Genomic DNA, 57,671 nt, shown 5'->3' with positions numbered 1-57,671 from the left:
TAGGGATTCATTCTTGGTCTACAAAGGAGAACAAAAGATTGTTCTAGCGAAGAAAGAGTTTGAGTTATTATATCTATTGGCATCAAAACCAAATAAGGTGTTTACACGCGAGCAGATCTTAAAGAGTATTTGGGAAGATTCTGTTGTAGTAACCAATCGCACGATTGACGTCCATATCCGCAAGCTGCGCGAAAAGATAGGTGACGATTATGTAACCACTGTAAAAGGTGTGGGATACAAATTCGATAAAGAATAAAGGAAGAGGCTCAGGCCTCTTCTTTGTTTTTCAAATCCTTGGGAAAGAAATCCCAATTTAGGCAAGACCTTTAAGATCTGACAGGCAAAGGTTATTCGACACTTTTCTTGCGCAGGATGCCTAAATCGTATTGGCACAATACGATTTAGGAGTTTGATGAAACTACAGTTGCGGTATCGAACTCTTTCGCAAGATCATTTGATATCACGGTTACAAATCTTTACTTTTGACCTAAAGCAAAGTAAAAAATCAACATGTCATCTATTCTTATAAAATCTGCACAACTTGTTAATGAAGGTAAAGTTGAGGTTGCTGACGTATATATCAGCAATGGTCGAATCGAAATGATTGCTCAGGAAATTAACCATCCTGCTGATCAAGAAATCAATGCGGAGGGACTACATTTATTCCCTGGGCTTATTGATGATCAAGTTCATTTCAGGGAACCAGGATTAACATATAAAGCGGATATATGGCATGAAAGCCGCGCAGCAGTGGCTGGAGGCACCACCTCCTTTATGGAAATGCCTAATACGGTTCCAAACACATTAACGCAGGAGTTACTTCAAGATAAGTATGATATTGCAGCTAGAAATTCGCTGGCCAATTATTCATTCTTTATGGGAGCGGCGAACGATAATCTTGAGGAGGTCCTCAAAACGAATCCGAAGAATGTATGTGGCATAAAAGTTTTTATGGGTTCCTCTACTGGAAATATGTTGGTGGATAATGAAAAAGCATTGGAAGGGATCTTTGCGAATGCTCCAACCTTAGTAGCTACGCATTGTGAAGATGAGGCGACGATAAAGGCCAATCTGGCTTTATTTAAAGAGAAATATGGCGAAAGTGGACTGAAAATTGAGATGCATCCCCTAATTCGTTCTGAAGAGGCTTGTTACTTATCATCCTCAAAAGCTGTCGAACTCGCAAAAAAATACCATACGCGCTTGCATATTCTTCATATATCAACTGCCAGAGAAATTGCACTATTTACGAATGATATTCCATTAAAAGATAAAAAAATTACCGCTGAAGCTTGTATTCATCACCTGTGGTTTTCTGACCAGGATTACGCCTCAAAAGGTAACTTTATCAAATGGAATCCAGCGGTGAAAACAGCGAATGATCGCGACCAGATTCTAAAAGCTGTACTGGATGGTCATATCGATGTGATAGCGACAGATCACGCTCCGCATACCATGGAGGAAAAATCTCAGGCCTACGCTTCCGCGCCAAGTGGAGGGCCTCTTGTGCAGCACGCATTGCAAGCTTTGCTCGATATGGTCAAAGCCGATAAAATGACCTTGGAACAATTGGTGCAAAAGTCTGCACATAATACGGCTACATTGTTCGAAATTGAAGATAGAGGTTACATTCGTGAGGGATATTGGGCAGACCTTGTGTTGGTCGATCTGAATAAACCTTATACGGTATCGAAAGCGAATATCCTGTCGAAATGCGGCTGGTCGCCTTTTGAAGGACATACATTTAGTTCAACAATCGAGCATACTTTCGTATCGGGTAAACTTGCTTTCTCTAATGGACAGCTGATTGAAAAAGGTGCTGGAGAACGTCTGTTGTTCAACCGATAGTAATTAACATGATGAAGAAAAGGGCCTTTATAAAGTCGATCGCTTTAGGCGGATTGTCAATTCCTATGTTAGGGATGACAAAGTCAGGGAAAGATCAAACTGAATTGTTCGGTCAAGCTACTTTACTTGCGACGAAACTAAAACTGGGTGATACCATAGGATTAATAACGCCAGCTGGTGTGTTGGATGATGAGGAGTCAATTCGCATTGCAGGTGAAGTATTTACAACGCTAGGTTTTAACATTAAAGAGGGGAAGCATATACGCAGTCGATACGGTAATTTGGCGGGTACAGATCAGGAGCGTATTGCAGATATACACGATATGTTTGCAGATAAAAGCGTCAATGCGATTGTCTGCATCAGAGGAGGTTCGGGGACATCCCGTCTTTTGGATAGATTAGATTATAAGCTGATCGCCAGTAACCCAAAAATTCTATTGGGATATTCGGACATTACAGCCTTAATTTTGGCATTATATGCCAAAACGGGACTTGTGACATTTCATGGTGCGGTGGGTATCAGCACCTGGACAAAGAAGCTGGCAGAAGCTTTCAATGCACAATTTGTAGCCAATAAGCCGTCGATATTTGAGAATCCTAAATCGAAAGGTGATAACATTGTACAGACCAAAGACCGAATTGCCACCATTCATCCTGGTATAGTAGAAGGAATATTGCTGGGTGGAAATATGACCGTACTGACCGGCTTATGTGGTTCATCCTATCTGCCAAGCTTTAAAGACGCCATTCTTTTTATCGAAGAGGTGGACGAAGATATGGAACGTGTTGATCGCATGTTTTGCCAGTTGAAAAATGCTGGTATACTGGGGCTAATCAAGGGGTTTATTTTTGGCAAGTGTACCGATTGTAAACCATCTGGTGGCTATGGATCCGTAACACTTGACCAATTGTTCAATGATTATATCAAACCGTTAAAAATACCCGCTTATACAGGGGCTGTCGTTGGGCATATCGCCGAACAGTTTATTTTGCCCGTAGGAGCAAAAGTCCGTGTAGATGCTTCGCAAGGAACGATTGCTTTAATGGAGCCTGCATTAAAAGATTAATATGAAATTAGTAAAAGTTGATTTCATCAAAGCCTTTTCTTTATATGAAGAAAAGGCTTTGATGCATAGAAGATTTAAACATGCTGATATTTTACCATTATTAGAAAATATCAGGAGCACTGGACGTTTTGCTGTATCGGAAATTGGGAAGTCCACTGAAGATCGTTCGATCTTTCGACTACAATACGGACAAGGGCCAATCAAGATACTTTTATGGTCACAAATGCATGGTGATGAACCTACGGCGACAATGGCCTTGTTTGATCTATTTAATTTTTTCAACGGAAAAGATGATGGTTTAGATGCCTTTAGAGATCACATAGCATCAAAAGTGACCTTGTATTTTATTCCGATGCTAAATCCTGATGGAACCGAACGGTTTCAGCGTAGGACAGCCATGGATGTGGATATGAACAGAGATGCAAGGGCAACAGCAACAGTGGAAGGGGCCTTATTGAAGGCGCAAGCCATGTTGCTAAAACCTGATTTTGCCTTTAACCTGCATAACCAAAACAATTACTACAACATTCCTGGAACAAATATGCCAGTGACAATTTCCCTATTGGCACCTGCCTATGACTATGCGCGGAGTATTAATGAAACTCGGGGAGATGCGATGCGGGTGATTGTCGGAATAAATAAAGTCCTTCAGGAATTTGTTCCAAAGGCGGTTGCAAGGTATGACGATGAGCATACACCGCGCGGTTTCGGTGATAATTTTCAAAAATGGGGCGCCAGGACGATCTTGATTGAATCAGGAGCTTATGTTGGTGATACCGAAAAAATGATGGTCCGAAAATGTAATTTCGTGGCTTTGTTAAAAGCATTTGAGGAAATTGCTGATCAATCCTTTAAACAGCATTCGGTTACCGATTATGATACAATTCCCTTCAATGATGAAAAGCTCCATGATGTGTTGCTGAGAAATTTGACCATTGAGCGGAGTGGTAAACCATTGCTTGTCGATGTTGCTATCCGGCAGAATGAAAAGACTATAGGCTCTGACTACTACGTAGAGGGTATTGTTGAAGATATTGGCGATTTGCAGGATTTTTATGGTTATGTAGATATTGATGTTGCAGGAACGGAGTTTGCTCCAGCCAAGATGTATATGGAGCCATTTGCTTCCCTGACCGATTTAGATGATACCATCGTGATGGGATTACTTGAAAAAGGCTATGCCGCTATTATTATTGAAAATGTGATCCCGGGAGAATTTTTGCATAACCTTCCAATTCGTGTATTAACTAAAAAAGCTATAGAATTTTCACAACAATTAGCTCTCGGAGCTCAAGCGGATTTTTTTCTTCGTAAAGAAGGCAAGAACATTTACGCCGTAGTTAATGGTTATGCGATCGATTTGAAAAAAACAATGCAACAGCAGTATAAAAATCAGATAAGTTAGGAATGCTTAATATAGCTCAAAAAAGAAAAAAGGTCACAGCCTGTGCTGTGACCTTTTTCTTTTTGAAACTACTAGTAGCCGGTATTCTGTTGATTTGCTATAGCTGGGTTTGCATTCATCTCATCCAGTGAAATAGGAAGAATGGTTTTAAAGAAGGTTCTATCGATCGTTTTTTGCCTATTTGTTGTGCTTATATTTCCTAAATCATCATCAAAAGTTATCGATTTGTTCCAGCGCATCATATCAAAGAAGCGGTGACCTTCTCCAAGGAGCTCTTTGCTTCTCTCATCGGCAATCATATCTAAAGTAATCGTGCCTGAGGTCGCAACATCTAATTTGGGAGAGCGTTGGCGTATTGCATTCAGGTAATTTGCTGCAAGGGCCTTGTCAGGAGATGATTTTAGTAGAGCAGCTTCAGCAGCGATAAGATATACTTCGGACAAACGGATGACCTTAATATTGACAGCGGTACTATTTGCTGTTGAATTTTTATCGCCAGCAAGCGTTGTGCTACCGCTATATTTATAGACCGCTCCTAAATGGGTGGTGCCGACTTCATCGTACGCCATAACACCCCATCTGACATCTGTCTCGTCTTTCTTAAATTTGGCCAAGAATGGATCTGCGGCTATAAAGTTTCCCAATATGGCTGTACTGCCATGTCCTTTTCTGCGGAACATCGCACCCAGTGAACTAGTCCCTGCGTCAGCTTCATTCGGATAGACACCCAATTCTAGAATAGATTCAGTTCCAAACATACCTGTCCAGGATTTTACCCAGTTTTCATTGCTATACAATGTGTAGACTTTGGAGTCTATGACCTCCTGCGCTGATTTTAACGAATTATCATAATCATTCATATAGAGATACACACGAGCTTGCAGTGCTTTATTGGCGAAAAAATTGAAATATCCATCCGATTTGGATTTTGGCAATAAGCTCTCTGCATCCTTTAAATCCTGTACTATTTGTTTGTAGTTTTCCTCCACGGAGATACGTTTTTCCTGCGCGCTATATTCGAGTACTTTCGTTACATTAGGGATACCAAGGGCAGATTTTTCCATGTTGTAGGGTTTTCCGTACAACCTGACAAGATCAAAATTGATGAGGGCTCTTGCGGTCAATGCTTGTCCTTTATACGTATTAAAATTTTCTGTCGAGCCGGCAGCGATTAGTTTATCGATATTTGTCAAAAGATTATTGATCTGCACGAGTGTATGAAACCCTTGTGTCCAGATGCTTGAATAGGGATTAGAAGAGGCCGAATGATTAAATACATAAAGATAGTCATAACCGCGGCCCTGGGATGCAATCGTAAAGTCACCCCCTTTGGCATCAGCATAGAGCGGGAAATTTCGTCCATAGTAGGCGACATTTGCCATTTTACTCATTAATCCATTCATAATAACCTTTGCGTCAGCAGCAGTTTGGATGGAGGTATTGGAGTCCCCCATATTGGTCGGTGTGACATCCAAAAAATTGCTACATGAGCTGATTGCTAATGATATTGTTATGCACGAGGCAATAAAAAGCTTTTTCATAATACTGTTTTTTTTCGTTAAAAACTAAATTCAACACCGAAAGTGTACGTTTTTGCCAATGGTGTTTCCCAGCCCCGCGTACCAAATTGGTTAACTTCCGGATCCATATACTTGTATTTCGAAACGGTCAACAAATTGCTTCCATTGAAAAATACCCTTGCATTGGAGATACCAGCTCGTTTTAAAAAATCATTTGGTAATCTATAGCTCAACGAAATGTTTTTTAATCTAAGATATGACGCGTCAAACAGTTGTCTACTGCTGATCTGGTTCACATCTTCCAGATCTCTTCCGGTAACCATTGGGTAAGTTCCATCCGTATTTGAAGGTGACCAGCTATTTTCTGTAAAATAAGCGGCATGAATTCGTTCCCAATAATAGCCGTCATCGGCAACATCTTTGGATGTAGCATCATAAAGTTTGCCGCCAATTTTATAAGCAAAGTTCAATCCCAATGAAAAGTTTTTATAATCGATGTCAGAATTTATACCGCCATATAGTTTAGGATTAGCATTTCCGATGATGGTTTGTTTAGCTTTTTTGTAATCATAACTTGCCGCTTTTCCGTTAAAGATAAAATCGCCATCAGTGCCATCGTTTGTATACCAGACGTTTTTGCCATTGGTTTGATCTGTACCTGCCCATTCTAGACCAAAGAATGATAAGGACGATTCTCCTTCGCGATAAATAAATCGAGCTCTATCGTCTCCACCAGTGGGATCATACCAGACGATATCTCGTCCACCATATAATTTTGTAATCTTGGATCTGATGATTGCGGCATTTGCACTTAATGTCCATTTCCAATTTTCATTTTTAATGATATCTGAACCTAATTCAATCTCTATACCTTTATTGTTCATTTCGCCAACATTTCGCAATATGGAGCCGAAACCAGTAATTGTGGAGATCGGAACATTCTGTAAGAGATCCTTCGAGTCTCTGTTAAAATATTCAATTGTACCAAATAGTTTATTGTGGAATAGGCCAAATTCTAATGCGACGTTTGTGGAGTAATTTTTCTCCCAAGCTACGTCCGGATTGCCTAAATTATTTAGCCCACCACCTGGCTGCGTCATATATTTGTTGGAATAACTTGTTAAATTGCGCCAGGCAAAAAGATCCGTAGGTAATGTTCCATTTACCCCATAGGAACCTCTAATTCTTAGGTTATTGATTTCCTCAATCTGTTTAATAAAAGATTCCTTGGCCAAATTCCAGGAAGCAGCTAAAGACCAAAAGTTGCCCCAACGAGGACCTGGTGCCAAGCGGGATGAACCGTCCCTTCTAAAAGATGCCGAGGCAAAATAGCGTTCATCGTAGTTATATTCCGCCCGCGATAGTACAGACATCATATTATTGCCCCAAGAATAGGCGGACGCATCCAATATACCTGCAGTGGCGACTGTATGAAGTGATGAGGATGGTAAATCTTTACCTGTAGCACGGATAAAATCAGTCGTGTTTTTTTCAGCTTCGAAACCAGCTAATAACCCAATATTATGCAAGCCAAAGCTTTTGTTGTAATTGGCGGTTGTGGATGATACCAATTTTTCAATGGACGTAGACACCTCTGTGACCCGGCCATTGTCTGCCATACCGTTATAATGTTTAGCGCTATAATAGATGTGATCTTTGACCTCGGTTCTGTCATAGGAGAAAATGGTCTTCAATGTAAGTTCAGGTAACAGCTTTAATGATAAAGATTCTATAGCTGATAATTTACTTGTTTTCGAAGAGTTTTCCCATTCCTTGTTGTAATACAACGGATTATAAGCGAGACTACCATAACGTGCTGTATATTCGTTACCTGTTTTATAATCAGTTGGCCAATACATCTGCCATAATAAATTACTCGCTTGATACAGGTAATTTGTTCCTGTATTCCTGGTGTCATTCATCCCAATAAGCTTGTTTTTAGCGTAGTTGACGTTTGAACCAAATTCGAGATATTTCCCAATCTTTTGCGTTAAATTAATCCGACCATTGATTCTGTCGAAGTTATTCTCAATAATCCTGCTTTTGTCTTGCGTGTATCCTAAAGACGCATAGTAATTGGTTTTTTCTGTTGCTCCGCTTACCGAGATATCGTTGCTGTTGAATATCCCGGTTCTAAACAATGCTTTGTTCCAGTCATAATACTTACCATCTCGATTCTCTACACCATCTGTTTTTCCTGAGATATGTACATTTTCCCATTGTGAGGTTCCATCTGTGCTGAATTGATAGCCATGAATACCAAAACCATAAGAAGAAGTTGGTTTACCGTAATTTGCCGAATTTGGATTCCAGTCCAAAGAATTTAAGCGGAATAAGGTGTTTTTATTCGCCTGTTCAGCCGTTTGACCAGCTGCTATTCTAGAGTCGTATAAAACACTATAGAGCATATTGATTTGATCCTGTACCGAAGCAGGTTCATTATTTTTGGTTGCCCAGGAAGGACTAATGCCGATAGAGGACTTGACATTGATCTTTGGATCTCCGTTTTTCCCCTTTTTTGTGGTGATGATGATGACACCGTTTGCCGCGCGGGAACCATAAAGGGAAGAAGCGGCAGCATCCTTAAGCACAGAAATAGATTCGATATCGCTGGGATTTAATGTGCTCATGACGTTGTTCGTATTGACAATATAGTCGCCCATCTGTCCGACACTACCCGAAATGACTGGAACACCGTCAATGACATAGAGTGGCTCGTTCGACGCGTTCATAGAGCCTATGCCTCGAATGCGTATAGCTGAAGTTGCACCTGCCTGACCAGATCCATTTGACATTTGCAGACCTGCAACACGGCCAGTAAGAGCTTTTTCAAACGAAGTGACAGGTTGTTTATCAATGGCATCTGATTTTACTTGTGCTGCCGAACCTGTATAGGTACTCTTTTTAGCCGTTCCATAGGCAATGACAATGACTTCGTCCAATGCCTGTTCATCACTGCTGAGTGAAATACTAATGGTTTTTCGGCCATTGACCTGAATTTCTTGTGGACTATAACCTACTGCAGAGATACTTAATATCGCGTTGGTGTTTGCGTTTAGCGTAAACAGGCCATTTTCGTTTGTTGAGGTTCCTTGGTTAGCGCTTTTTATAGTTATTGTAACTCCGCTAATTGGTTTTCCGTTGCTGTCTGTTATTTTACCAGCAATTTGGATCTGTTGCGCATATAAAGACTGCATCGAACTACAGGCTATGAGACACAACGTTGTGAGCACATGTTGTTTCATAAAAGTGTGAATTGATTAATTTAGTTTGTTAATATTTTGGTGCTGTCGGATGTTGGTCAAACTTGCGAAAGCAATTCAGTGCAATCTTTTTTTTAAGAAAAAAACATTGCACTGAATATAGGGTTATTTCCTTAAAATTCCAATTCCAGGACGGTCGGGAAGAAGGCAATTGCCATTGACAACGGTCATACCGTCATAAATGTCATTTCCGATCAATAAAGCACCATCTAAATCAGCCCAGTCTGTTAGGGGAGCGAGTTGTGCTGCTGCACTGATTGCACAGGATGTTTCGGTCATGCAACCGATCATAACTTTCATTTCCAGAGAACGCGCAAGCTCGGCCATACGTTTGGCCTCCCGCATGCCAGTACATTTCATCAATTTGATATTAATTCCTGAATACACGCCCTTTAGTGCAGGAACATCTACAAGTCGTTGACATCCTTCATCGGCAATTGTTGGTATCGGGCTGTTTTCGGTCAACCAGGCATTGTCATCTATCTGTTCCTTGGGCATCGGTTGCTCTAAGAAGTAAACGTTTCTTTCTGCAAGCCAGTGCGCCATCTCCAAGGCCTCTTCGCGCGTTTTCCAACCTTGATTGACGTCCGCGCACAGCGGGCGGTCTGTCACCTGCCGGATGGTATCAATAATCATTTTATCAGTATCCAGCCCAAGCTTTACTTTTAAAATTTTAAACTGATCCGCTTCGGCTACTTTTTTCCGTATCATTTCTTCGGAATCGATGCCTATTGTATACGATGTCGGCGGAATAAGATCAGGATTTAGTCCCCATATCTTATAATAAGGTTGGTTCATAATTTTCCCAAGGACATCATGCAGGGCGATATCAATTGCGGCTTTTGCGGCTGTATTTTTCAACGCAATCTGATCGATGTAATGTAAAATATCTTCGGTTTGAAAAGGAGAGTTGAACCCTGTCAGATCGATTTGATTGAGGAACGATAGGACACTTTCTTGCGATTCGCCAAGATAAGGAGGCATACTCGCTTCACCATAACCGACAATGCCGTCATACTCTAGTTCGGTCAATACAACCGGTGTTGTGCTTCTGCTGAAAGAAGCGACTGTAAAGACATGGTTCAGTGTTAGTGTATACGGGCGGAATCTTAATTTAAAGGCTCCAAAATCTTTATTGATCCATTGAGATTGGTTGCTCATCGTTATCTTATTTGTTGGTGTAATAATTGCTTTCAGCGACTTTTTGTATAGCGCTATCCTTCGTGCCGAGGTAACGGCGTGCAGCAACTACAGTACGGGTTTGGAAATCATCGTAGTTGGTGGCGTCCTTGAGCATGCTATTGATCCGAACCAAACCTGCCGCGTGAATAAAAGTGCCATTACCCATATAAAGCGCCACATGCGTCACTCGAGCATTTGGATTGTTATTTTTTCCTGCAGCAAAAAACAGTAAGTCGGCTGGTTTTAAGTTTTTAAGTGCTTTCTCAGGGTCAAAATGTCCTTCTTCGTCTAAAATATCAATTTTTTCTCCGGCTAGAACTTGTTGCGATGCATCTCTCGGTATCACAAAGCCGTTCATAAAGAAACTTGTTTTGGTAAAACCACTGCAGTCGACACCTTTTACCGAAGTTCCACCCCATAAATAGGGAAGACCCAACATGGTTTTCGCACTGGCGATAATATTTTCTGCTGTCGGATTGCGCGTTTCAAACCAATTTTTCAGTGTCAGGCTTTCTGACTTTTTAATATAGCCCAAACGTCCATCGGGATAGGCGATCTGATAAAAATTACCTTTCTGCCCTTTTAATTGTAGAATGTCACCATACACCAGGTCAGAAACGCGTTGACTCTTTTCATTTGGTTCGGAATATGATTTCCCGAATTCTGCAGTATAGATAACTTTTTCTGCTTGCCGCCAATGTTCCAATGCAATGTTGTCCATCACTTCAATGGACGAGGCCGGTACCCATGCAATATAACCGTCGGGTGTGCGGACACGATAGTCTCCACTTTTTTTCTGCAGAAGATCCACCTGTGTACCTAATAAAACCTGACTCGTTAACTCGGCCGCATTATCTGGAAATGTCCGCATATTGGCAACCGAAAGCCGAATCACTCCAGAAGTTTTTTCGCCTACACTGGCGTCAGGCAGGAACTGTACCTGAATATTAGCCGCTATTTCTTTTGCTTTTTGTTCCAAAACGAATTGAGCATCTTTCTCTGTTGTTTCAATCACATATTGGTTTTGTACGACATCCGCTTTTTGGATGGCCACGATTTTGGTTCTTTTATCAGGAGCAAATTGACTTTTTACGTTTTCTTGCAACTCTTTAACCTTAAAATACGTGGTGGAATCTAGCTGTTGTGCATAGCTGCTGCCGGTGCCAATAAGGCATGTATAGGCTAAAATAGCGAATTTTAGAGTGTTTTTCATGCGAATTAGTTTGTTTCTAAAGATAGGATTAATTCATAATATAAGGCAATTTTTAATGTCGATTTTTGAGTGATTTTGATGTTATGTTGCTAAAAAACGAATGGTTGGGTTTAATTTTAATAAAATTATCTAATTGCTAAAACCATTTTGTAATATTGCTTATTGATTGTGAAATCATAGGTTCTAGCGTGGTTTGACGCCTTTAAAATGCGAAATCCTGTGCTTTGGCGCAGGTCGCTTAAGTGGATTGAGGCGGATTTGGATGTAGTAGAATGCAGCGAAATCATACGTGCTCCTGATGTCAATGGGAGATTTGTTGTATTTGGGAGGCTAAAACCAGCTTTCAGCAATTGTTTGCCGCAAGGTTAAACCAAGATTTTATATAAAAGATGAATAAGAAAATGAGTTCAAGACGTAATTTCATTAAGCAAGGTTTGATGGCTGCTACGACAATGGGGGCCTTGACAGCATTTGATGCAAAAGGATTGACGGGTGCAGCAAATGGCAATTTGAAAAAATATCCTATTGTTATTTCCACGTGGGATTTCGGCATTGCAGCAAATAAAGCCGCTTGGGAAATATTGTCAAAGGGAGGGAAGGCATTAGATGCCGTAGAACAAGGCGTCCGTGTGCCCGAAGCCGATCTGAAAAATATGACCGTTGGTAAGGGGGGCTATCCCGATCGCGATGGGCATGTCACACTTGATGCCTGCATCATGGATTCGGACGGAAATTGCGGCGCTGTTGCCGGAATGGAAAAAATTGGACATCCAATATCTGTCGCACGCTTGGTTATGGAAAAAACACCTCATGTGATGCTTGTCGGCGAGGGTGCGTTGCAATTTGCTTTGGAAAATGGTTTTAAAGAAGAAAATCTATTGACTCCAGAAGGTGAAAAGGCTTGGAAGGAGTGGTTAAAAGAGAAGAAATACAAGCCGGTAGCCAATATCGAAAACCAGTCTTTTGCAGCGGAGCGCTTGCCTGGCAACCAGTATAACCACGATACGATCGGGATGTTGGCATTGGATGCCAGCGGGAATATATCTGGCGCCTGTACCACAAGTGGGATGGCTTTCAAAATGCATGGGCGTGTGGGAGATAGTCCGATTATTGGTGCTGGGCTGTATGTCGATAATGAAGTTGGAGGGGCCACATCTACGGGAGTGGGTGAAGAAGTGATACGCAATGTAGGTAGTTTTTTGGTTGTCGAATTGATGCGGCAGGGATATACGCCTGAAGATGCCTGTAAAGAAGCTGTTATGCGTATCGTGAAGAAAAAACCTGCGATTGCCAAAGAAATCCAAGTTGGATTCTTAGCCATCAATAAAAAAGGTGAATATGGTGCATATGCTTTACAACAAGGTTTTTCCTATGCAGTTTGCGACGGTGAACAGCAAGATTTACTCATCAAGGGAAAGCATTACTATTAAGATGAGGCGTGTCTGAATATGAGATCTTAGTGTTCAGAGATCATATAACGTAGACATTTATTTTGCAGTGATAGTAGGAGAAGTCATTGTATCATCAGCATTTAGGTGTTTGAATAATTAAATTAAAATACACAATAATATAAAAAGTATGAAAGCAACATTTGGAGGAGGATGTTTTTGGTGTACAGAAGTTATTTTCCAAAACACGGAAGGCGTGACATCAGTTTTGCCGGGATATATGGGCGGACACATAGATAACCCTACTTATGAGCAGGTTTGTACCGGTACTACGGATCATGTTGAGGTTGTTGAATTAGAGTATGATGAGGAATTGGTTAATTACGAGGATCTGTTGAAAATATTCTTTAAGACACATAATCCAACGACATTAAACCGTCAGGGCAACGATGTGGGTACACAGTATCGATCAGTTGTATTTTATCATAACGAAGAACAGGAGATCTTAGCAAAGAATTTCATTGATGAGTTGGACAATGAAGACGTGTATGAAGATCCTATCGTTACTGCAGTTGAGCCCGCTTCAACATTTTGGCTTGCCGAGGATTATCACCACAATTATTTCAACACCCATCCTGAAAATCCCTTCTGTTCGGTTGTTATTGCGCCGAAACTTCAAAAATTCTTTAAAGAATTTAAAGCATAAAAAGACAACATCAAAGTAACAGGAAGAGTTTCAAATGAAATAAAGGTGTAAAATAGGTTTTTGATATGCCGCAAATGTACAAACGAAGTATAGGATAAAAAATTGATAAGCATAAAAAAGGCTCGAACTGATCTTCGAGCCTTTTTTACGTACAGTATATGATTTAGAACATTTCCATCTGTCCTTTATCGTCGATTTGGATATCGTTTGGATTGGTTATTTCCAAGGTGATATCATCATTTTTGTCTGCTGGCTCATCCCCTTTTTGAGGAGTTGCTGTTGCGGTAGCTGTTGTTTCTACAGCAGCTTCAGTTGGTTGCGCTGTAGTTGTAGTATTTGCAGAAGTCGCCGTTGCTTTTTCTTTTTGACTTAAATCTTCGTCAGCAGTCAAGAGGACAACTGATTTTACGGTATGAAACGACAGACGATTTCCTTGCGCTTTTATTCCTTTTACATCGATGATTTCAGTCAAAGGTTGATCAAGAGTTTCTTCCGTTTGGGATTTGCCTTTTAAAATATCCAATTTGACGATGGGTTCAGTCGCATTACTCATTAAGATCAGTTTTGAACCTGCGTCTTCATTGATAAAGGAAATGCGCTTTCCAATAGGTTGATCGTCAAATTTAAAACGTTTGACAAAATATGTTCCGCTTTTTCCATCCTGATGGATTACAGTATAGACGTGGTCTGGATAATATTTTTCGATGCGGATCATTTTCTCATCAAAGTGGTTACTCAAATCAAAGTTTGATAATTCGTAGCTACCGTCCGAGAGTACTATTAATATCTTGTCATCGCCATCGAACTCACCCAAATACTGACCACGTTCATCAGCATTTAGCCGTTTCATAATGGTGTCGTACCATATTTTTCGTCCGGCCAATGTGGATACACCGGAGCTTTTAAAGCTGATTTTTTTAACAGGATATTTGGATACAATATTTCCTTGCGAAGCACGCCCTTTGATCGCTATTTCAGCAAAGTCCATATCAAAATTTAACTTGCGCAATTTTGTATGCGGTTTAAGCTGTATGTTGACTACCTCAGCTTCACCGTTCGGATTGGCTGTGAAATACAGAATTTTAGATCCTTTGGAACCTTTGGATACATCATATTCCTTATCCCGAGTGACACCCACCACAGCGAAACGTTTGATAAAACTGGTGCCCGTTTCACCTTCTTTATAGATGGCGTTATAGATTGTCCGCTCATCGCCTTTTTTGAACACAGCAACGTGGATAATTCCCTTTCCGACAAACACTTTATCCTGGATTTTACTGACAACGTATTTACCGTCCTCACGGAATACAATAATATCGTCTATATCAGAACAATCGCATACAAACTCATCTTTCTTCATGCCCGATCCAATAAATCCTTCTTCACGATTGACATAGAGTTTGGTGTTTGCCAAGGCAACTTGGGTAGCTTCTACTTTGTCGAATATGCGCAGTTCGGTTTTGCGTTCACGGTCTTTACTATATTTTTCACGTAACTTTTCAAACCATGCAATGGCATATTCTGTCAGTTGGCGTAAATGACGTTTGACTTCTTTGATCTCATTTTCGAGCGTCTTCATCATTTCGTCCGATTTTTTAACATCGAAACGTGTAATGCTGCTCATGGGTTTATCGATCAATTTCTTGTAATCTTCGGGGCGTATGTCCCGATAAAATTGATCAAAGAATGGTTCAAACAAGCGATTTAGAACTTGCACAACGGTATCGAAGTCACCTGCATTTTCGTAATCCGGATGTTTGTACATCCCATTCTGGATAAATATTTTTAATAGACTACTGAAGAATATTTTCTCTTGAAGATCGTTCAAACGAATCTCCAATTCTCTTTTCAATAGGTTTTTAGTGTTTATGGTATTCTCGATGAGAATATCATTGACACTCATAAAATGAGGTTTCTCATCCTTGATCACACAGGTATTGGGCGATATGGAGACCTCACAGGCTGTAAAGGCGTACAGGGCATCGATCGTTACATCCGGAGATATTCCGGGTGCTAAATGCACAATGATCTCGACATTTCCCGCGGTATTGTCCTCTATTTTTTTAATCTTAATCTTCCCTTTATCGTTGGCTGTAACGACACTTTCAATAAGACCGCCGGTTGTGGTTCCGAAGGGAATTTCTGTAATGGCGAGCGTCTTTTTGTCACGTTCCTCAATCTTTGCCCGTACACGGATTTTACCGCCACGTTGACCTTCATTATAATTTGAGACGTCGGCCATACCACCAGTAGGAAAGTCTGGGAATATATTTGGACGTTCACCGTTTAATACCTGAATTGACCCGTCAATAAGCTCAATGAAATTATGCGGCATGATCTTCGTCGCCAGCCCTACTGCGATCCCTTCGGCTCCTTGAGCCAATAATAGCGGGAATTTTACCGGTAAGGTAACAGGTTCGCGATTACGGCCATCGTAACTCAATTGCCACTCTGTTGTTTCGGGGTTAAAAACCACGTCATTGGCAAATTTGGATAGTCTTCCCTCGATGTAACGAGGAGCAGCCGCAGAATCGCCCGTAATGGGGAAGCCCCAATTCCCCTGACAGTCGATCAAAAGGTCTTTCTGTCCCAATTGTACCATGGCATCGCCAATAGAAGCATCACCATGTGGGTGATATTTCATCGTATTTCCGATGACGTTAGCAGCTTTATTATATCTACCATCATCCATTTCCTTTAGGGAATGGAGGATACGACGTTGTACGGGTTTTAAACCGTCATTAATATGTGGTACGGCTCTGTCCAAGATAACATAGGAGGCATAGTCCAAAAACCAGTTTTCGTAGAGACCCGATAAAGGTATCGTCTGACTTCCGCTTTCTGTTTTTCCTGATCCCAGGTCGTCTTGATTATCTTCCTTTGGGAAGTTTGTTTCGTCACTCATTTACTCAGCAATAGATTAAATTGTACAATACAGAAATGTTCGAAATATTATTTTATTCGAACGTGTAAAAATACAAAACCATTTTGTTTTATCACAGTGAAACTATGAAAAGTTAAAAAAATTAGCTTTTGAAACTAATATAATTAGTTTTATGGGGTGTCGGGAACCAAATCATACCAATAACAGGGGATATTCCATGGATCGAGATGAAATTGCTCTGTCACCTGAAAACCTGTTTTCTCCAACACATTTCGCGACCCCTTGTTTTGGATATGTGTGATGGCATGTACATCAAAATGGGTCAGGTGTTCTCGATAGTACTGCATACAGGCTAGCGCCGCTTCTGTCGCATAGCCTTTGCCCCAGGACTCCGTTCTGAAACGATAGCCGAGATCTAGAAATCCAATCCGCCCATTTTCCAATTCGTCAATATATTTGAATCCCGTCCAGCCTATCCAGTCGTTGCTTGATTTCTCAACGACCCCTAGACGACCTATACCGTATCGCTCATATTGTTGCTGAATATGGGTGATTACTTTTTTTATTTCTTCAATGGATTGTACAGGTTCGTTATTCAGAAAAGTATGAACCTCCGGCTGTGAATCCATTGCGAAAAAATAAGCAGCATCATCCAGCTGTATCGGGCGGATAATTAAACGTTCGGTTTCCAGTATTGGTAGGTATTTTTCCATAGTTTTTTATTCATGTTGAATGACTTGATCCTTAGTTATAGCCAAAGCTTATCGATATCTTTCTTCAGTATTTTTTCTTTCATTTCTTCCTCAAAGTCTCCAAATTGATCACTTTTGACGGATTTACTGATTCTGCCAGCTTCGAGTACCAAGATTTCATCGCAGGTATCTTTTAAAGTGGAAAAGATATGGGAGGAAATCAATATGATCTTTCCCATTGCTTTTAGACGGAGAATAATTTCTGTAAGAATGATACTGCTCTGCAGATCAATACCATTAAATGGTTCGTCCAGAATATAGTAATTATTGTTCTGCAGTAACGTTGCCGTCAGCGCAAGCTTTTTTTTCATCCCTGTGGAATAAGAGCTTGCATATTCCTTCAGCGGCAATTCGAAAATATTTCTTTCACTAAGATTTTTGATCTTCTTTCCACGCGCATCTGTTAGCAGATAAATATACTCTTCACCTGTCAGCTTCGACATGAAATAAGGATCCGAGGTTAAGTAGCCTAAATTATTCTTTAACGGTTGCAGAGCAGATGTTATAGTGCCTGTGGCCGTTTCAAGTCCTGCAAGACAACGAAATAGGGTTGTTTTTCCTGCACCATTTTCGCCAACAATGCCATATACCTTTCCACCGCTAAATGTATAAGAGATCTCGCGGAGTACCTGATGTTGTCCAAAGGATTTACTGAGATTCGTAAGCTCGATCATAAATGATTTTTAAGGTTGTTGATGGCTTTAATGTAATAAAAGGGCAATAGCGCAAGTATCAATGGATAAAAGCTAAAACAAAGCACTAAAGCAAAGCCTTCCGGGAAATTGATTTCTCTTGGGTAAGCGACATATTTTAATGTAATTGCAAAAGGAAGCAGAAAAAGTATACCTCCCAGCACAATGCAGGCATTGAATAACGCTGAGGGAAAGAGAAGGACGTAAACAAGGAGGAGAGGAAATGCAACTAGAAGACATTGCAAAATTCCCCGTCGAAATTTTCGCATGAGAAAGCCTCTTGGTGTATGATTATCATTCCAAAGGTAAAAAATCGGCTCCGGTAATTGATAATATAAAACGCAGGTGAGCCCAATGCATGCAACACAAAACAAGACAAGATTGGGATTGGCAGCATAAAAACCTATTCCAGCCAATAGATATAAAACGATTAAAAGAAGGTAACTCCGACGGAATCCGATAATAAATTCAAAAGGTTTTTTTGCGAATGGCGTCGGAATGGACTTGCCAAAAGCCTTAAATGTCAAAAATGCAAAAAGTGCAGCTAATACAATCAAAAAAAGTACATATGGCCAATGATTATGAAGGAGAAGAATGACAAACGAAGGGATAACGACCAAGGCATTTTCCCATAGTCTGATTTTGTGAAAATCTCTTCTGCTGAATATGTTTTTGAGAAAATCATTCCTGTTTTTTTCCGTGAGTAGAAAAAGCAGTTGAAAATTACCCAGTATCAGGGCATAATAGCCAAAAATAGGGTATTGAAACAAAGCATAATAGACTAAGTAGCATAACCCAACCAATAGGAGATATGCGATCGGAACAGGTAGTCCTGTAGCTTTGATATGACGAACGAGTAATTTGTATTGGAGCTTTAAATAATTGCTTACCATGATAATTCAAACTTAGATAAATTACCTTTTATATGCAATATAATTGCATAGCATATAACGGCAAGTATTCGGTCCGATCTGTTCTTTTCGGCACTCCTGTTCGCTAAGCAATTTACCGATCTTTCACGTTGTCCATTGAAAAACTGATGATAGCGGAAATCCCTGTTTGCCTCGCATGCGTTTTCGAGACCTTTAAAGGCTAGTTGGCCTTGTGCCTTCGTTGCCAGCTCAGCATATAGGCCAGTGCAAGCAGCAAAACCACTGCATTGCCATACATAATGACGGGAATTCGAAGAATAACATCACTATAGTACAGGCCAGCAAGCAGTGCGCCAAGGCCTATTCCCGCTTCGAGCGAGATATACATGGTTGCTACGGCCTTGCCACGATGCTCGGGTAAGCTGAGGTCAATTGTCCAAGCATTGACAGCAGGCGAGAGTATGCCGGTGCCTGCCCCATAGATGCTTGCACCGATCATCATTCCAACAAAGCTATTGCCCATTCCGATAGCAACAAGTGCAATGGCAATAATGATTATTCCAACAACAATGACTTTCGGTCTTCCGTAACGGTCCGAGACTTTGCCGGATACAAAACGTATCAGTACCGATGCAATCGTAAAGGCCAGGAAAAATAGTCCTTTGTTTTTAATTCCTAAATATTCACTCCAGTCAGGAATTAAGGTTAGAATAACTCCATAAGCTGTGTAGGATAAAAAGGTGACGATTCCAGCGGGTAGCGCGCGCCATTCGATGATATCCTTGCGGTTTATTTTGAGCATCGAAAGATTAAATTTCTGTTTTTTTGCCAGTGTCTCCTTCATGTTAATGACGATAATAATGGAGAGAAGTGCCATGAGAGATGAACAGTAGAACATGATATTGATGCCAAAGGCCTCAAAGATGGCGCTGCCAATCGCTGGGCCAACAGCTGTACCGATGCTAAAAGCGAGTCCATGCATACCCAATGCTTCACCCCATCTTTTTTGGGGCACTAAATCAGCTACGTAAGCAGACGTTGAAGTCGGTTTAAAACCCGTAGAAAAGCCATGTATCAATCGTAGGAATAAAAAACCGGCGACAGACGTCAAGATAGGATAGAGAAATCCACAGATGAAACAGACGATGGATCCAATTGCCATGACCGGCACCCGCCCCCATCGGTCGGTCAATTTTCCACTGAAAGGCCGCGAAATTCCTGCGGTCAATGTAAACAAAGCGATGATTAAACCTTTGTATTCTGCTCCGCCCAAACTGCTCAGGTAATTAGGGAGCTCGGGGATAATCATATTGAAACTCGAAGAGAATAAGAGCGAGCTTAAGCAGAGTAAAATAAATTGTAACGTGTAGATGGATTTCTGTTCAGCTGGCATGGCGGAATTTTATTGTGGAATGTGGCAAATGTACAGTTTTCGGAGCGATGAATGGATTCTTAAACCAATTTTTGTCTAGAAATCTCACTACAGAAGATCGTTGTTGCTACAGCAACATTTAAGGACTCCGCCTGCCCTAAGCGTGGGATGGTAATGGCTTGATCGATCAATGCTGTTATTTCTTTGCTAATACCGTTTCCCTCATTGCCCATAACAATCAAGCCTTCATCGGTCCATTGGGTTTGATAGATGGATTGACCATGCAGTAGTGCACCATACACCTTCAGACCACTTGACTGTATAAATTCCCCTAAATCGGTATAATAGATCCGAAGTCTTGCCAGTGAGCCCATAGTTGCCTGTACTACTTTAGGATTGTAGGCGTCCACGGTACCTATAGAGCATATAATATGTTTGATGCCAAACCACTCCGCGGTGCGGATAATAGTGCCTAAATTGCCCGGATCCTGTATATCATCAAGCACAAGACTAAATTTATTTTTTAAGTTGTCTGATACAATCGTTTGTTGAGAGGGTAGTTTGACCAAAGCGAGAATTCCCTGCGGCGATTTCAACGCACTAATCTTTTGAAATTCAGTCTCCGTCAGTTCCTGGCATTTTATATTATGCGAGATTTTACCCACTTTTGTGCTGGCGTCGCCCGTATAGAAAATGGACTCAACCTGATAGCGAGAAGAGATAAATTCCATGACGGACTTTATACCCTCCACGATAAAAAGGCCCTGCTGTTTTCTAAACTTTTTATTTTGCAGAGACGTTATTAGACTGATTTGCGCTTTTGACAACATTTTTATTGATGATTAATTACCCTCGTTTTATCGGATTTGCAAGTATAACCTTTTTAGTGGCACTTTTTGCATCCTGCCGGTCTTCAAAATACCTTGACGATGACCAAGCTTTGGTTACAAAAGTACAGATTTCTGGTGTTACCCCTGCATTGAAAGAATCATCCGAAACATATATTTCCAATCAAATAAGACCTAATTCAAGGGTAAATCTCTTTATTTACAATACGTTCAATACTACAAACGGCCGCTATAAAACCAAGAAAATTCGGAATGTCGGTGAACCACCTCATTTGTTAGATTCGGCAATGGTCGATTTGTCCGCTAATCAAATCCGGCGATTTTTGTTTTCAAAAGGATATTTTAAAGCCAAAGTAACACCCGAAATCGCTGTTTCTAAGAAGCGCGCGCATATAGACTTTAAGGTTGATGCTGGTGCTCCTTATCAAATTAGAGGTGTAGATCGTAACTTTGAAGAAGCAGATATAAAAGATATCTTTGAGCGTGAGGTGCTGCCAAAGACTGCCGTCAAGCCAAATACGCAATATGATGCAGCAAAATTACTCGATGAAAGAGAGAAACTTTATGTTTCGATGCGGAACAACGGATATTACGATTATTTGCGGCAGTATATGCGTGCAGGTATTGATTCGGCTATAGCGGGTAATTTGATCGACCTCAAAATCAATGTCGAAAATCCATCGGATTCTACGATACATAAAAAGTATCAGATTGACAGTGTTTATATGACCATAAGGAATTATGGTACAATGTCGAAGAAGTCGCCGCGTCGCATTCAAGATTCAGCTAAACGACTCTTATTTGTTGATGAAACGAATAGCTTTCGTTGGAAACCGTTAGAGCGTTATATGTATTTGCGGTCAGGGAATTACTATTCGTTACAAGAGGAAAATAAATCCTATGACCGATTGTATGAGATGAATGGATTTCGTTCTGTCAAAATACAGTTTGTCAAGAAGGATTCCAATAAGCTTAATGTGCATTATGATTTTGTTCCAAGACCTCGAATGGGAAACCAGATAGAAGGTGAGTATACCTTTAGTTCGGGTATGAGTGGGTTCAATATCGGAAATACTTTTTCGCAACGTAATATTTTTGGAGGGTCAGAGCAATTGGAGGTTAAATTGCGCTACGGAGTTTTGTTTGACCCGCGATTGGCAGGAGGGCTTTCCAGTAAGATCTTTAACAATGATTTTCAGGCAGGGGTCAACTTGGTTATTCCGCGCTTGATGGTTCCTTTTCATATAAATCCGGGAGGGAAATTTGGCTTGCCTAAAACGACCTATTCCATGACATTGCAATTATTTGATCAGGATAAAACCTATTCAAACCGTTATTTTATTACGTCCTTAAATTATTCCTGGTATGAAACGGAGAACAAGTACCACAGCTTCACACCCATCGTATTGGAGTACCGGGATGGGCGCCTAGATTCCAATTTCCGGAACAAGCTCGTGCAAGAAGGCTATCAGCTGTATGTGCGGAGTAACGACCGCCAGTATTTCGGTCTGGGGACCCAGTATACCTTTGTGTTGAATGGAAAAAAATTGAATAGCAAGGAAGATTTTCAATATTTCAGAGGGACATTGGATGTTAGTGGAAACTTTTTGGATCTTATTAGTTCTTTGGCAAAATTGCCTAAGAATGCCGACGGAGAGAAAAAAATCTTTGGTGTGCCTTTTCTCCAGTATGCCAAAACTGAACTCGATTATCGTTTATATCGAAATCTTGGAGGAAATAGACAGTTTGTCTTCCGTTTTAATCCAGGGATAGCAATTCCATATGGTAACAACTCCAAATTGTTGATTTTTGAGAAGAGTTTCTATAGTGGCGGAATGAACGGTATCCGTGCTTGGCAGGCACGTACGTTGGGACCGGGTGCTTACAACCGCCAGAGTTTAAGTGAAGACCTGCGTTTAAATCTGCGTAATCTGGATCAACTCGGCGAAATTAAATTGGAAGCGAACGCAGAGTATCGTTTCCGGTTGCTCAATAATTTTTTGGGAGCCAAAATGAACGGAGCGACATTCGTAGATATGGGGAATGTTTGGCGTCTCAAGAAAGATGAAGAATTGAACCCCGGAGGAGAGTTTAAAATCAATAAATTTCTTGGGCAAGTCGCGATTGGTACCGGTTTTGGACTTCGTTTCGATTCAGACTATTTTGTGATCCGTTTAGATGCCGGACTTAAACTTAAAGACCCTCAGTTTTCAGGGGCCGATCAATGGGTTATTAAGCACTTTTTTGATTCTAAAGAATTTAAGGCACAGTACTATGAAACCCACAAACCAGACCGATACAATTTTATTCAATATAATTTTGGTATTGGTATGCCGTTTTAAAGCACCACGCTTCATTTATTTTGACTTGCTTTCATTGATACGAAATCTAGGTAGACCTTGGCGCTAACCAATAAGATTTTTGAGACTTGAAAAAATGGATTCGAAAATTTTGCCTAAATCTAACCCCTGGGAATGATTGAATAAAAAGAAAACAATGGCAAGCGCAATGGCTGTCATAATCACTTTTTTAAACATATAAGCGATTCCTAGTACGATAGCAGGAATAACTAAAAACATCAATCCACTAATGGCAAATGGAGAAAGGCCGCTATCACTCTTGTAGATGTAAAATAGGCGCCCTTTAGATGTTTGCTGGTTTTTATGGCTAAAGAAAACGAATGTTGATGACTCAATTTTCTGATTTGGGACAGCAACACCATCGTGAAACTGTAAAGGCTGAGAGAAACCATTGATCGTAAATAAGTAATTGCCATTGATGGTCTCGTTGGTATTTCCCAAGGAATCCAATGCAATAACTGCTAACTTTCCGTTTTTTGAAAGATTTTCTTTGACGATAAAGTTTTGGATATTTTGCTCTTGAGCAGCAGCCCAAAAAGGTATCATTAATAGAAAAAATATAATCTTTTTCATTTTTTTATTTTATACAAGTCTACATTGACCCACGCTGAATTTATTCTCCTAGTGTCAAGATCGCCTGGAACGTCGGCAGGGATCAACAAGCTTTATCCAATTTCTTTGAATTAAGACTGCAATTTTAGGTATTTTAATTTTCTTTTGGAAATGTTTAAAGTTTCCGATATACCGACACTTTTTAGTCGTACTCAGTCTCCTTTTACGGCAACAAGATAATGGAGGAGCCAGAGAGGCTCAGACCATTTGCATTTTTTACTTAAATAATCTTGTGTTCAATTAAATTTTACTAATTTTGACGCTAACCATATAAACTGTTGTCAATGAGGAGTATATTATTATTTTCTGTTTTGGTGAACGCTGTGTGTTTCGGCCAAAAAAATGAAAGTTATCTTATAAAACAAGAGCTATTCCTAGGAAATAAGCTAGCAAACTCCAAATCGACTTATGTGACCGTGTCTTCCAATAAGACATTATCGAAGCAAGCTTTTCCGTTGGAAATAAATACGAAAGCCATCACGTATACAGATCCGGAAAGACAATTCATCTTTTCGAGTTTATACCCAGATAGTAGCCTTAATGTTTTGTATTCGAGCATGTTGGCTGATGTTTTAATGCAATTGCATCAACCTATTTATTTTAATTTTCAAGGCGAGCAGACGATTGTCGATACGACTTCGCTCAAGAAGGAGATTCGGGTAAAAGCCCAGCATTGGGAGCTAACAGACGATGTCGCTGCAATGGTAGCTAACAATATGGCTGGTGTGGGGGCTGCGTTAAGCCAAGAGCTAAATCATGCCTATATAAACAAAGATTTCTTGAAAAGACTCCAAGTTGAGTCACAATTGGTGGACAGTAAAAGGTATAGCATGACAAAAAGCGATAAGCAGAAAGTATATTTAACCTTCAAAGATACTTCCAAACAGTTGGAAGGGGAGCTTGTGATTGCTAAGAAAGGCTGTAAACTTATCAGTCTAAATCAACGACAAACCTATACGTTTGATAATCGCCCTGTCTTAAGTACAACAAACATACAGCAATTGGAGACCATTATGCATCCTACTTACGACGAAACATATGCCGAAATGCTATTATCAAGCAGTTTTGTGAGCAAGAAATTATTGACCGATGGCGCAGTCGATAGTGTGAAAGTAGTGGAGTACATCAAGAAATACGATGCTATTTTTCCCAATGATAAGTTTTTTGTGCAGAAAAAGTTAAATCTACTTCAACAGATTAAAGACGATAAACAATACGACTTAACGTTGAAAAATACACCAGTAAATTTGTTGGCAGGAACACACCATCTCTCTAATCTGCTTTATAGAGGCGAGCTATCGAAGGACAAATTTATGGCTTTGATTCCTTTGCTGGACAAGGAAAAGAAATATAACTGGATACAGAATAGTTTGTACCAAGGGTATGCACCTTCGAAGGAATACCTATCTGCTAGTGAACAGATCGAACTATTATTGAATGGCTTTTCCGAATTGGAAAAACAATACATCTATCCTATGGTATTGTGGCAACGAATCGAGGATCTGGACAACGATCTACCACAATCTCGGAACCTATTTAATGAGCTGATGGGATTGAATGCTGATTATTGGACCAATGGAAATGCCGGGCGGTATGCTTTGATGATATATCAGCGGATGGTGCCGATTGATGAGGTGTTTAGCAGGCAAATGTTAAATGATATCATTGCAAAATTAACAACACTTTATGATACGGATCAAACTAAGGATAGACATATAACACGGGCGCATCTTGCCACCGCCTATTATTTTGCTTACCAATTAGTTCATAAAAATGATAGAAGAGAGGCCTTGGCCTATTTGGAGAAAGCTGCACTATATTCTCCAAAAAAAGATGCTGAAATTGCCTATGATTCTTATTACGATACGAACTTTTTAAAGGCTAAAAACAACTATTCGGAAGATTATCTGACCGAACTGGCTTCGACGGGCCAGAAGGATGTTGCCTTATCAAAATACATTAAAGAGTTTTTGACTGTGCAGGGAACAAGCTACAGGGGCCTACGTGATTTTTATCAACATTACTATTCAGATCAGAAGTTTAGCGAATTTTTTATGCAAAAAGTTGTTTCGCAGTTACCGGAAGCCCCTAATTTTATTTTAAAGAACTTACAAAATGGTCAAACAACAAATGATGATTTGAAAGGTAAATGGACATTGGTGGATTTTTGGGGTACCTGGTGTGGACCATGTGTTGCAGAAATGCCGAAACTCAATGATTTTTATGACCAGCTCAGGATAAATAAAGAAAGGTCGCAAAGAATTGGTTTTGTCAGTATTGCGTGTAGTGATACAGAAGATAAAGTGAAAAATTTTATTGCCAAAAACAATTATACGATACCCGTACTCATGTCGGACAATCGGGTGGAACGAGATTTTAATGTGCAGGGTTATCCGAGCAAGTATATTCTAACACCGGAGGGGAAGTTGATAGCGATGCCATTTGGTTTTGACTGGCAGCAGTTGTTAGAAGAAATAGCGTTTTTTTAACATAGTTCTCGCTATTTTATAATGTTTTTATCTAATCCCTATGAAATGAATAGCTAGTCATTGACCTTTTCATATACTTTTTTTTGTGCTACTTTCGTTATATTTAAACAGAAAGGGAATTAATTGATATTATAGCTAGAAATAATGTTAAAGCATTTAAAGTATATAGACGGCACATCAGATAAATTTTGGAAAATTCAAACAACTGGAGTAAGACATACCGTAACCTACGGTCGAAACGGAACGGCCGGACAAAGTAAAAGTAAAACATTCGACTCGGAAGCAGCCTGTCTAAAGGATGCCGAAAAGCTAATTGCTGAGAAGATAAAAAAAGGCTATTCTGAAGACGGTACTTTAGGCGTCGATCGTAGTGAAAAAGATTCAGCTGTTCGACCGCTTTCGGTTGCTAGCCGACGGAAAGAAGAAGCGGTAGAGTCACTGAGACTACTTATCAAAGAGGCAAGGATTGAAAATATCATCCCATTTTTGGAAGAATACGCTAGTGGCAACCTCGAAGTTTTAAAAAAAGAAATTCGTGCTGCCAAGCGCTACTGGGTTGATTATAGTGATCTCTCCAAAGATCCTGAATTTAAAAGTAAAGCCCAATACAACTGGGGTATACGAGGTACGAAGACACAGCAACGAGCGGTGAAGTTGCTGGCTCTGGCCACATTTTCCGGCTCAGATGCGGGTAGCTGGGATATTTTTCATGAGCTTTTAAATCAAGCGAAGAGCCATGACGTGATGCAAATCCTAAACTATGCCAAACCCAATTGGTTGGGCGGTTATTTATTGCAGTTAGTTCGTAAAAATGATTGGCAACGCATTACATATGATAATCTTCGCTTACTGGAGCAAATGGGACATATCGATTTTGAACCAGAGCTCTATGCAAGCTCCATTTCTGGTTTTAATCATTATGAATCAAAAAGGTTTTTTGAACAACTCACCACCGATGAATTGACAATCCAAAGAGATATTCCATTGGTGTTTGCTTACGAAACAGGGATTCAAAATGCCTATTGGAATTATGATTATCAGCATGCCGTCAATGAACTCTTATGGGATAAGGTGTTCGACACATTATTGGCCAATGGGAAAATTGATCCAGAACTTATCATCACCGGAGCGCTTGAAGCTCAAACCAAAAACTGGAATATTAATCTCAAAAGCTATTTCAGAAAGCTTATTGAACGGATGAAGCTTTCTGAAGATAAAGTGATCGAATACCAGCAAAAATTCTTTTCCTTATTGCATGCTGAATCTAGTGCCGTGATCAATTTTGTAGTTGATTATCTGAAGCCATTCCTCTCGCATAAGGATTTTCATTTACAGGAGTTTTTGGATTGGGCAGAATGTATCTTTATGCGGAGCGATGTTAAGTCAAGCCTGAAGACCCTTTTGATTCAATTTGATAAGCTATTGAAGCAAAAGCCAGCGTGGCGCGAACGATTTGTTTTACTGGCTGCAGATCTATTTATGATTTCGGACCTACAGTTGCAGGAAAGGGCAAGTAAGTTTATCTTAAAAAATCAGCATGAGCCTTTGGAAGCGTTATCTGACAAGCTTCAATTATATCAAACGCAAATGATGGGAACAATAGCGGTTGACCTAAAGCATCTTTTTCAAAAAGAGGGTTATTCAGAAGCTGAAATCTTGGCTGAGCTGAGCGGCCGTTCCGCCGAACGATATGTCTATCAGCCGACAGAATTTCGTTGCCTGAACGAAGCTTATGAATATCCGCAGACCTGGAACGAATTGTTTTTCAAGGTGGGAGAGGTCATCGGAGGCTCGGATCCTATTCAGGTGGAAATACTAATGAATGCCTGGGTGCAACAGACGGCCGTTTTTCCCCCCGACTATCAGATACAATTGGAGCCTTACATTAAGCAGCTAACAGGATCTTATCGTGAATCATCTTGGTACAACCATTTTTCAGGCGCCTTTATAAATATGTATTATAAGCCGACTGTAGTATATAAAGATAAAGATCGATACCACAATTACTCCAAATGGGTGAGTTTGATGGGCAGCCAATTGGAGTTACTGCAACGTTATCGGATTGATGGCATCTGCTTACCGCTGTTGAGTCTGCCGACGCATAAGCCGTTTTGGATTGCACCCTCCATACTCGTGCAGCGCATTTTGGCTTATCAGGAAGCAGACGTGAAAATTAATTTATTGGACTTATCCATTGCGCTAAGCCGTACAGTTCGTGAAGATTTAGAGGGTATCGAAGTACTGATAAAGCAAATTAAGGAACAGCAATTCCAAGATGTGATCAGTTATGCCCTAGGCCTGGATTCGATGAAACTATATCAACAATCCTGGCTGAAGAATTTATTGTCTTTCAAAGATTCCGATCAGGCAAGCTGGATTGGCGTATGGGCAACCGTGGCCCGTACGCATCATCGCGATACTTATTTTGAAGAATTTACCAAAGAGCCTTTGGCAGACATCCCCTTTGCTGCGGAGCCATTTCGTCCGGTATTGCAAATAGAACCAACGTATTATAACGGTTACAATTACACGACTAAAAAATCGGAAAAGGTATACAATGGTGATAAGCTGACGTATTATTTTCCGTCTTTCAAACACGGAGCTGAGACTTTTTTGTATCATAAAGATCTTTTTAATCGTGGCAATGATACGCTGTTGGCTTATTATTTGTATAGGGCGGATGTCCCTTTTATGCATAGCTTAATGCCGCAGAATACAGAAAGTCTTTCCATGTTCTTAACGGTGGGATTGAATGGTAAAAGTGATATTGGCGGAAAATCTTCAGCAGCTTATCTGCAGGAGATGTTGTACGATTTTTTCCGCTTTGATCAACAGTCCAATCTGTATCTGGCAACTTCGTTTTTCAATAAAGAGAAAGAAGTGCGTGCGATGGCGGTTGAAGTCATTTTGGCTGCAATTAACGAAAATAGATTGGACACCGCGGAATTAGGTGTGCAACTGGGACTGCTGCTCGGTAACGGCTATGGGCCAATTGGGCGATGCGTGGAAGTTCTGGAGCAATGTCGCGATATATCTTCGAAGCATAACAATGCGTTATTGCAGTTGCTGGAGATGGCTTTTATTCATTATAACATTGCCGAAAAGATGCCCACGAATTTTAAAAAGCTCATCGAATACTATTACGATTTGATGAATAAGGAACAATACAGTTTTTCAGCTGAACTGCAAGAGGTTTTTGGGAAGCTAGAGATATACAAGAGTTTACAACCCATTTTGAAAAAAATAAGACAATAAATATGGCCGAGCAAGATATAGCGATTAGCTATGCAAGAAATTCACAACTGACCCACCAATCGGGTATTCAGCAATTAGTATTAGCTCATCAGTCCGAATTGACAGAAGTCGCCAACGTGCCTTGTTTCTTTTGGGGGAGTTTGACGGATCCTCTGTTGACTTCTAAATGTTTGTTGACCTTGTCGAAAGTTGTGCGATCGAGTTTTGGACCCGTACCTCCGAGTTTACGGGATCCTATCGTTTCAGCTGGTACAAACCAGATTCGTTTCGAGGGATTTTCTTCCTGTAACGGTGTTTACGCACGTTTAGATTTATTGGAAGATGCTATTGATGGTGAGTTTATTACCAGTGGTACAACCAATGTAGATTTCAATGAACCGATGCTCAATGCATTAAACGCTGTCAAGAAGACCGAAAAGATGGTGTTGGGAGTAGGAAGCAATGAGGTTTCTATTCGTACTGATAAAGCCAAAGTGACTGAGAAGAAAGTAAGTTTGCCACCACGCTGGATCAAAGGGCTGACTTCCGTTCAATTATATCTGGCGGGTATGGAGCTTCAGTTTGAATTAAATAAAATTCAGCTTATCCAATTATTTCAGGGCATTCCCAAAGGGAATGTGAAAGGGGAGTTCTATTTGACGAAAAGGGCTAACCGATTTGTCTTTTCACCCATAAGTACAGGCGATGCGGTACGTATTGGTGGTATTCAGCGATTGCGCCTATTGGAGGGGTTGGTGACCTATGCCGACAGGTTACTTGTTTATCAGGAAAAAGGAGGTGAGAGCGCGGCTTTTGTTGCCGACTTTGGTAAAATGAGACTGACTCTGGCTTTGTCACCGGATAGCTATCGCGGATTCTCGGGTGAAGGTAATGTGTTGGAAAATATGATTAAGGCCGTTCCTGATGAATGGGTTCACGCCGTGAATGGATTGCTTAAATCCAACGAGCTATTCGACCCAACAATGCTTTCCATTGAGCATGATGTCGACTTCGATACGATGGATACGCTCTCTGCTTCATTATCTTCCATCGGGTTGTTAGGTTATGATTTACATAGTCATCAGCATTATTATAGACGATTGCCTTTTAAGATGGAACGTATTTTAGCGTTGAATCCGCGGTTAAAAAATGCGAAAAAACTTGTTGCGACAGCAGGTGTACAGTTTGTCAAGAATACAACGGATTATATCGAGGCGAGAGTGGATGGATCCGGTGTGCAACATACTGTCATTATACAGGGCGATAAGTTTCAATGTACCTGTAACTGGTTTACTAATCATCAGGGAAAGAGGGGGCTATGTAAACATATACTCGCGGTAAAGATGCTGAATGGGTAGCGAAGAGCGCATCATGTTTTTCCCCTTTATGGTAAAACATGATGCAAAATACATTACGAACTGAACATCTAAAAATGTCGCAAGGAAAATAGAAAAATAGTGTCGTGCAAAAGTTAGAAAGGTTTTGTTAATAATTCATTAATTGATTAATTTAAGGAAAATTTTCAATTATGAAATCTAACAGCCTATTTATTTTCCTTATTGTTTTTCTAACAGCAGTAGCCACTCCTGTCTTTAGTCAACAAAATTTTAACTTTTCATTTGATCAACCGATTAATGCTCCATGGTTCAAGATAGGCGATACGACGGTTTTTAAAAGTAGTATAGACCAAAATACATATTATAGTGCAAAAGGAGCGCTTCGGATTGAAAGTCTAAAAAAGAACAGCGCTTTCGGAGGAATTATGATGTGGTTACCATCAAATTTAAAGGGCGATTCCATTGAAGTGTCTGCGATGATTAAGCGCGAGAACATCATCGCGGGGTCTTATGCGTCGATGATGTTACGGATAGATCCCGAAATCTTTTTCGATAATATGGCTAACCGCCAAATGAATGGGACAAAAAACTGGGAAAATATTAAGCTGAAAACTAAATTGGTGCCAAACCAGACGGAAGGGATCTCCATTGCGTTTTTTCTTTCTGGAGAAGGTAAGATGTGGGTTGATGATGTGCTCATTACTGTAGATGGTAAGGATATTACCAAGGAAGCGGGAATGTTTGTGCCATTTGCGAAAGAAATCAGTGAACCTGCAAGTTCGGGGATATCTGACTTTAATAGTACGCCCAAGATTGATCAACGCTTAGTGGATCTGGGACGAATATGGGGATTTCTGAAATATAGGCATCCAGCGATAGCGCAAGGGAAGTATGATTGGGATCAACAGTTATTTAAGTCTATAAATGCTGTTATTATGGCAAAAGATAATAAATCTATTGAGGCACATTATGCTGCGCTGTTAGACAGTGTCGGTACGACGGCTAACTACGCTAAGCCACTGCTTGAAAACGTCGTTCACGAAATAGATTATAGCTGGATCGATGAGCTTCCATTTAAGGATGATCTTAAAGATAAACTGAAGCGTATTCGTTACAGCAGTTTCGATCAGCATCACTACTTTGGTTTTACTGGTGGCGCAGGTAATGTGCTTTTCAAGAACGAGAAAAAATATGAAAATGTATTATCAGCGGACGTGGGATTTCGGTTGTTAACGCTTTTTCGCTTCTGGAATATGATCGAGTATTTTTCTCCTTATAAACACCTGACGGACCCGAAATGGGAAGCGGTTTTAAAAGCCGCTGTGCCCGAAATGATCCTTAGTCGGGATGATCGTTCTTATGGACTTTCACTTCTCAAGATGATATCTCAAGTAAAAGATGCACATACCGGACTTTGGAGCACGCCGAAAGGGCTGATAAATTATTATGGCAAGTACCGTATGCCAATAGAGATCCGAATAATAGAGGGAAAAGCCGTGGTGACTAAAGTCTTTGAGAGTGAGCAATCTGGAGATAAACTTAGCATAGGAGATGTGCTCATCAGTAAGGAACATAAAAAGATTGAAGAAATCAGAGATTCACTATGGGCTTATATGAGCACACCGAATGAAGCTGTGGCCAACCGCGATCTTGCTAGAAAGCTTGTGACAAGCAGTAGCGAGCTTGTAGCCTGTGAAATAGTGCGTGATGGCGAACCTATTACAGTAAATATTGTTGCGATGTCTGCTAGCCAAATTAAACCTGCGCCAAAAGATACTGTAGCTTTTAAGATGCTGGATAATAATATTCTATATATTAATCATAGTTTATTGCGTGGTAAAATGATTACAGATAATAGGTTAAACTGGAGTAAGGTAAAAGGTATTGTGATTGATGACCGCAATTATCCCGGTGATTTTTTAGTGTTCAAGCTTACACCCTTGTTGTTGACCAAGCCTACTGATTTCGTTCGTTTTACCAGTACGAGTCTTCAATATCCTGGAACTTTTGTAATGAGCAGCCCATTACAAGTTGGGGAGAATGCCAATGATTGTTATCAAGGTAAGGTGGCTATTCTGGTCAATGAGGATACGCAGAGTTCTGCGGAATATCATGTGATGGCTTATCAGGCAGCTGCTAATGTCAAGGTTTTCGGATCACAGACAGCGGGTGCTGATGGCAATGTCAGTTCCATTGATTTACCAGGTAATCAAAGGACAATGCTTTCGGGACTGGGTGTATATTACCCTGATCAGCGTGAAACTCAGCGTGTCGGTATTAAAATTGATGAAATTGTCAAGCCGAGTATAAAGGGGATTCGCGAAGGTAAGGATGAGGTGATGGAAAAAGCATTGGAGTATTTAAATAAATGAGTTTGGTCTTACGATTGATCGTTGCGGAGAGGTGAGGACTTAAAGTCGGATAACATAAGGTGATTTGTTTTAAAATAAATACTAAAATATTTAGTATTTTAATAAGGTTTAGCTACCTTTGTATTGTTACTTACAGAAGTCGTACCAATTAAACAGGCAATTATGTTAACAGATCAAACTTTAGTATCCGATATAAAAGCGATTATTTCCCAGTCCAAAGACAATGCCATTCGTGCTGTCGACCATCAGCGTACGTTGATGTACTGGCATATCGGCCAACGTATTTTTGAACAGGAGCAGGAAGGTAAGGATAGAGCGGACTATGGGAAATACATCATAAAATATCTTTCAGCGGAGTTGCAGCCTGAGTTTGGTAGTGGTTTTTCGTATAGACAGCTAAATTGGTGCCGCCAATTTTATCGCACATTTCCAATTGTGTCTACACTGTGGACGCAATTGAGTTGGAGCCAGTATAAGCTGCTTTTAAGTCTTAATAGCGAGGAACAACGGGAGTTTTATATTGCCGAAACCATAAAGAATAATTGGACAGTCCGCCAGCTTGAGCGGCAGATCAATACCAGTCTATATGAACGCCTGCTGCTTAGTAACGATAAGGAAAGTGTATTGGCTGTAGCCAAAAAGGAAAAGATGCCTTCTGATGCCAAGGAAATTATCAAAGATCCAATGGTACTGGAGTTTTTAGGGTTGAAACGGGAAAGCGCTTATTATGAAAAAGATCTTGAAGGCGCCATTATTGTTCATCTTCAAGAATTCCTTCTCGAATTAGGGAATGGCTTCTCCTTCGTGGCCAGACAAAAACGCATCCATATAGAAGGTGATGAGTTTTTTGTTGATCTGGTCTTTTACAACCGTCTATTGCAAAGTTTTGTGATCATTGAGATCAAGACTCACAAATTAACCCATCAGGACATTGGTCAATTGCAGATGTATGTCAATTACTATGATCGCATTGAAAGGCTTCCATATGAACATCCCACGATCGGCATTTTACTCTGTGCGAGTAAAAACGATGCGGTTGTGAAATTTACCCTTCCCGAAGACCAAAAACAAATCGTTGCCAGTCAATATGAGCTTTACTTGCCTACAGAGCAACAGTTGCTGGATGAGGTGAACAAAGAACTGGAAAGTTTTGTGAGTAAGGTTGGCGATGAGTAAATTTACAACGAGCATTATATATTTTTAAAATGCAACACTATACCGCTGCTACTCTCTTCTTTGCAGCTTGGAGATCAAAGTAGTTCGGATCCCATTTTTCACCTTTTTCTAAGCCGAGCCAGGTTCGCATCTCATCATGTTCTTCATGGCGTATATCTTTCATGACATCCTTTACATTTTGATATCCCCAAGTACTTCCGCAATCTTCCGGTGGGCAAGCACCTTTTCCCTCCAGTAACTCCGCTTTTAATACATGCTTGTCTAGAATGTCCTCGACCACAATTTGATGTGTCCAGCTATCACCAAAATCATAGATGTAGGTGAACTTTTGCCCTGTCTGATTTAAAATGTCTTTCAATATTAACAATTCGGCATCTTCGGTATTTCCTTCGTCCCACTCTTCGTCAATTATGGCAATCTCAGGATATGATCCAAAACCTTTCGGCGAAAACTGATAAAGGTGATAGTTTTGCCAGCCAAATGCTTCTTGTATCACTTGATGTAAACGGTCAAACGTGAAATAATCGGGAACTAATAACTTTCGCCACACTGGTGGTTTTGTTATCCCTTTAATCTGTATTTTTAATTGTAATAGCATCTGTATTTATTTTATTCCTCTTCACTATTAAAATAACTCATAATAGCTGTAATTTTTGTAATCCCTCACTCTCTGTCGATCAATGGATGTTCTTGTCAATATAAAAGACTATTTAGTACTTCTTTGTTGAATAATAATTGACCTATTTGCAGATTAGACCATCCTGTTTTCAATACATAAGAAAAAGCTGGCGTCTCTTCGACAATCTTGCAGTCTATATAGTTTGGGCTCACTTGGACGTTGGCTTCTGCAATTTTTTGCCGTAATTCAATTATATGAGTAGAGATAATGAATGTAGAAGTAGCAAACTTTTGAAGACCCTTGATCGTTTTTACACTTATAACCAATGCATCTTCATAGTTGGTCCCCTTAAATAGCTCGTCGAAAATGGCGAAACATCGTTTACCCTCATGCGCTTGATGAACAACGTTTTTCAATTTGATAATTTCTTTCATAAAATGACTATAACCATTTTTTAGATCATCGCTGTGATTAATTTGAATCGATACATTATCATAAAAAGGAATGGTTCCAGCGCTGGCAGGCATAGCTAATCCCAAATGAGTCAAGTAAACGCATAAGCCGATGGATTTAAGCAGTGTTGATTTTCCGGACATGTTTGCACCTGTAATAAGTACGATATTGTTGTTTATAACGATATCATTTTTTACAGGATTAGATAGCAATGGGTGATATAGTTCTGTGAGTTGAAAACAATATTCATTCATTGTAGCGAACTGAAAATTGTTTTTATAAATTGCTTTCCCGATTGAAAAATAAGCTTCTAAAAGAGCTAGTTTCTCAAAAAATAAAAGCGTATCACCATTTTTACGGTTTTCAGAAACAATAGCGTTTAGCTCCTGGATGGAAATATAGCCTAGTGTACCTTTACGGATTTTGGATGTAAAGTGTCGAAGTTTGAAGGAGTGGAGATAGTTTATGACAAACCTAAGATCCTCTTGATATTTATGGGGAAATTCATTCAGGTCAATATTTCCTGTGAGATCATTTTCAAGCTTGGATAAGAAGTTAATTAGTTGCGCATACTCGCCAAGTAAGATGTTGCTCTGACGTTTTTTGACTTTGTAAGTCAGAAAATCAACTTTTTTTAGGTACTCTAGTGGGAAATGACATAAGAACTTATGTGAATCTGCATACTCAATTTTAGTGTAATAGTAGTCATTCCCGCGTGATATGGACAAAATAATTTGTTTTAGGATTGTTTGTCTATCGTTGATTTGGGAGATAGATGATAATGGATTTTGTAGAAGTTTGTAGAGCGCCGAATGACTATCTGAGTTTAATGTATAATCAAATATGGGTAAAATGTCTTTTGATAAATATAAATCTTGTGTATCATTCATAATTGCTTTTAGGTTTATTAAAATTGTTTATGCTGACTTTACTCCTGCATTAAATCTTCGATTAGCTGAAGTTTTACAGTTTCCAAGATACCTTTTGGATCATCCATGATTACTATTCCAAAGATATCCTTTTTTATGGACGCATGGTTTCCATTGTTATCGCTGGCTTCATAATTTCCAAATATATCCTTTTTTACAGAAACACGGCTCCCTTTGTTGTCTTCAATTGTTTTGCCACCCAATATGTCTGTTATAATGGTTGTAATTTTACCGGTGTTATTTTCAATTGTCAGGTTTCCTAGAACATCCTTTGATATACGACTACTATTTCCTTGGCTGTCACGAATGTCTAAGCCACCTGTAACATTTTTAGATACAGTGGTGTGGTTGCCACTCGCATCACTGATATCTAAACCGCCGAAGATGTTTTTTGAAATAGTAGTGAGGTTGCCGTGGATGTCACGGATCTTCAAATTATCAAGGGTATTCATGAAGTTAGTGGATGGACTCCAATCTGGAATATCAAAATCTCCACTTATATTTTTCCTGACCGTTTTTTCCTTTCCTTCGTTATATTTTACGACTATATTGCCGGAAAGATCCTGTTTTACTGATGTTTTAAGTCCGTTGTTATCCGTTTTTGTATATCCGTTCCAGTGGTCTTTGCTGTATTTGATACTTTTACCCCAGTTGTCTGAAACGGTTACCTCTCCCCAGCTATCAGTTTTTATTTTAATGGAGCTTTTATCTAAGCCTTCCGAAACAGCTAATTGTGTAATATACTTTCGGATATCATCAGAAAGTGTGTCAGTTAAATGGTTAGGATAGTTTCTATGGTAGGAGATCCTAGCTTTTACTGTCACTGTTATAGAAAATAAAAATAACAAATTAAATAAGATATATAGGCGTTTCATGGGGCTATAATTTATGATTAAAATACAATTTTTTGATAAGAAAATAAAGTAAATGATTTTAATTCGCTTAATTCTAGCCGATAATATGGTATTGTAAATTGAACTGTCACATCACTTCTTCTAGAGTTCTTCCTTCCAATACCTCAGCACTCCATCAATAGAATCTTTCTGCAATAGAGCTTGACGGCTACCACATAGAATCTTCATGTACTTTTCACTGTCGCTAACTCTAAATTTAATGCTTGATTCTGCTTTATGCCTTTTGAAAATTTCCAAAGCATTAACTTGTCTGTCAAAATAGATTTGTTCTATCCAAGTTTTAAGAAGTTCGAGCAGAGGTCTGTTAGTTTTTCGGGTGCTGCCTTTCGGCGCATTTTTCTTTTTCCATATGATGCGTGTGCCTTCTCCTTTTTCAGAATAAATGATATGGGAAAATTTGAAATCAATAGCTTGATTGAGCGACGTAAATGTCGCGCAACCGGAAAGGTGCGTTTGAATAGTAGGAGCGAAGCAAGCTTTTCTATTCATTGGTTAAAATGGCGCTATAAGAAGTGGCTACGGGGAAAAAATCGAAGGAAGCACCGATATGGCAGTGGGGCAGGAAAGCCAAAGCAATGCTATACGTACGGTTACATCCACTGTGGTGGATATCATATTACGAAAGAGCATCCGCATGATTACAGGCGAAAAATAGAAAAATATGAACAGAAATATACTGAATAATTGATGATCGCTGCTTTTTTAATTTTTATTTTTCTAACATAGATTATTTTGTACATTTGTATCGAATAAAATCGAAATTGAAATGGCAGAAACTGTACAACCAAGAGGTCCAAAGACAACTGATAATAATGCGAATCAAACACATTACTACAAAACATTGGTAGTAGCGATCGCTTTAGGTTTAATAGGTACATTTATCCGTTTTGTACCGGATGTTTGTACGTCTATGGGTCAACAAACATTTTTGTTTTCCGCAATAGCTAACATCTCCATGATCGTAGGCGCACTTATCGCTTTCAAAACCGTGTTCGGAATTTTGGGATTTGGAAAAAACCGTGACTAATTACTACTCAGCAAAGATATTGAAAGCTTCAGTTTACTGAGGCTTTTTTTGTGACGTATAAAGCAAATGATCTAGGACGTTAACAATACAGGTGGATTGTCAAATACAAATATCATATATAAAAAAAGCCTTCCAATTTGGAAGGCTTTTTTTATATCGTGTGTCGCGTGCTATTAAGCGAAAAGAGACCAGGTAGACCAAGGAATACGAGCAAGCATCAAGATTAAACCGATGATGAAGAAAATCAAAACGGTTTGATTTGCTTTTTTTGCATTTTCAATCTTTTTAGCTTTAGAATAACCAATGGTGATCAATACAATAGCAATAATCATGGTCAATGGGTGTTCGATGATTTTAAATCGTAACGAAGGATCTTTCATTACAGCACCAGAGATCATCGAAGGGTACTTTAAATAAAAGAATAAAATCAATCCCACCACTAATTGAATATGCGATGCGATGAAACCCAATAAAGCAATTTTACGGTTGTACGGTTTGTTGCCTAGATAGTTTGATAGGGTGATCACGATCGATATCACCAGGGCTAGCAATAAGACAATTGCTATAGTCGAGTGTAAATGTAACATAAAAGCTCTCTTTAATTATTTCCTAAGTTAGCAAAGATAAAAATATATTAAATGTATTTGTTAAAAATCATTGTTCCAAAAGAAATATCTCCGCAATTGGATGGAATAGGTACATACGCTTGCTGGTCAATTCCATGCATTTATAACGTTTCCTTATTTTTTCAATACGCTGAAATGAACGCCCATTTTTTAATTTAAAGAAGTGCCCGTCCTCTAAGGATTCTACCGTAAGGGCGCTGCTTTTGACGCTGTCATATAACTTTAAGGTACGAAACAGGTGGAGGTCCGTGCAGCTCGATGCTGCGGGGTTTTCCATATAGCGGTGAATCGCCTGGCTAATGTCGGTTGGGAAAATATTCAGTTCTAGAAATGGTCTCATTAGTTCCTTAAAATTATTTTTCCACTCCGTACCGTGTGGCTTGACACGATGCTGATGTTTATTCCACGTTTGTAAATGTGCAAATTCGTGAATCGTCGTAATCAAAAATGAATAAGAGTTTAAGTCATGGTTAACCGAGATACGGTGCGGGCTTCCTCTGTACGGAGCGCGGTAATCTCCTAGCTTGGTACTCCTGGAACGAGAGATCTTAAATAAACACTGCGTATGATTAATCCACTTGGATATGATTGGAGCAGCTTCTTCGGGCATGTATTTTCTTAGTGTAGCACTATAATCTTGCATGACATAAAAATAGGAATTTATTCATGTTAATAAAGCGCATGTCGACATTCTTTTGTCAAAAATAGAATTGTTTTACTAAAAAAAGTAGTTTTAAATTTGGAAAAATGATATTATTTTTAGTATTTAGTATTTGTAAATGTTACGTGCGGATATGTCAATAGATCAGAGGAGCTATGTTTTTAATAAAATGTATTGAAATCGTCTGATTTTTAGGTAAATTACCTGTAGAAAAAGTCATGTTAACATGCAAAATGATGAGGAAAGGTATTTCCTCCAAACTGTAATAAGACCTTTAAAAATATGCTGGATACCTTACATATTAAAAATTATGCGCTTATAAACGAGTTGGAAATCCAGTTCGATAAAGGTTTGAATATGATTACCGGGGAGACTGGGGCTGGTAAATCCATTATTATGGGAGCCCTATCGTTAATTTTAGGAAATAGAGTAGAGGGAAAGTACTTTTTCGATCCAACGAAGAAGTGTGTGATTGAGGGAGAATTTAAAATAGGTTCCTACAAATTACTCAATTTTTTCGAAGAAAATGACCTAGACTATGCAGATCATACCATTATTCGAAGAGAAATCACTCCCGATGGTAAATCCCGAGCATTTATTAATGATTCTCCAGTTACCCTAACTATTCTCAAGCAGTTGGGAGAACAATTGATCGATGTACATTCTCAACATGCAACATTGCAGATCAATACGGAAGAGTTCCAATTTTTAGTGGTCGACAGTGTCGCGGGCACATTTGCATTAAAGCAAGATTATCGAGATAGTTTCTTTGCTTATAAGAGAGCAAAAAAGGAACTCGAAGAATTTAAGGAGCTGGTAAAAAAGGCTGCATTAGAACAAGATTATTTTCAGTTCCAATTTGATGAACTTGATGCAGCGCAATTGGTGTCCGATGAACAGGGGCAGCTCGAAATACAACAGCGCCAATTGGAAAATGCAGAAGATATTAAGCGCGCGCTAACCGGTGCATCGCAGCTATTGGAAAATGATGATACGGCTGTTTTAAGCCGTTTGAAGGACGCTATGAGCCAAGTGGAAGGTATCACTTCATTTCTTCCTGAAACAGCAGATTTGGCTGCGCGGTTAAAGAGCACATGGATTGAGCTCAAGGACGTTGCCGCAGAGATAAGTGCTCTTGAAGAAGAGACACAAATCGACGAGGGTACTTTGTTGGAAATTAACGAGCGACTGAGCTTACTCTACTCATTACAGAAGAAGCATCATGTGGACTCCGTTGAGGAGCTTATTCGGCTCAGGGATGAGCTTGAGTCCAAGTTGATGGCCATAAATTCTTCCGATGAGCAATTGGAGCGGCTGGAAAAAGAGGTAGTCGTTAAGTTGAACATTGCTCAGAAAAATGGTAGGGAACTATCAGTAGGCAGGAGCAAAGTGTTGGCGTTAATCGCAAAAGAAGTGCAAGCTACCTTAGCAAATGTGGGAATGCCCAATGCACGTCTTCAAATTAATTTAGAGCCCTTAAAGGAAGGAGAGATGCGGGAATCCGGAATGGATGCTATCCAATTTTTGTTCTCTGCCAATAAAGGGCAGGAAATGCAATTCATCCATAAAGTGGCCTCTGGAGGTGAGCTTTCACGGGTAATGTTAGCCATAAAATCTTTAGTTGCCAAAACTTCTGCCCTGCCGACTATTATTTTTGATGAAATCGATACCGGGATCTCTGGTGAGGTGGCGTTGCGTGTAGGTGAAGTAATGGAAAGTTTAGCTGAGAATATGCAGGTCATTGCTATTTCACATTTACCCCAGATTGCCGCTAAAGGTGCTGCCCATTATAAAGTGTACAAAGAAGATAAAGCCAATCGGACAATATCCAACATTGTTCGATTAGACAATGCGGGTAGGGTTACTGAAATAGCACAGATGCTCAGCGGAGCCAATCCAACGGATGCTGCGCTGGAACATGCGGAGTTGTTGTTGAAGGGGTAATGAATACAACAATGCCTCAAAAAGGATTTAACTATTGAGGCATTGTTATTTTCATATTTTTTACTAGTTTCCGATAGTAGCGTCAGTTAGAACGACCTTAACAATCATGTTTTCGGGTGGACTTGTTAGACCATTAGCGTATATACGTACTACGCCGATGGAATAGTTGTACGAAAACTTGTAGCCCTTTAATTCAGAAGGGATCGCTACATACCGATCAGGTGTAGCATCCACATTGATTGCTACACTTACGTGACCGTCTTCATAATAACGTTTATCAAGATCTGAGATCTGAATGTCTTTTCTATACGTATTATTGCCTTCTCTATCCCAATCCGCCGATTTTACAGGAAATACGTAACTTGTGCCGTCTAAAACGTTCACCTCTTGTGTGATATACTCCTTCTTACAAGAAGAAAATGAAACCAAAGCTGCGGTTCCAAGTAATGCTGCGAATAAAAGTCTTTTCATATTGTGTGTGTTATTTGTGAGATTTTTTATTATATGACGATAAAATAGTTCGAAAGTTTAACGTCAACTTTGTTTATAACAAAAAATGCACCATAAAGGTGCATTTTTATAAAATTATTTTTAGATACGACTATGGCTTACTTCTCAGCAGTATCTTTTGAAGACTTAGAATCTGAACTAGATACCTCAATATCATTCGTTTCAGGATTAATGCTCACCGTCAACACCGAACCAGTTTGCACAGTTCCTTTTAGGATTTCTTCCGCAATTGGATCTTCTAAATACTTTTGTATTGCCCGTTTTAACGGACGTGCTCCAAAATTACTGTCATAACCTTTATCCGCAATGAAATCTTTTGCTTCATCCGTCAAATTGATGGTATAACCCAAATCTGCGATACGCTTGAATAATGACTTCAATTCAATATCGATGATTTTGAAGATATTTTCCTTTGTCAATGAGTTAAATACAATCACATCATCAATACGGTTCAAGAATTCTGGCGCAAAGGCTCTTTTCAGAGCTGTTTCAATCACTCCACGAGAATGTGCATCCGACTGTTGTGACTTTGCAGCAGTAGTGAAACCCACACCTTGACCAAATTCCTTCAATTGGCGTGCACCAATATTAGAAGTCATAATAATAATAGTGTTTCGAAAGTCCACTTTGCGGCCTAAGCTGTCAGTCAATTGGCCTTCGTCCAATACCTGCAGCAACAGATTGAATACATCCGGATGCGCTTTCTCAATCTCATCCAATAAGACAACGGCATAAGGCTTACGACGTACTTTCTCAGTCAATTGACCACCTTCTTCATAACCAACATATCCTGGAGGCGCTCCAACAAGGCGAGATACTGCAAATTTCTCCATGTATTCGCTCATGTCAATTTGGATCAGTGCATCTTCTGTATCAAACATGAAGCGCGCTAATTCTTTAGCTAATTCTGTCTTACCAACACCAGTAGGACCTAAGAAGATGAAGGAACCAATTGGTTTTTTAGGATCTTTTAAGCCTGCACGTGTACGTTGGATCGCTTTCACCAATTTACCTACGGCATCATCCTGACCAATAATTCTTCCCTTCATCAGCTCCGCCATATTCAACAGTTTCTGACCGTCAGACTGACTAACCCGTTGCACAGGAATACCGGTCATCATCGCCACTACTTCAGCAACATTTTCCTCTGAAACAGTATAACGTTTAGATTTTGTTTCTTCTTCCCAAGCTATTTTCTCTTTCTCAAGCTCTTCGATCAATTTCTTTTCTGTATCACGCAACTTCGCAGCTTCTTCGTATTTTTGACTCCGAACAACCTTGTTTTTCTCTAATTTGACCTCTTCAATTTTATTTTCAATGTCGATAATAGATTGTGGTACATGTATGTTATTCAAATGCACACGAGAGCCCGCTTCGTCTAACGCATCGATTGCCTTATCTGGTAAAAACCTATCCGTAATATAACGGGTTGTTAACGATACACAGGCTTCAATAGCTTCGGCTGTATAAGTCACATTGTGGTGATCTTCATATTTCTCTTTGATACGGTTCAATATTTCAACCGTTTCGTCATGTGTAGCCGGCTCAATGGTTACGCGTTGGAAACGGCGGTCCAAAGCACCATCTTTTTCAATGTATTGACGGTATTCGTCTAATGTTGTAGCACCGATACATTGAATTTCGCCTCTTGCCAAAGCCGGTTTGAACATGTTGGAAGCATCTAACGATCCTGAAGCTCCACCTGCACCTACTATGGTGTGAATCTCGTCGATAAATAAAATGACATCCGGTGATTTTTCCAGTTCGTTCATGACCGCTTTCATACGCTCCTCAAATTGACCACGATATTTGGTGCCAGCAACCAAGGATGCAAGATCCAATGTGACGACACGCTTATTGAATAATACACGTGATACCTTTCGTTGAACGATCCGAAGCGCAAGACCTTCGGCAATCGCCGATTTACCTACTCCGGGTTCACCGATCAATAGGGGATTGTTCTTTTTGCGTCGGGATAAAATTTGAGAAACACGCTCAATTTCTTTTTCGCGACCTACAATAGGATCTAATTTACCCTCTTCGGCAGCTTTGGTCAAATCGCGGCCAAAGTTGTCCAATACTGGAGTTTTAGATTTGATATCCGAAACTTTTTTAGGTTGGACATACTGATCATCCTCAGCAAAATCATCATCGCCTGTAGGAGAGCCCGGAGCCTCATCCTTAATGGTGGTTCTATTTTGCTCCACTTCAGATTTGAAGATGTCGTAAGTCACATTGTATTGTTGTAAAATCTGAGAAGCGATATTATCTTCATCTCGTAAGATAGCCAATAATAGGTGCTCCGTTCCGATGATATCCGATTTGAATATTTTAGCCTCCAAATAAGTAATCTTCAAAACTTTTTCAGCCTGTTTTGTTAATGGCATGTTGCCAATAGGAGCGCGTGAAACTGATGCTCCCTTCACTGCGTCTTCCACAGATTGACGTAGTGCTGTCGTGTCAATGCCTATGTTTTTAAGGATTTTTATCGCCATTCCATCGCCTTCACGAATTAAACCGAGCAATAAATGCTCTGTTCCTATATAATCGTGACGCAATCTCAAAGCTTCCTCTCTACTGTACGATATGACATCCTTTACGCGCGGTGAAAATTTTGCTTCCATTGAATACCTTTCTGTTTTATATTAAGGTTATATAAATGTAGTAAATTCTGCATTTTAAACCTTAAATTTATTTTAAATAATGTCATCAACAATTAAGCCATGACCGTTATACGTCCAAAATGTCAGTATAAAAGATTACATTTGTATGTTAATATAACAAGAGTTTTCGAATTTTTTTAAATTTTATGTCAGACGAGAAGATCATTTTTTCGATGGCGGGTGTCAACAAAATCTATCCGCCTCAAAAACAAGTGTTAAAAAATATCTATTTATCTTTTTTCTATGGTGCCAAGATTGGCGTGATTGGTTTGAACGGATCAGGTAAATCTTCCCTATTGAAAATAATCGCTGGATTGGATAAATCTTATCAGGGCGAGGTGGTATTCTCCCCGGGGTATTCTGTGGGTTATTTGGCACAAGAGCCGCAATTGGATCTGGAAAAAACTGTGCTTGAAGTGGTACAGGAAGGTGTTGCCGAAATTACAGCGATATTACAAGAATACGAAGATATCAATGAGAAATTTGGCCTACCAGAGGTGTATGAAAATGCCGATGAGATGGACAGGTTATTGACGAGACAAGGAGAACTTCAAGATAAAATTGATGCCACCAACGCTTGGGAAATTGATTCAAAATTGGAAAGAGCTATGGATGCCTTACGTTGTCCTGAACCCGATGCGAAGATTGTCAATTTGTCAGGTGGTGAACGTAGACGTGTAGCATTATGTCGTTTATTGTTGCAGGAACCGGATGTGCTGTTACTGGACGAGCCGACCAACCACTTGGATGCGGAATCAATCGATTGGTTAGAACAACACTTAAAACAATATAAAGGAACTGTTATTGCTGTTACCCACGACCGCTATTTCTTGGATAATGTTGCCGGATGGATCCTTGAATTGGATCGTGGCGAAGGAATTCCTTGGAAAGGAAATTATTCTTCTTGGCTAGATCAAAAAGCAAAACGTCTGGCGCAGGAGGAAAAACAAGAAACAAAACGGCAAAAAACGCTCGAACGTGAGCTTGAATGGGTTCGTATGGCACCAAAAGCCCGTCATGCCAAATCAAAAGCTAGATTGCATAACTATGAAAAATTAGCCTCCGAAGAGACCAAAGAACGTGAAGAAAAATTGGAATTGTTTATTCCTCCAGGACCACGTCTGGGTAACTCGGTCATTGAGGCAACGAATATCTCTAAAGCTTATGGTGATCGTATTTTATTTGAAAATTTAAGTTTTATGTTGCCGCCCGCGGGTATTGTTGGGATTATTGGACCAAATGGAGCGGGTAAAACGACCTTGTTCCGCCTCATTACAGGACAGGAAACGCCCGATACGGGTTCTTTCAAGGTGGGAGAAACAGTGAAATTGGGCTATGTGGACCAAATGCACCACGACCTCGACCCTGAAAAATCAGTTTGGGAAAATATTACAGGAGGCAGCGACAATATGATGTTGGGTAACCGCCCCGTGAATTCGAGAGCTTATGTTTCGAAATTTAATTTTAATGGCGCTGATCAGCAGAAGAAAGTAGGTGTGCTCTCTGGTGGGGAAAGGAATCGTGTACATTTGGCGATCACATTAAAAGAAGGATCCAATGTACTCTTGCTCGATGAGCCTACAAACGATATCGATGTGAATACACTGCGTGCCTTAGAGGAAGGATTAGAGAACTTTGGCGGCTGTGCGGTAGTGATTTCACACGATAGATGGTTTCTGGATCGTATTTGTACTCATATTCTCGCTTTTGAAGGTGATTCACAGGTATATTTCTTTGAGGGTAACTACACCGAGTATGAAGAAAACCGGAAAAAACGTATCGGTGACGTGACACCACACCGCATTAAATACAAAAAACTGGTAAAGTAATATAAAATCATGGAAAGCGGAAGGCTGTTAGCTGCTATAATTGATCATGCAATTGATGGCATTATTACCATAGACAACAGGGGAAATATAGAAAGCATTAACCCTGCTGCCCTGGAACTGTTTGGATATCAGGCAGACGAGGTGATTGGCCACAATGTCTCCATGCTGATGCCCGAGCCAGATCGTGGTAATCATGATACCTATATTCATAACTATCAGACTACCGGCCACAAAAAAATTATTGGGATTGGGCGCGAGGTGATGGGGCTTAAAAAGAATGGCGAAACATTTCCATTCCGATTGGCTGTCAGTGAAGTCTGGTTGAAGGATAAAAATATCTTTACTGGATTTATTCATGACCTAACGCGTGAGAAAGCTGCCGAGGAAATGCTTAGACAGCATGCGGTTGAACTTGAGAATAAAGTTAGCGAACGTACGAGTGATCTGATATCTTTAGTTTCCGAACTGGAAAAGGCCAAAGCAGAAGTTTCTAAATCGCTGGAAAAAGAAATTGAACTAAGTCAGCTAAAATCTCGCTTTGTGTCAATGGCTTCGCATGAGTTTCGAACACCTTTGAGTTCCGTTCAACTGTCGGCTTCTCTGATCGAAAAATATGCCGAAAGACCGGATGATAAAGTTAATATCATTAAACATACGAATAAGATCAAAGGGGCCGTACAATTGCTGACCAGTATTCTGAATGATTTTCTTTCCCTTGAGAAGCTCGAAACTGGTATTGTTGTAGTAAATAAACAATATATCAATTTGGTCGAATTAGCTGAGGAAATCACCGAGGAAATGCAGTTGATCTGTAAAAAAAATCAGCATATTGTTTATCAGCATACCGGAGAAATCGGCCACTTTACCTTAGACTCTAATTTGTTGAAAAATGCTTTGGTTAACCTCATTTCCAATGCGATCAAATATTCAGGAGAGGATACATTAATTGAGTTTACAACGTGTATCGACGAGGAAGGTTGCTTAATATCAGTAAAGGACAACGGTATTGGAATACCCGAAGAAGATCAGGTTCATTTGTTTGAGCCATTTTTTCGAGCACATAACACAGGTAACATCCCGGGAACCGGATTGGGACTGAATATCGTAAAAAGGTATATAGAACTCATGGAAGGTCAGATGGAATTTGAGTCTGAAGTGCATAAGGGAACCTCATTCCGGGTGAGTTTTAGGTAAAGTGGAGTTGGTAATAAAACGAGGCATAAACGTTTCAAACATAAAGACGATAGAATAATTAATTGCAGATGAGAAATAAAAAGACAATTCTAATTATTGAAGATAATATTGACATCCGGGAGGGAACTACCGAAATATTGGAGTTGACAGGTAGGTATGATGTCATTACGGCCGAAAATGGACGTATTGGAGTTGACCTGGCGACCAGGCATATTCCTGATTTGATTCTCTGCGACATCATGATGCCCGAGCTGGATGGATATGGGGTGTTATTTATGCTAAGTAAAATTGAAAGTACAGCTAAAATCCCATTCATTTTTTTAACTGCAAAAGCGGAGCGTGCAGATATGCGTAAAGCGATGGAAATGGGAGCAGACGATTATTTGACGAAACCTTTTGATGATGTCGAATTGATGAACGCGATAGATGTACGCCTTAAAAGACATGAACAGCTCGCGGCAGATATCCCTCAAGAGGGAGATTTTAGTTTGAACGCCGAAGAGCAAGTCCTGTTGCTGCAGGAGCTCATTGTTAATTCACGTGTAAAGACAGTGAAGAAAAAACAATCTATTTATGAAAAAGATGATTCGCCAACATATGTCTATTTTGTGAAATCTGGTCAGGTGCGTAGCTTTAAGTCATATAAAGATGGAAGAGAACTGTCTACAGGTATTTTTATTGAGGGAAATTACTTTGGATATGCCTCTATCTTGTTGAATGATAATTACGAAGACTATGCTGAAGCGGTTGAACCAAGCGAAATTGTACTGATCCCAAAAGATAGTTTTTTGGAGTTGCTTTGGAAAAAACCAGCAATAGCCAGTAAGTTTATAAAGCTTCTTTCTGTCGATTTACGTGAAAAGGAAGAGCAATTACTCGGGTTTGCCTATCACTCTGTCCGTAAACGTGTCGCCAATGCGCTACTCAGTGTTGCCGAGAAAAGTGGTATCAATATCAATGCCGTCAATACGTGTTCAATTGATGTGACAAGGGATGGTTTAGCGTCAATCGCAGGGACTGCAAATGAAACAGTTTCCCGTATGCTTTCCGATTTTAAAGAAGAAAAATTGATATCGAAAGAGAAAGGTAAAATATATATCAATTCGATCAGGAACCTTCGAGATGTGAAACAGTAGGTAAAGAAACGGAGATTTAAAAATAATATTTTAAAGGCGTGTTCAGTTTTTCTGAACACGCCTTTTCTCTGAAAGGGCAGGTCGTTGCTCTGAATGAAGCTTTATAACCAGCGCCTATAGTCATAGGCATTTGCGAATTGTGATAAAAATCATTTTAAGGTGTGGTGCTGTATCATGGTTTTGCGCTTATGCATGATTTACTTTTGTTCTTAGGATAAACCTTAATTGGTGATTGTAGAATCAGGATGAAAGTAGTAGTATATAATGTAAGATCATTTGAAAAAGAGTTTTGGGCACTAGCGAATGCCAAACAACATGATTTGACTTTGATTTCAAATGGGTTAAATGCGGAAACACAGAACTACGCGCGTGGAAAGGATGCGGTAGTGATTTCCGTGAGCGATATTTTGGACGAGAGCATGCTACTTAATTTAAAAGGGTTAGGAATCAATAAGATTATGACCAGAAGTAAGGATACTACTCATATTGATCTGGCAAAGGCTGGCGATCTGAATATACAGATTGCTAATGCCCCATTTGAAGATCAAAGTCCAAAAGGATTGGCTGAGCAAACTGTTCGGAATCTCAACCTATGGGGGATAGAAAAATGTGTGGGAAAAGCCTGTTGTTGTTTAGACGACTGTGCTAAAAAACTAAAATAAAATGATGACAACGCAGGTTAAAATGGAAGAATTGGTGCGGAAATATAACGTAGCGGCACCGCGCTATACAAGCTATCCTACTGTTCCTTTTTGGGATAACGAAACATTTTCTAGAGTGGCTTGGACAGCTCAAGTGTACCAGACATTTCAACAGTCGAAAGAAAAAGGGATTAGTTTATATATCCATCTTCCTTTTTGTGAAAGCCTATGTACTTATTGCGGCTGTAACACCCGTATCACAAAAAATCATCGTGTTGAAGAACCCTATATCGCATCTCTTTTGAAGGAATGGGAGATGTATGTCGCTCTATTTAATGGCGAAAGGCCAGTGCTGGCAGAGATACATTTGGGAGGAGGGACACCAACCTTTTTTCATCCGGATAATCTGAAGATGCTTATCGAAGGAATTCTCAAACTCGCAGATGTGGCCCCAGACAGTTCATTCTCCTTTGAAGCTCATCCTGCCAACACAACTGTCACTCATTTAGAAACTTTATTTAGTTTGGGATTCCGTCGGCTCAGTTTGGGTATACAGGATTTTGATCCTCTTGTCCAGTTTGTGATTAACAGACAACAAACATTGGAAGAAGTGGAGTTGGTTATGTTGAATGCGCGAAAAATTGGATTTGACTCCATTAACTTCGACTTGATCTATGGATTGCCTAAGCAAACACTATTTACAGTGGAAGATACGATACAAAAAGCAATGCAGCTAAGCCCTGATCGGATTTCCTTCTATAGCTATGCGCACGTGCCTTGGATAAAACCTGGTCAACGGCATTATACCGAAGCGGACCTGCCCAGTGGTGCTGCCAAATTAGCCCTTTATAATCTTGGGAAAAAAATGATTTTGGCGCATGGCTATGAAGATGTCGGTATGGATCATTTTGCGAAAAAAGAAGATGAGTTATTTGTAGCCTTTCAACAGGAAAGATTGCACCGTAATTTTATGGGCTATGCAGATCGATTTAGCCCCTTGCTCATCGGTATAGGGGTTTCTTCAATCAGTGACGCCTGGGGTGCATTTGCTCAAAACGTAAAGACGGTAGAGGAATATCATAAGCTCATTGAAACAGGCGAGTTGCCTGTTGTAAAGGGGCATTTACTCCATGAAGAGGACCTCATTGTAAGACGTTATATCTTAGATATGATGTGTAAAGGTAAAGTACAGTTGCAAGAAGGTGAGCCGTTAAACGGACAAATTAAAGACGAATTATCCGAGCTCGTAGCAGACGGTTTGGTAACGATAACGGGCGACCTTATAGCGTGTACTGTTGTCGGCCGATCTTTTTTAAGAAATATCTGCATGGCCTTTGACCAGCGATTATTGCGCTCAAGGACACGAAATCAATTATTTAGTCAAGCAATTTAGAACAAAGGAATGGGAGAGCTTAGGGAAGAAGTGCAACTTGCAGAAAAATGTTTCCATTGTGGTGATAAAATCGAAGAAACTGGCTATCGGCTAGATCATCATGACTTTTGCTGCCTGGGATGTCAGACTGTATACCAGGTGCTGAACGATAGTGGCATGCAACAATACTATCGCTATAATCAGCATCCTGGTAAATCGAACAAATCTACGCATGAAGATTTTTCTTATCTGGATGAACCCGAGATTGCCAGTAAATTAGTGGATTATAAAGATGATAAGATGACCATCATCACTTTTTATATTCCAGCTATTCACTGTAGCTCCTGCATCTGGCTGCTGGAAAACTTATATAAACTCAACCCTCATGTGTTGCAATCGCGTGTGGACTTTATGAAAAAGCAGGCGAGCATTACATTCAATCACAATGAACTACCACTGAAAGATTTAGTCTATCTTTTGGTGAATATAGGTTATGATCCTAAAATCACTTTACAGGATGTTGTTAAAGAAGGAAATAAGAATAATCTAAATCCTTTGGTCGCAAAAATTGCTGTTGCCGGTTTCTGTTTTGGAAATTCAATGCTCTTCAGCTTTCCCGATTATTTTGGAATGGGGAGTTTTGAAAAGGAATATGCCAATTTCTTTGGTTATATAAACCTTGCCTTTGGTATTCCTGTCTTATTGTATTGTGCATGGGACTATTTTAAATCGGCTTACCTGAGCTTGAAACAAAGACGTTTGAATTTGGATGTGCCGTTGGCCCTCGGGATTCTTGTATTGTTTTTGCGTTCTGCTTTTGAAGTGGTTACACAGACGGGCGCAGGTTTTACGGATACGCTGTGCAGCTTGGTGTTTTTTATATTGATCGGAAAATGGGTACAACAACGTACCTATTATCATATCTCGTTTGAACGGGATTATCGCAGTTATTTTCCCGTCGCAGTAACCGTATTGACCGAATCTGGCGACAGACCCGTACAACTGGCAGACGTCAGTGTAGGTGATCGTATCTTGGTTCGCAACAACGAAATTATCCCTGCCGATGCGATGCTTTTAAAAGGGGATGCTGCGATCGATTTCAGTTTCGTGACCGGAGAATCGAGCCCGATGAGCAAAACCTTGGGCGAAATTATCTATGCAGGCGGACGTCAAACCGGCGAAGCGATAGAACTTGAAGTAGTCAAACCTATTTCACAATCTTATTTGACAAAATTGTGGAATAACGATAATTATAAAGATTATGACAAACATTTTCAGACTTTTGTCAACTTTATAAGTAAATATTTTACTGTTGTTTTATTGGCTATTGCATTATTGGCAGCGCTATTTTGGGCTGTTGATGGAAATGCAAGCAGGGCTTGGGGAGCTTTTACGGCGGTATTGATTATCGCATGTCCATGTGCGTTGGCGTTGAGCTCTCCATTTACCCTTTCCGCGGCGTTAAGTATTTTTGATCGAAATAAGTTCTATGTAAAAAATACTGCTGCCATTGAACAGATGGCAACGATTGATACCTTGGTGTTCGATAAGACTGGTACAATATCATCACCCAAGGCAACCTCAATTTATTTCGAAGGTAGCCTTTCAGCAGTCGACAAAGAGGTGCTGAGTGCTGTTTGTAGAAATTCCAGCCATCCATTGAGCCGCGAAATTGTCAAGTGGCTCAACGTCTCTTCTATTAGTGCAGTGCAGGAATTTAAGGAATTTCCTGGAAAGGGGATGCAGGCCAAGGTAAATGGTAATGAAGTTAGAATCGGTAGCGGAGGTTTTCTTGATATTGGACATATTAAAACAGATGGGTCGGTGGTTTTTGTTCGCATAGGCGGCGAGCTAAAAGGATACTTTACTATGGAGCAATCCTGGCGGGATGGTCTTTCGGCGTTGATTGAAGATTTTAAAGTAAATTATCACCTCCATTTAATCTCTGGTGATAACGATAGACGCCTGGATGCGTTGCAGCTCATTTTTCCTTCAAATGCAAGTTTGCTTTTCAATCAATCACCTATGGAAAAGCTTGAGACAATTCAAAATTTTCAGGAGGTTGGAAAGCATGTCTGCATGATTGGTGACGGACTTAACGATGCAGGAGCATTGCGCAAGGCTGATCTTGGAATCGCTGTAAGCGATGATATCAATAACTTTTCACCGGGCTGCGATGCGATACTCGATGGGGAGTCATTTTCAAAAATGCCGGATTTCTTCGCTTTTAGCAAGGATGCGGTAAAAGTAATACATATGAGCTTTGGCATTTCACTATTATATAACGTAATTGGGTTGAGCTTTGCAGTGCAGGGTATTATGTCGCCGTTATTTGCAGCGATTCTAATGCCAATAAGTACGGTAACCATCATCTCCTTTACAAGTCTTATGACAAGATGGTATGCCAAACGCCGTAAACTCTAGTTCTTATGGAAATAATATATATTCTGATCGGGTGTAGTGTGTTGTTGGCCTTGGTTTTTCTATGCGCTTTTTTTTGGGCAAATAAGACTGGTCAGCATAACGATACCTATACACCTGCTATTCGGATTCTGTTTGATGACGAAATGACAGAAGGAGATGAAAAATAGGTGGCGTAACTAAAACGTTATCGTAATTAAATCAATTACTTTTCTTTGTATTTAAGGTTATTATCAATAAAATTGGGGGTAAATACCAATTTGAATCAAAAATTTATGCATAATAATCCATTTACATTAAAAGATAAGGTAGTCGTAATTACGGGCGGTACAGGAATTTTAGGTGAGGCATTTGTGGAGGCATTAGCCGAGGCAGAGGCCAAGGTCGCAATCCTGGGACGTAATGGACAGATCGGTGTAGAGCGTGTTCAGCAAGTGGAGTCCCTAGGCGGCGAAGCTATATTTGTGGAAGTAGATATCATGAACGAACAGGATGTCAGCAGGGCGAAGGATGAAGTGTTGCAAAAGTGGGGGAGAATAGACGCCTTAGTTAACGCGGTTGGCGGTAATATTCCAGGTGCAACAATCGGTGCCGATCAAGATCTGTTTGCTAGCAATATTCAGGATACCATCAAAGCCATTGAGCTTAACCTGTATGGTACGATGATTCCTACCCATATTATTGGCCGGGTGATTGCAGAAAGCGGAAAGGGGGTCATTGTTAATATATCTTCCCTTACTGCTAGTCGTCCCTTCACGCGTGTTTTGGGTTATACCGTAGCAAAACACGGAATCGATGGTTATACAAAGTGGATGGCAACAGAACTTGCGCAGCGTTACGGTGATCAGGTTCGTGTCAATGCGATTGCGCCAGGAGTATTCTTAACCAAGCAAAACAAAAACTTATTGATCAATCCCGACGGTACACATAGTGATCGTACTAAACGTATTCTTAATGCAACGCCCTATAACCGCTTGGGTGACCCGCGTGAGTTAAAAGGGACTTTAATCTATTTATTGAGCGATGCATCGGCTTTTGTGACAGGCGAAACTGTTTTTGTAGATGGCGGCTTTAATGCATGGTGCGGCGTATAATTAAGTTTTAAGATGAGAAAACTAGAACAAACATGGCGTTGGTATGGTCCAAATGACCCCGTATCTTTACAGGATATTAAACAGGCTGGAGCAACTGGTATTGTGACAGCGTTACATCACATTCCACACGGTGAGGTATGGCCACTTGCGGATATTCAAGAAAGGAAACGCATTATTGAAGACGCTGGCCTTACTTGGTCTGTGGTGGAAAGTGTGACGGTACATGAGGAGATTAAGACAAAAGGGGCAAAGGTGGATGAGTATCTTCAAAAATATAATACGACGTTAATTAATCTGGCGAAATGTGGTATCAAGACGATTTGCTATAATTTTATGCCAGTGCTGGATTGGACACGTACCCAATTGGATTTAACCATGGTAGATGGCTCAAAAGCCTTATATTTTGATTGGATTGATCTGGCTCTCTTTGATATATTTATATTAAAACGTGATGAAGCTAGGTCAGCATATCCAGAAGCTGTTGTCAAACAGGCGACTTTACGTTATGATGAAATTTCTGAACAGCAAAAGCAGGAATTGGCAAATGTTGTTTTGATGGGAATCCCCGGAGAAAAAAGTGTGGAATTGGACGCATTGAAAGCGAGCCTTAATACCTATAAACATATTGGAAAAGACGGTTTACGCGATAATCTGATCTATTTCCTTCAGGGGATTGCATCGACTTGTGAGGAGAACGGTATATGTATGACCATTCATCCAGATGATCCACCGTATCCTATTTTAGGTTTACCCCGCATTGCCAGTAACGGCGAAGATTTTGACTACTTTCTGAATGCAGTTCCACAGCAATTCAATGGTGTTTGTTTCTGCACAGGATCATTGGGTGCCAGTCAGACAAACGATTTGCCAGCTATCCTAGAAAAAATCAAAGGGCGTGTAAACTTTGTTCACTTACGTAATGTGAAGAAGGATGCGATCGGGAGTTTTTACGAAGCAGACCACTTGGATGGTGATGTCAATATGTATAAAATTATGAAGATATTGGTTGCTGAAAATCAATTGAGATCGATAGCTATTCCATTCAGGCCCGATCATGGCCATCAGATGTTGGATGACCTAAATAAGGTGACAAATCCAGGATACTCTGCGATTGGAAGACTGAGAGGGCTAGCTGAATTGCGGGGTTTAGAATATGGTATTATTGGTGAATGATGCCAATAATTCACGTAAAGATTAGCGATCTTATGCGGTAATTTAGATCAGACGCAATGATAGTCGGAAAATAGGGGCGCTTACTTCTTATTTTCCGACTTTTATTTTAATTATGTGGACAAACACTATAATGGCAAACATTATAGGGAAGATTTGCGAATAATAAGCTGTGTCGGGAGCTCAATCGTTTCAAATTCATGTATTGGTCTTGTTTGATTAATGGTGGCGATTAGTTTGTTTGTCGCTAGTTCCCCAATTTCTATTGCTGGCTGTACAACTGTGGATAGTGCCGGATTTAATGAAGCTGCAATTTGTGTATTTGAAAAGCCAATTACAGCTACCTCAGAAGGAACCTGGATCTGAAGATCGGCCAAAATACCCAGCGTCCGGCTTGTAATAACATCTGTAGCACCGAAAATTGCATCGATATTTTTGTTTTCAATACATTCTTTTAGCAAAACTTCTCGAATTGTTTGGTCTATATCTTTGGTGTTATTCAAACTACATTCAATATAGTGTTTATTATCAAAAGGAATTCCCGCGTCTGATAAAGCAGATATAAAGCCATTTAACCTTTCGGTTGCCACACCCAAGTTCTTTCCCGTAATATGCAATATACTTTTTTTACCCTGCTCGGTGAGATGCTTTGTGGCATTGTAGGCGCCTTGAAAATTATTGACACCCACCTTAAATGTATCAAGCTGGTGGTTGATACGATCAAAGATAACAACTGGTATCTGAGATTTTATCAATGCTTTTAGTTCATCAATATTTGAATCTGAAGATACCGGAGCTATCATTAAGCCATCAATTCCACGCATACGCAAGACGTCAATACAATTTTTCTCAATCCGTTCGTCTTCCCGGCTTTGCATGAAAATAACATCATACACGGTTTGCTGAGAGGCTATTTGGATCCCATCCAAAATTTGTGAAACGAATGTATTGCTGATATTGGATACGATAACTCCTATGGTGTTGGACTTTCCTATTTTTAAGCTTCTTGCCAACTTATTTGGTTGGAAATTATGTTTTTTGGCGTATTCCTGAACGATCTTTTTAGTGGCTTCACTTATTTCATAACTGTCCGATAATGCTTTGGAAACCGTAGAAACAGAAATATTGAGTGCCAATGCTATATCTTTCAGGGTAGTTCTGCTCATCGCTTTGTTGGTTATTTTAAGAAGATAAATCTACATAAAAAAATATATATAAGCATTTTTATATGCTTGCATTGTTACTCTGTAGCAGGCATGTTACGCAATACACCGTTACCACCTTCTTATTCCTTAGTTTGGTTTTTGTTTACCTATAGCTTAGCCTTAAGTTAGGTTTAGTATAGGTACAACCTATACTAAACCTAAACTAACCCTAACTAAACCCTAACTAAACCCTAAACTAACCCATAATATGATGTAGCTTTAAATACCCTCCATTGGCCGCCCAATGCGACCATATTGCGGCCGTTTAAATTCAGCTCGGCGCTGCCTGCTTCATGCGAACTGGGCAAGATACCGGTCATGAGCCCCGGCGGCGTGCGTTCCACATACTTCGACTTCTCCGGCCATTCCGTCATAGCGCAGCTGCCGGCTGCCCGCCCCCCCGCCCGGAGAACCTTTCACCGGCCAACTGTCCCTGCAGTTCCGCTCCGGGAGGGGGCTGCCGAAAAAGAATCTCCCATCTTTCCAGGCAGTTATGCCCAAAATGAAATAAATAAGAACAAAAGGCTTGGAAGTTTGTTCCTAAACTTCCTATCTTTGCACCACTCCGCAAGGGAGGAACGGTTGCTTCGAGGGAGGAAACACTGAAAAAAGAGGGGGTTAATGTGGGTTACACGCGGAAATCGAAAAAATAGAAAAGAAAAAAACTGCAA

Annotated in this window: 44 protein-coding genes (1 of these 44 running past the window's edge); 23 read left to right on the top strand and 21 right to left on the bottom strand. The window is 40.0% G+C overall.

The window, feature by feature from the left end; translation table 11 throughout:
• The 4 genes from B3139_RS09865 to B3139_RS09850 all read left to right on the top strand — a co-directional run.
• A protein-coding gene (locus B3139_RS09865; protein ID WP_209579101.1) for a response regulator transcription factor crosses the window boundary here: on the top strand, positions 1-256 show its 3' portion. Its footprint begins 440 nt before the window's first position; only the last 256 of its 696 coding nucleotides appear in the window; its start codon lies off the left edge, out of view; it ends in the stop codon at positions 254-256.
• 254 nt (positions 257-510) lie between these two features.
• The gene (locus B3139_RS09860) at positions 511-1,848 is read left to right on the top strand and encodes a dihydroorotase (RefSeq protein WP_293882417.1); all 1,338 of its coding nucleotides are present in this window, start codon (positions 511-513) and stop codon (positions 1,846-1,848) included.
• A gap of 8 nt (positions 1,849-1,856) precedes the next feature.
• Positions 1,857-2,915: a S66 peptidase family protein gene (locus B3139_RS09855; RefSeq protein ID WP_293882415.1), complete on the top strand. Its 1,059-nt coding sequence runs from the start codon at positions 1,857-1,859 to the stop codon at positions 2,913-2,915.
• Position 2,916: 1 nt separating this feature from the next.
• A complete protein-coding gene (locus tag B3139_RS09850; RefSeq protein ID WP_209579104.1) occupies positions 2,917-4,320 on the top strand; it encodes a M14 family zinc carboxypeptidase in 1,404 nt (467 codons plus the stop codon).
• Between the two features lie 71 nt (positions 4,321-4,391).
• Here the strand turns inward: B3139_RS09850 and B3139_RS09845 are convergent, their stop codons facing one another.
• The 4 genes from B3139_RS09845 to B3139_RS09830 form a co-directional block, all read right to left on the bottom strand.
• The gene (locus B3139_RS09845; protein WP_293882412.1) at positions 4,392-5,861 is read right to left on the bottom strand and encodes a RagB/SusD family nutrient uptake outer membrane protein; all 1,470 of its coding nucleotides are present in this window, start codon (positions 5,859-5,861) and stop codon (positions 4,392-4,394) included.
• A gap of 17 nt (positions 5,862-5,878) precedes the next feature.
• Positions 5,879-9,085 (bottom strand): SusC/RagA family TonB-linked outer membrane protein, encoded by a 3,207-nt coding sequence (locus B3139_RS09840; protein ID WP_209579106.1) that lies wholly within the window; start codon positions 9,083-9,085, stop codon positions 5,879-5,881.
• Positions 9,086-9,208: 123 nt separating this feature from the next.
• Positions 9,209-10,264 (bottom strand): dipeptide epimerase, encoded by a 1,056-nt coding sequence (locus B3139_RS09835; RefSeq protein ID WP_293882409.1) that lies wholly within the window; start codon positions 10,262-10,264, stop codon positions 9,209-9,211.
• Between the two features lie 7 nt (positions 10,265-10,271).
• Entirely contained in the window at positions 10,272-11,498 is a 1,227-nt protein-coding gene (locus B3139_RS09830; protein ID WP_209579108.1) for an NlpC/P60 family protein, read from the bottom strand.
• Positions 11,499-11,887: 389 nt separating this feature from the next.
• Here B3139_RS09830 and B3139_RS09825 point away from each other — a divergent pair, with 389 nt between their 5' ends.
• Entirely contained in the window at positions 11,888-12,928 is a 1,041-nt protein-coding gene (locus B3139_RS09825; RefSeq protein WP_409050312.1) for a N(4)-(beta-N-acetylglucosaminyl)-L-asparaginase, read from the top strand.
• A gap of 148 nt (positions 12,929-13,076) precedes the next feature.
• Entirely contained in the window at positions 13,077-13,592 is a 516-nt protein-coding gene (msrA, locus tag B3139_RS09820) for a peptide-methionine (S)-S-oxide reductase MsrA (protein ID WP_209579109.1), read from the top strand.
• Between the two features lie 163 nt (positions 13,593-13,755).
• Here msrA and B3139_RS09815 read toward each other — a convergent pair whose 3' ends face one another.
• The 6 genes from B3139_RS09815 to B3139_RS09790 form a co-directional block, all read right to left on the bottom strand.
• Complete coding sequence (locus B3139_RS09815; protein WP_209579110.1) at positions 13,756-16,497, bottom strand: DNA gyrase/topoisomerase IV subunit A; 2,742 nt, start codon at positions 16,495-16,497, stop codon at positions 13,756-13,758.
• Between the two features lie 149 nt (positions 16,498-16,646).
• Positions 16,647-17,189 carry a GNAT family N-acetyltransferase gene (locus B3139_RS09810; protein ID WP_209579111.1) on the bottom strand — a complete coding sequence of 181 codons (543 nt, stop codon included), beginning with the start codon at positions 17,187-17,189 and terminating at the stop codon, positions 16,647-16,649.
• Positions 17,190-17,224: 35 nt separating this feature from the next.
• Positions 17,225-17,902, bottom strand: coding sequence for an ATP-binding cassette domain-containing protein (locus B3139_RS09805; protein ID WP_209579112.1), 678 nt, complete (start codon positions 17,900-17,902; stop codon positions 17,225-17,227).
• Positions 17,899-18,813, bottom strand: a complete 915-nt coding sequence (locus tag B3139_RS09800; protein ID WP_293882405.1) for a hypothetical protein — start codon at positions 18,811-18,813, stop codon at positions 17,899-17,901. The genes B3139_RS09805 and B3139_RS09800 overlap by 4 nt, the downstream gene beginning before the upstream one ends.
• A 199-nt stretch (positions 18,814-19,012) precedes the next feature.
• Complete coding sequence (locus B3139_RS09795; RefSeq protein WP_209579114.1) at positions 19,013-20,185, bottom strand: MFS transporter; 1,173 nt, start codon at positions 20,183-20,185, stop codon at positions 19,013-19,015.
• Between the two features lie 59 nt (positions 20,186-20,244).
• A complete protein-coding gene (locus B3139_RS09790) occupies positions 20,245-20,994 on the bottom strand; it encodes a TrmH family RNA methyltransferase (RefSeq protein WP_209579115.1) in 750 nt (249 codons plus the stop codon).
• 8 nt (positions 20,995-21,002) lie between these two features.
• Between B3139_RS09790 and B3139_RS09785 the strand changes: the two genes are divergently transcribed.
• Positions 21,003-23,354, top strand: coding sequence for a BamA/TamA family outer membrane protein (locus B3139_RS09785; RefSeq protein WP_209579116.1), 2,352 nt, complete (start codon positions 21,003-21,005; stop codon positions 23,352-23,354).
• A 63-nt stretch (positions 23,355-23,417) separates the two neighbouring features.
• On the opposite strand, the gene B3139_RS09780 is transcribed toward B3139_RS09785, so the two are convergent.
• On the bottom strand, positions 23,418-23,945 hold the full coding sequence (locus tag B3139_RS09780; RefSeq protein WP_209579117.1) for a hypothetical protein: 528 nt from the start codon (positions 23,943-23,945) through the stop codon (positions 23,418-23,420).
• A gap of 323 nt (positions 23,946-24,268) precedes the next feature.
• Here B3139_RS09780 and B3139_RS09775 point away from each other — a divergent pair, with 323 nt between their 5' ends.
• The 5 genes from B3139_RS09775 (at position 24,269) to B3139_RS09755 (ending at position 34,592) form a co-directional block, all read left to right on the top strand.
• Positions 24,269-26,473 (top strand): TlpA family protein disulfide reductase, encoded by a 2,205-nt coding sequence (locus B3139_RS09775; protein ID WP_293882396.1) that lies wholly within the window; start codon positions 24,269-24,271, stop codon positions 26,471-26,473.
• Positions 26,474-26,617: 144 nt separating this feature from the next.
• Positions 26,618-29,728, top strand: a complete 3,111-nt coding sequence (locus tag B3139_RS09770; protein ID WP_209579119.1) for a DUF6493 family protein — start codon at positions 26,618-26,620, stop codon at positions 29,726-29,728.
• A gap of 2 nt (positions 29,729-29,730) precedes the next feature.
• A complete protein-coding gene (locus B3139_RS09765) occupies positions 29,731-31,065 on the top strand; it encodes an SWIM zinc finger family protein (RefSeq protein WP_209579120.1) in 1,335 nt (444 codons plus the stop codon).
• Between the two features lie 170 nt (positions 31,066-31,235).
• Positions 31,236-33,416 (top strand): S41 family peptidase, encoded by a 2,181-nt coding sequence (locus B3139_RS09760; RefSeq protein ID WP_293882391.1) that lies wholly within the window; start codon positions 31,236-31,238, stop codon positions 33,414-33,416.
• A gap of 162 nt (positions 33,417-33,578) precedes the next feature.
• On the top strand, positions 33,579-34,592 hold the full coding sequence (locus tag B3139_RS09755; protein WP_293882389.1) for a PDDEXK nuclease domain-containing protein: 1,014 nt from the start codon (positions 33,579-33,581) through the stop codon (positions 34,590-34,592).
• A 37-nt stretch (positions 34,593-34,629) separates the two neighbouring features.
• Here B3139_RS09755 and B3139_RS09750 read toward each other — a convergent pair whose 3' ends face one another.
• From B3139_RS09750 to B3139_RS09735, 4 genes are all read right to left on the bottom strand, one after another.
• Positions 34,630-35,190: a plasmid pRiA4b ORF-3 family protein gene (locus tag B3139_RS09750; RefSeq protein ID WP_293882387.1), complete on the bottom strand. Its 561-nt coding sequence runs from the start codon at positions 35,188-35,190 to the stop codon at positions 34,630-34,632.
• 95 nt (positions 35,191-35,285) lie between these two features.
• The gene (locus B3139_RS09745; protein ID WP_293882385.1) at positions 35,286-36,554 is read right to left on the bottom strand and encodes a MutS-related protein; all 1,269 of its coding nucleotides are present in this window, start codon (positions 36,552-36,554) and stop codon (positions 35,286-35,288) included.
• Between the two features lie 38 nt (positions 36,555-36,592).
• The gene (locus B3139_RS09740; protein ID WP_293882383.1) at positions 36,593-37,468 is read right to left on the bottom strand and encodes a hypothetical protein; all 876 of its coding nucleotides are present in this window, start codon (positions 37,466-37,468) and stop codon (positions 36,593-36,595) included.
• A 120-nt stretch (positions 37,469-37,588) separates the two neighbouring features.
• Positions 37,589-37,996: a hypothetical protein gene (locus tag B3139_RS09735; protein ID WP_293882381.1), complete on the bottom strand. Its 408-nt coding sequence runs from the start codon at positions 37,994-37,996 to the stop codon at positions 37,589-37,591.
• 277 nt (positions 37,997-38,273) lie between these two features.
• On the opposite strand from B3139_RS09735, the gene B3139_RS09730 reads away from it, so the two are divergent.
• Positions 38,274-38,534 carry a hypothetical protein gene (locus B3139_RS09730; protein ID WP_209579127.1) on the top strand — a complete coding sequence of 87 codons (261 nt, stop codon included), beginning with the start codon at positions 38,274-38,276 and terminating at the stop codon, positions 38,532-38,534.
• A gap of 173 nt (positions 38,535-38,707) precedes the next feature.
• Here B3139_RS09730 and B3139_RS09725 read toward each other — a convergent pair whose 3' ends face one another.
• Both B3139_RS09725 and B3139_RS09720 read right to left on the bottom strand, forming a co-directional pair.
• Positions 38,708-39,121: a hypothetical protein gene (locus B3139_RS09725; RefSeq protein ID WP_209579128.1), complete on the bottom strand. Its 414-nt coding sequence runs from the start codon at positions 39,119-39,121 to the stop codon at positions 38,708-38,710.
• A 67-nt stretch (positions 39,122-39,188) separates the two neighbouring features.
• Positions 39,189-39,803 (bottom strand): sprT domain-containing protein, encoded by a 615-nt coding sequence (locus B3139_RS09720; protein WP_293882379.1) that lies wholly within the window; start codon positions 39,801-39,803, stop codon positions 39,189-39,191.
• 300 nt (positions 39,804-40,103) lie between these two features.
• Between B3139_RS09720 and recN the strand changes: the two genes are divergently transcribed.
• Positions 40,104-41,765, top strand: coding sequence for a DNA repair protein RecN (recN, locus tag B3139_RS09715; RefSeq protein ID WP_293882377.1), 1,662 nt, complete (start codon positions 40,104-40,106; stop codon positions 41,763-41,765).
• Positions 41,766-41,828: 63 nt separating this feature from the next.
• On the opposite strand, the gene B3139_RS09710 is transcribed toward recN, so the two are convergent.
• Complete coding sequence (locus B3139_RS09710) at positions 41,829-42,236, bottom strand: hypothetical protein (RefSeq protein ID WP_293882375.1); 408 nt, start codon at positions 42,234-42,236, stop codon at positions 41,829-41,831.
• A gap of 137 nt (positions 42,237-42,373) precedes the next feature.
• The gene (locus B3139_RS09705) at positions 42,374-44,899 is read right to left on the bottom strand and encodes an ATP-dependent Clp protease ATP-binding subunit (RefSeq protein WP_293882373.1); all 2,526 of its coding nucleotides are present in this window, start codon (positions 44,897-44,899) and stop codon (positions 42,374-42,376) included.
• 185 nt (positions 44,900-45,084) lie between these two features.
• Between B3139_RS09705 and ettA the strand changes: the two genes are divergently transcribed.
• The 9 genes from ettA to uxuA all read left to right on the top strand — a co-directional run bounded on the left by ettA (position 45,085) and on the right by uxuA (position 55,798).
• Positions 45,085-46,767, top strand: coding sequence for an energy-dependent translational throttle protein EttA (gene ettA / locus B3139_RS09700; RefSeq protein WP_209579133.1), 1,683 nt, complete (start codon positions 45,085-45,087; stop codon positions 46,765-46,767).
• Positions 46,768-46,776: 9 nt separating this feature from the next.
• On the top strand, positions 46,777-47,961 hold the full coding sequence (locus B3139_RS09695) for a PAS domain-containing sensor histidine kinase (protein WP_293882370.1): 1,185 nt from the start codon (positions 46,777-46,779) through the stop codon (positions 47,959-47,961).
• A 68-nt stretch (positions 47,962-48,029) separates the two neighbouring features.
• Entirely contained in the window at positions 48,030-49,097 is a 1,068-nt protein-coding gene (locus B3139_RS09690) for a response regulator (protein WP_293882368.1), read from the top strand.
• A 245-nt stretch (positions 49,098-49,342) separates the two neighbouring features.
• Positions 49,343-49,759: a lactate dehydrogenase gene (locus B3139_RS09685; RefSeq protein ID WP_209579136.1), complete on the top strand. Its 417-nt coding sequence runs from the start codon at positions 49,343-49,345 to the stop codon at positions 49,757-49,759.
• 1 nt (position 49,760) lies between these two features.
• Positions 49,761-51,131, top strand: coding sequence for an oxygen-independent coproporphyrinogen III oxidase (hemN, locus tag B3139_RS09680; RefSeq protein ID WP_293882366.1), 1,371 nt, complete (start codon positions 49,761-49,763; stop codon positions 51,129-51,131).
• Positions 51,132-51,140: 9 nt separating this feature from the next.
• Positions 51,141-53,534 carry a heavy metal translocating P-type ATPase gene (locus B3139_RS09675; protein WP_293882364.1) on the top strand — a complete coding sequence of 798 codons (2,394 nt, stop codon included), beginning with the start codon at positions 51,141-51,143 and terminating at the stop codon, positions 53,532-53,534.
• Between the two features lie 5 nt (positions 53,535-53,539).
• Positions 53,540-53,701 (top strand): cbb3-type cytochrome oxidase assembly protein CcoS, encoded by a 162-nt coding sequence (gene ccoS, locus B3139_RS09670; RefSeq protein ID WP_209579138.1) that lies wholly within the window; start codon positions 53,540-53,542, stop codon positions 53,699-53,701.
• 105 nt (positions 53,702-53,806) lie between these two features.
• Entirely contained in the window at positions 53,807-54,625 is an 819-nt protein-coding gene (locus B3139_RS09665) for an SDR family oxidoreductase (protein WP_293882359.1), read from the top strand.
• A 12-nt stretch (positions 54,626-54,637) separates the two neighbouring features.
• Entirely contained in the window at positions 54,638-55,798 is a 1,161-nt protein-coding gene (uxuA, locus tag B3139_RS09660; RefSeq protein WP_293882357.1) for a mannonate dehydratase, read from the top strand.
• Positions 55,799-55,938: 140 nt separating this feature from the next.
• Here the strand turns inward: uxuA and B3139_RS09655 are convergent, their stop codons facing one another.
• Positions 55,939-56,961 (bottom strand): LacI family DNA-binding transcriptional regulator, encoded by a 1,023-nt coding sequence (locus tag B3139_RS09655; protein WP_293882355.1) that lies wholly within the window; start codon positions 56,959-56,961, stop codon positions 55,939-55,941.
• 230 nt (positions 56,962-57,191) lie between these two features.
• Positions 57,192-57,344 (bottom strand): hypothetical protein, encoded by a 153-nt coding sequence (locus tag B3139_RS09650; RefSeq protein WP_293882353.1) that lies wholly within the window; start codon positions 57,342-57,344, stop codon positions 57,192-57,194.
• Between the last annotated feature and the right edge of the window lie 327 nt (positions 57,345-57,671).

The organism is Sphingobacterium sp. UBA1498, from assembly GCF_002325125.1.
In the GTDB taxonomy this organism is placed as follows: Bacteria; Bacteroidota; Bacteroidia; order Sphingobacteriales; family Sphingobacteriaceae; genus Sphingobacterium.
The sequence above is the reverse complement of the archived record's forward strand: the minus strand, read 5'-3'. Positions and strand labels throughout refer to the sequence as shown.

Bases quoted from the DNA above. Each gene is read 5' to 3' on its own strand.
- B3139_RS09705 (WP_293882373.1), bottom strand. From the start codon at position 44,899: ATGGAAGCAAAATTTTCACCGCGCGTAAAGGATGTCATATCGTACAGT.
- B3139_RS09745 (WP_293882385.1), bottom strand. From the start codon at position 36,554: ATGAATGATACACAAGATTTATATTTATCAAAAGACATTTTACCCATA.
- B3139_RS09770 (WP_209579119.1), top strand. From the start codon at position 26,618: ATGTTAAAGCATTTAAAGTATATAGACGGCACATCAGATAAATTTTGG.
- uxuA (WP_293882357.1), top strand. From the start codon at position 54,638: ATGAGAAAACTAGAACAAACATGGCGTTGGTATGGTCCAAATGACCCC.
- B3139_RS09735 (WP_293882381.1), bottom strand. From the start codon at position 37,996: ATGAATAGAAAAGCTTGCTTCGCTCCTACTATTCAAACGCACCTTTCC.
- B3139_RS09855 (WP_293882415.1), top strand. From the start codon at position 1,857: ATGATGAAGAAAAGGGCCTTTATAAAGTCGATCGCTTTAGGCGGATTG.
- B3139_RS09850 (WP_209579104.1), top strand. From the start codon at position 2,917: ATGAAATTAGTAAAAGTTGATTTCATCAAAGCCTTTTCTTTATATGAA.
- B3139_RS09750 (WP_293882387.1), bottom strand. From the start codon at position 35,190: ATGCTATTACAATTAAAAATACAGATTAAAGGGATAACAAAACCACCA.
- B3139_RS09685 (WP_209579136.1), top strand. From the start codon at position 49,343: ATGAAAGTAGTAGTATATAATGTAAGATCATTTGAAAAAGAGTTTTGG.
- msrA (WP_209579109.1), top strand. From the start codon at position 13,077: ATGAAAGCAACATTTGGAGGAGGATGTTTTTGGTGTACAGAAGTTATT.
- B3139_RS09725 (WP_209579128.1), bottom strand. From the start codon at position 39,121: ATGTTACATTTACACTCGACTATAGCAATTGTCTTATTGCTAGCCCTG.
- recN (WP_293882377.1), top strand. From the start codon at position 40,104: ATGCTGGATACCTTACATATTAAAAATTATGCGCTTATAAACGAGTTG.
- B3139_RS09815 (WP_209579110.1), bottom strand. From the start codon at position 16,497: ATGAGTGACGAAACAAACTTCCCAAAGGAAGATAATCAAGACGACCTG.
- B3139_RS09790 (WP_209579115.1), bottom strand. From the start codon at position 20,994: ATGTTGTCAAAAGCGCAAATCAGTCTAATAACGTCTCTGCAAAATAAA.
- B3139_RS09775 (WP_293882396.1), top strand. From the start codon at position 24,269: ATGAGGAGTATATTATTATTTTCTGTTTTGGTGAACGCTGTGTGTTTC.
- B3139_RS09845 (WP_293882412.1), bottom strand. From the start codon at position 5,861: ATGAAAAAGCTTTTTATTGCCTCGTGCATAACAATATCATTAGCAATC.
- B3139_RS09800 (WP_293882405.1), bottom strand. From the start codon at position 18,813: ATGGTAAGCAATTATTTAAAGCTCCAATACAAATTACTCGTTCGTCAT.
- B3139_RS09810 (WP_209579111.1), bottom strand. From the start codon at position 17,189: ATGGAAAAATACCTACCAATACTGGAAACCGAACGTTTAATTATCCGC.
- B3139_RS09760 (WP_293882391.1), top strand. From the start codon at position 31,236: ATGAAATCTAACAGCCTATTTATTTTCCTTATTGTTTTTCTAACAGCA.
- B3139_RS09840 (WP_209579106.1), bottom strand. From the start codon at position 9,085: ATGAAACAACATGTGCTCACAACGTTGTGTCTCATAGCCTGTAGTTCG.
- B3139_RS09825 (WP_409050312.1), top strand. From the start codon at position 11,888: ATGAATAAGAAAATGAGTTCAAGACGTAATTTCATTAAGCAAGGTTTG.
- B3139_RS09655 (WP_293882355.1), bottom strand. From the start codon at position 56,961: ATGAGCAGAACTACCCTGAAAGATATAGCATTGGCACTCAATATTTCT.
- B3139_RS09795 (WP_209579114.1), bottom strand. From the start codon at position 20,185: ATGCCAGCTGAACAGAAATCCATCTACACGTTACAATTTATTTTACTC.
- ccoS (WP_209579138.1), top strand. From the start codon at position 53,540: ATGGAAATAATATATATTCTGATCGGGTGTAGTGTGTTGTTGGCCTTG.
- B3139_RS09675 (WP_293882364.1), top strand. From the start codon at position 51,141: ATGGGAGAGCTTAGGGAAGAAGTGCAACTTGCAGAAAAATGTTTCCAT.
- hemN (WP_293882366.1), top strand. From the start codon at position 49,761: ATGATGACAACGCAGGTTAAAATGGAAGAATTGGTGCGGAAATATAAC.
- B3139_RS09765 (WP_209579120.1), top strand. From the start codon at position 29,731: ATGGCCGAGCAAGATATAGCGATTAGCTATGCAAGAAATTCACAACTG.
- B3139_RS09695 (WP_293882370.1), top strand. From the start codon at position 46,777: ATGGAAAGCGGAAGGCTGTTAGCTGCTATAATTGATCATGCAATTGAT.
- B3139_RS09830 (WP_209579108.1), bottom strand. From the start codon at position 11,498: ATGAAAAACACTCTAAAATTCGCTATTTTAGCCTATACATGCCTTATT.
- B3139_RS09805 (WP_209579112.1), bottom strand. From the start codon at position 17,902: ATGATCGAGCTTACGAATCTCAGTAAATCCTTTGGACAACATCAGGTA.
- B3139_RS09785 (WP_209579116.1), top strand. From the start codon at position 21,003: ATGATTAATTACCCTCGTTTTATCGGATTTGCAAGTATAACCTTTTTA.
- B3139_RS09690 (WP_293882368.1), top strand. From the start codon at position 48,030: ATGAGAAATAAAAAGACAATTCTAATTATTGAAGATAATATTGACATC.
- ettA (WP_209579133.1), top strand. From the start codon at position 45,085: ATGTCAGACGAGAAGATCATTTTTTCGATGGCGGGTGTCAACAAAATC.
- B3139_RS09720 (WP_293882379.1), bottom strand. From the start codon at position 39,803: ATGCAAGATTATAGTGCTACACTAAGAAAATACATGCCCGAAGAAGCT.
- B3139_RS09835 (WP_293882409.1), bottom strand. From the start codon at position 10,264: ATGAGCAACCAATCTCAATGGATCAATAAAGATTTTGGAGCCTTTAAA.
- B3139_RS09860 (WP_293882417.1), top strand. From the start codon at position 511: ATGTCATCTATTCTTATAAAATCTGCACAACTTGTTAATGAAGGTAAA.
- B3139_RS09730 (WP_209579127.1), top strand. From the start codon at position 38,274: ATGGCAGAAACTGTACAACCAAGAGGTCCAAAGACAACTGATAATAAT.
- B3139_RS09665 (WP_293882359.1), top strand. From the start codon at position 53,807: ATGCATAATAATCCATTTACATTAAAAGATAAGGTAGTCGTAATTACG.
- B3139_RS09780 (WP_209579117.1), bottom strand. From the start codon at position 23,945: ATGAAAAAGATTATATTTTTTCTATTAATGATACCTTTTTGGGCTGCT.
- B3139_RS09740 (WP_293882383.1), bottom strand. From the start codon at position 37,468: ATGAAACGCCTATATATCTTATTTAATTTGTTATTTTTATTTTCTATA.
- B3139_RS09755 (WP_293882389.1), top strand. From the start codon at position 33,579: ATGTTAACAGATCAAACTTTAGTATCCGATATAAAAGCGATTATTTCC.
- B3139_RS09710 (WP_293882375.1), bottom strand. From the start codon at position 42,236: ATGAAAAGACTTTTATTCGCAGCATTACTTGGAACCGCAGCTTTGGTT.